General features: G+C 71.5%; 48 protein-coding genes and 2 pseudogenes (2 of these 50 only partly in view). 29 read left to right on the top strand and 21 right to left on the bottom strand.

Annotation, left to right across the window (positions count from 1 at the left end; genetic code table 11):
• On the top strand, window positions 1–374 hold the 3' end of the coding sequence (locus ACOBQB_RS11420) for an ABC transporter substrate-binding protein (RefSeq protein WP_423591122.1). The gene continues 835 nt to the left of window position 1, outside the view; 374 of the gene's 1,209 nt are visible here — the last part of the coding sequence; the start codon falls outside the window, past its left edge; the stop codon is at window positions 372–374.
• A 155-nt stretch (window positions 375–529) separates the two neighbouring features.
• Window positions 530–1,468: a trypsin-like serine peptidase gene (locus ACOBQB_RS11415; protein WP_423591121.1), complete on the top strand. Its 939-nt coding sequence runs from the start codon at window positions 530–532 to the stop codon at window positions 1,466–1,468.
• Between the two features lie 30 nt (window positions 1,469–1,498).
• Here ACOBQB_RS11415 and ACOBQB_RS11410 read toward each other — a convergent pair whose 3' ends face one another.
• From ACOBQB_RS11410 to ACOBQB_RS11390, 5 genes are all read right to left on the bottom strand, one after another.
• Window positions 1,499–2,245, bottom strand: coding sequence for a DUF1838 family protein (locus tag ACOBQB_RS11410; protein WP_423591119.1), 747 nt, complete (start codon window positions 2,243–2,245; stop codon window positions 1,499–1,501).
• Between the two features lie 92 nt (window positions 2,246–2,337).
• Window positions 2,338–2,730 carry a hypothetical protein gene (locus ACOBQB_RS11405; protein ID WP_423591117.1) on the bottom strand — a complete coding sequence of 131 codons (393 nt, stop codon included), beginning with the start codon at window positions 2,728–2,730 and terminating at the stop codon, window positions 2,338–2,340.
• A gap of 90 nt (window positions 2,731–2,820) precedes the next feature.
• Window positions 2,821–3,657 (bottom strand): hypothetical protein, encoded by an 837-nt coding sequence (locus ACOBQB_RS11400; RefSeq protein ID WP_423591115.1) that lies wholly within the window; start codon window positions 3,655–3,657, stop codon window positions 2,821–2,823.
• A 92-nt stretch (window positions 3,658–3,749) separates the two neighbouring features.
• Window positions 3,750–4,307 carry a carboxymuconolactone decarboxylase family protein gene (locus ACOBQB_RS11395; RefSeq protein WP_423591114.1) on the bottom strand — a complete coding sequence of 186 codons (558 nt, stop codon included), beginning with the start codon at window positions 4,305–4,307 and terminating at the stop codon, window positions 3,750–3,752.
• Between the two features lie 99 nt (window positions 4,308–4,406).
• Window positions 4,407–5,861 (bottom strand): CoA transferase, encoded by a 1,455-nt coding sequence (locus ACOBQB_RS11390; protein ID WP_423591112.1) that lies wholly within the window; start codon window positions 5,859–5,861, stop codon window positions 4,407–4,409.
• 174 nt (window positions 5,862–6,035) lie between these two features.
• Here ACOBQB_RS11390 and ACOBQB_RS11385 point away from each other — a divergent pair, with 174 nt between their 5' ends.
• The 3 genes from ACOBQB_RS11385 to ACOBQB_RS11375 are packed head-to-tail and all read left to right on the top strand — an operon-like array spanning window position 6,036 to window position 12,483.
• Window positions 6,036–6,299, top strand: coding sequence for an acyl carrier protein (locus ACOBQB_RS11385; RefSeq protein ID WP_423591110.1), 264 nt, complete (start codon window positions 6,036–6,038; stop codon window positions 6,297–6,299).
• Window positions 6,300–6,322: 23 nt separating this feature from the next.
• Window positions 6,323–10,882, top strand: coding sequence for a type I polyketide synthase (locus ACOBQB_RS11380; protein ID WP_423591108.1), 4,560 nt, complete (start codon window positions 6,323–6,325; stop codon window positions 10,880–10,882).
• A complete protein-coding gene (locus tag ACOBQB_RS11375; protein WP_423591107.1) occupies window positions 10,879–12,483 on the top strand; it encodes a long-chain-fatty-acid--CoA ligase in 1,605 nt (534 codons plus the stop codon). The genes ACOBQB_RS11380 and ACOBQB_RS11375 overlap by 4 nt, the downstream gene beginning before the upstream one ends.
• A gap of 88 nt (window positions 12,484–12,571) precedes the next feature.
• Here ACOBQB_RS11375 and ACOBQB_RS11370 read toward each other — a convergent pair whose 3' ends face one another.
• Entirely contained in the window at window positions 12,572–14,032 is a 1,461-nt protein-coding gene (locus ACOBQB_RS11370; protein ID WP_423591105.1) for a flavin-containing monooxygenase, read from the bottom strand.
• 417 nt (window positions 14,033–14,449) lie between these two features.
• Window positions 14,450–15,079, bottom strand: coding sequence for an AfsR/SARP family transcriptional regulator (locus ACOBQB_RS11365; protein WP_423591103.1), 630 nt, complete (start codon window positions 15,077–15,079; stop codon window positions 14,450–14,452).
• Window positions 15,080–15,727: 648 nt separating this feature from the next.
• Between ACOBQB_RS11365 and ACOBQB_RS11360 the strand changes: the two genes are divergently transcribed.
• Window positions 15,728–16,741, top strand: a complete 1,014-nt coding sequence (locus ACOBQB_RS11360) for an LLM class flavin-dependent oxidoreductase (RefSeq protein ID WP_423591101.1) — start codon at window positions 15,728–15,730, stop codon at window positions 16,739–16,741.
• The gene (locus ACOBQB_RS11355) at window positions 16,738–17,514 is read left to right on the top strand and encodes a thioesterase II family protein (protein WP_423591099.1); all 777 of its coding nucleotides are present in this window, start codon (window positions 16,738–16,740) and stop codon (window positions 17,512–17,514) included. Before ACOBQB_RS11360 ends, ACOBQB_RS11355 begins: the two co-directional genes overlap by 4 nt.
• Before the next feature lie 42 nt (window positions 17,515–17,556).
• On the opposite strand, the gene ACOBQB_RS11350 is transcribed toward ACOBQB_RS11355, so the two are convergent.
• Complete coding sequence (locus tag ACOBQB_RS11350; RefSeq protein ID WP_423591098.1) at window positions 17,557–18,408, bottom strand: alpha/beta fold hydrolase; 852 nt, start codon at window positions 18,406–18,408, stop codon at window positions 17,557–17,559.
• Window positions 18,405–18,998: a TetR/AcrR family transcriptional regulator gene (locus tag ACOBQB_RS11345; protein ID WP_423591096.1), complete on the bottom strand. Its 594-nt coding sequence runs from the start codon at window positions 18,996–18,998 to the stop codon at window positions 18,405–18,407. The genes ACOBQB_RS11350 and ACOBQB_RS11345 overlap by 4 nt, the downstream gene beginning before the upstream one ends.
• Before the next feature lie 194 nt (window positions 18,999–19,192).
• Between ACOBQB_RS11345 and ACOBQB_RS11340 the strand changes: the two genes are divergently transcribed.
• Complete coding sequence (locus tag ACOBQB_RS11340) at window positions 19,193–20,431, top strand: cytochrome P450 (protein WP_423591095.1); 1,239 nt, start codon at window positions 19,193–19,195, stop codon at window positions 20,429–20,431.
• A 49-nt stretch (window positions 20,432–20,480) separates the two neighbouring features.
• On the opposite strand, the gene ACOBQB_RS11335 is transcribed toward ACOBQB_RS11340, so the two are convergent.
• The 6 genes from ACOBQB_RS11335 to ACOBQB_RS11310 all read right to left on the bottom strand — a co-directional run bounded on the left by ACOBQB_RS11335 (window position 20,481) and on the right by ACOBQB_RS11310 (window position 25,970).
• The gene (locus tag ACOBQB_RS11335; protein ID WP_423591094.1) at window positions 20,481–21,752 is read right to left on the bottom strand and encodes a cytochrome P450; all 1,272 of its coding nucleotides are present in this window, start codon (window positions 21,750–21,752) and stop codon (window positions 20,481–20,483) included.
• Window positions 21,749–22,363, bottom strand: a complete 615-nt coding sequence (locus tag ACOBQB_RS11330) for a GTP-binding protein (RefSeq protein ID WP_423591092.1) — start codon at window positions 22,361–22,363, stop codon at window positions 21,749–21,751. Before ACOBQB_RS11330 ends, ACOBQB_RS11335 begins: the two co-directional genes overlap by 4 nt.
• Entirely contained in the window at window positions 22,344–22,706 is a 363-nt protein-coding gene (locus ACOBQB_RS11325) for a DUF742 domain-containing protein (protein WP_423591090.1), read from the bottom strand. The genes ACOBQB_RS11330 and ACOBQB_RS11325 overlap by 20 nt, the downstream gene beginning before the upstream one ends.
• Window positions 22,703–23,122, bottom strand: coding sequence for a roadblock/LC7 domain-containing protein (locus ACOBQB_RS11320; protein ID WP_392139835.1), 420 nt, complete (start codon window positions 23,120–23,122; stop codon window positions 22,703–22,705). Before ACOBQB_RS11320 ends, ACOBQB_RS11325 begins: the two co-directional genes overlap by 4 nt.
• 117 nt (window positions 23,123–23,239) lie before the next feature.
• Window positions 23,240–25,072, bottom strand: coding sequence for a sensor histidine kinase (locus ACOBQB_RS11315; protein ID WP_423591088.1), 1,833 nt, complete (start codon window positions 25,070–25,072; stop codon window positions 23,240–23,242).
• 676 nt (window positions 25,073–25,748) lie between these two features.
• Window positions 25,749–25,970 (bottom strand): hypothetical protein, encoded by a 222-nt coding sequence (locus tag ACOBQB_RS11310; protein ID WP_423591086.1) that lies wholly within the window; start codon window positions 25,968–25,970, stop codon window positions 25,749–25,751.
• Between the two features lie 41 nt (window positions 25,971–26,011).
• On the opposite strand from ACOBQB_RS11310, the gene murJ reads away from it, so the two are divergent.
• The 4 genes and pseudogenes from murJ (at window position 26,012) to ACOBQB_RS11290 (ending at window position 29,397) form a co-directional block, all read left to right on the top strand.
• Window positions 26,012–27,691 (top strand): murein biosynthesis integral membrane protein MurJ, encoded by a 1,680-nt coding sequence (gene murJ / locus ACOBQB_RS11305; RefSeq protein WP_423591084.1) that lies wholly within the window; start codon window positions 26,012–26,014, stop codon window positions 27,689–27,691.
• 67 nt (window positions 27,692–27,758) lie between these two features.
• A pseudogene (locus ACOBQB_RS11300) lies at window positions 27,759–27,905 on the top strand (VOC family protein); the annotation flags it as partial.
• A 198-nt stretch (window positions 27,906–28,103) separates the two neighbouring features.
• A complete protein-coding gene (locus tag ACOBQB_RS11295) occupies window positions 28,104–29,015 on the top strand; it encodes a glutaminase (protein ID WP_423591083.1) in 912 nt (303 codons plus the stop codon).
• 85 nt (window positions 29,016–29,100) lie between these two features.
• A complete protein-coding gene (locus ACOBQB_RS11290) occupies window positions 29,101–29,397 on the top strand; it encodes a hypothetical protein (RefSeq protein WP_423591082.1) in 297 nt (98 codons plus the stop codon).
• A gap of 101 nt (window positions 29,398–29,498) precedes the next feature.
• Here the strand turns inward: ACOBQB_RS11290 and ACOBQB_RS11285 are convergent, their stop codons facing one another.
• Window positions 29,499–32,453, bottom strand: coding sequence for an ABC transporter substrate-binding protein (locus tag ACOBQB_RS11285; protein WP_423591080.1), 2,955 nt, complete (start codon window positions 32,451–32,453; stop codon window positions 29,499–29,501).
• Window positions 32,454–32,869: 416 nt separating this feature from the next.
• Between ACOBQB_RS11285 and ACOBQB_RS11280 the strand changes: the two are divergent.
• The 10 genes and pseudogenes from ACOBQB_RS11280 to ACOBQB_RS11235 form a co-directional block, all read left to right on the top strand.
• Window positions 32,870–33,142 (top strand): annotated as a pseudogene (locus ACOBQB_RS11280) (hypothetical protein); the annotation flags it as partial.
• 312 nt (window positions 33,143–33,454) lie between these two features.
• Entirely contained in the window at window positions 33,455–34,735 is a 1,281-nt protein-coding gene (locus tag ACOBQB_RS11275) for a wax ester/triacylglycerol synthase domain-containing protein (RefSeq protein ID WP_423591078.1), read from the top strand.
• Window positions 34,736–34,773: 38 nt separating this feature from the next.
• Window positions 34,774–35,049: a phosphopantetheine-binding protein gene (locus ACOBQB_RS11270; RefSeq protein ID WP_423591076.1), complete on the top strand. Its 276-nt coding sequence runs from the start codon at window positions 34,774–34,776 to the stop codon at window positions 35,047–35,049.
• The gene (locus tag ACOBQB_RS11265) at window positions 35,046–36,257 is read left to right on the top strand and encodes a beta-ketoacyl-[acyl-carrier-protein] synthase family protein (protein WP_423591075.1); all 1,212 of its coding nucleotides are present in this window, start codon (window positions 35,046–35,048) and stop codon (window positions 36,255–36,257) included. Before ACOBQB_RS11270 ends, ACOBQB_RS11265 begins: the two co-directional genes overlap by 4 nt.
• A gap of 89 nt (window positions 36,258–36,346) precedes the next feature.
• Window positions 36,347–37,597, top strand: coding sequence for a hypothetical protein (locus ACOBQB_RS11260; RefSeq protein WP_423591073.1), 1,251 nt, complete (start codon window positions 36,347–36,349; stop codon window positions 37,595–37,597).
• 66 nt (window positions 37,598–37,663) lie between these two features.
• Complete coding sequence (locus ACOBQB_RS11255; protein WP_423598420.1) at window positions 37,664–38,497, top strand: hypothetical protein; 834 nt, start codon at window positions 37,664–37,666, stop codon at window positions 38,495–38,497.
• A 73-nt stretch (window positions 38,498–38,570) separates the two neighbouring features.
• On the top strand, window positions 38,571–39,638 hold the full coding sequence (locus ACOBQB_RS11250; RefSeq protein WP_423591072.1) for an ABC transporter substrate-binding protein: 1,068 nt from the start codon (window positions 38,571–38,573) through the stop codon (window positions 39,636–39,638).
• 145 nt (window positions 39,639–39,783) lie between these two features.
• Complete coding sequence (locus ACOBQB_RS11245; protein WP_423591070.1) at window positions 39,784–40,533, top strand: alpha/beta fold hydrolase; 750 nt, start codon at window positions 39,784–39,786, stop codon at window positions 40,531–40,533.
• Window positions 40,530–41,030 (top strand): hypothetical protein, encoded by a 501-nt coding sequence (locus ACOBQB_RS11240; RefSeq protein WP_423591068.1) that lies wholly within the window; start codon window positions 40,530–40,532, stop codon window positions 41,028–41,030. The genes ACOBQB_RS11245 and ACOBQB_RS11240 overlap by 4 nt, the downstream gene beginning before the upstream one ends.
• A gap of 55 nt (window positions 41,031–41,085) precedes the next feature.
• On the top strand, window positions 41,086–41,610 hold the full coding sequence (locus ACOBQB_RS11235; protein ID WP_423591066.1) for a S1 RNA-binding domain-containing protein: 525 nt from the start codon (window positions 41,086–41,088) through the stop codon (window positions 41,608–41,610).
• A gap of 30 nt (window positions 41,611–41,640) precedes the next feature.
• On the opposite strand, the gene ACOBQB_RS11230 is transcribed toward ACOBQB_RS11235, so the two are convergent.
• Window positions 41,641–42,276 carry a TetR/AcrR family transcriptional regulator gene (locus ACOBQB_RS11230; protein WP_423591064.1) on the bottom strand — a complete coding sequence of 212 codons (636 nt, stop codon included), beginning with the start codon at window positions 42,274–42,276 and terminating at the stop codon, window positions 41,641–41,643.
• A 100-nt stretch (window positions 42,277–42,376) separates the two neighbouring features.
• Between ACOBQB_RS11230 and ACOBQB_RS11225 the strand changes: the two genes are divergently transcribed.
• Window positions 42,377–43,840 (top strand): amidase, encoded by a 1,464-nt coding sequence (locus tag ACOBQB_RS11225; RefSeq protein ID WP_423591062.1) that lies wholly within the window; start codon window positions 42,377–42,379, stop codon window positions 43,838–43,840.
• 4 nt (window positions 43,841–43,844) lie between these two features.
• On the opposite strand, the gene ACOBQB_RS11220 is transcribed toward ACOBQB_RS11225, so the two are convergent.
• Window positions 43,845–45,527: a carboxylesterase/lipase family protein gene (locus ACOBQB_RS11220; protein WP_423591060.1), complete on the bottom strand. Its 1,683-nt coding sequence runs from the start codon at window positions 45,525–45,527 to the stop codon at window positions 43,845–43,847.
• A gap of 202 nt (window positions 45,528–45,729) precedes the next feature.
• On the opposite strand from ACOBQB_RS11220, the gene ACOBQB_RS11215 reads away from it, so the two are divergent.
• Together ACOBQB_RS11215 and ACOBQB_RS11210 are read left to right on the top strand one after the other, a co-directional pair.
• On the top strand, window positions 45,730–45,948 hold the full coding sequence (locus ACOBQB_RS11215) for a hypothetical protein (protein WP_423591058.1): 219 nt from the start codon (window positions 45,730–45,732) through the stop codon (window positions 45,946–45,948).
• On the top strand, window positions 45,945–47,165 hold the full coding sequence (locus tag ACOBQB_RS11210) for a hypothetical protein (RefSeq protein WP_423591056.1): 1,221 nt from the start codon (window positions 45,945–45,947) through the stop codon (window positions 47,163–47,165). The genes ACOBQB_RS11215 and ACOBQB_RS11210 overlap by 4 nt, the downstream gene beginning before the upstream one ends.
• A gap of 69 nt (window positions 47,166–47,234) precedes the next feature.
• On the opposite strand, the gene ACOBQB_RS11205 is transcribed toward ACOBQB_RS11210, so the two are convergent.
• Both ACOBQB_RS11205 and ACOBQB_RS11200 read right to left on the bottom strand, forming a co-directional pair.
• Window positions 47,235–50,423 carry an ATP-binding protein gene (locus ACOBQB_RS11205; protein ID WP_423591055.1) on the bottom strand — a complete coding sequence of 1,063 codons (3,189 nt, stop codon included), beginning with the start codon at window positions 50,421–50,423 and terminating at the stop codon, window positions 47,235–47,237.
• Between the two features lie 179 nt (window positions 50,424–50,602).
• The gene (locus tag ACOBQB_RS11200) at window positions 50,603–51,481 is read right to left on the bottom strand and encodes an alpha/beta fold hydrolase (protein ID WP_423591053.1); all 879 of its coding nucleotides are present in this window, start codon (window positions 51,479–51,481) and stop codon (window positions 50,603–50,605) included.
• Window positions 51,482–51,592: 111 nt separating this feature from the next.
• On the opposite strand from ACOBQB_RS11200, the gene ACOBQB_RS11195 reads away from it, so the two are divergent.
• From ACOBQB_RS11195 to ACOBQB_RS11185, 3 genes are read left to right on the top strand one after another with little or no spacing between them, the layout of a single operon-like run.
• On the top strand, window positions 51,593–53,533 hold the full coding sequence (locus ACOBQB_RS11195) for a BTAD domain-containing putative transcriptional regulator (RefSeq protein ID WP_423591052.1): 1,941 nt from the start codon (window positions 51,593–51,595) through the stop codon (window positions 53,531–53,533).
• Window positions 53,534–53,553: 20 nt separating this feature from the next.
• Window positions 53,554–54,336 (top strand): ABC transporter permease subunit, encoded by a 783-nt coding sequence (locus ACOBQB_RS11190; RefSeq protein WP_423591050.1) that lies wholly within the window; start codon window positions 53,554–53,556, stop codon window positions 54,334–54,336.
• A 48-nt stretch (window positions 54,337–54,384) separates the two neighbouring features.
• Complete coding sequence (locus tag ACOBQB_RS11185) at window positions 54,385–54,789, top strand: GntR family transcriptional regulator (protein WP_423591049.1); 405 nt, start codon at window positions 54,385–54,387, stop codon at window positions 54,787–54,789.
• Window positions 54,790–54,807: 18 nt separating this feature from the next.
• On the opposite strand, the gene ACOBQB_RS11180 is transcribed toward ACOBQB_RS11185, so the two are convergent.
• Window positions 54,808–55,437 (bottom strand): DUF6629 family protein, encoded by a 630-nt coding sequence (locus tag ACOBQB_RS11180; protein WP_423591048.1) that lies wholly within the window; start codon window positions 55,435–55,437, stop codon window positions 54,808–54,810.
• Between the two features lie 262 nt (window positions 55,438–55,699).
• Here ACOBQB_RS11180 and ACOBQB_RS11175 point away from each other — a divergent pair, with 262 nt between their 5' ends.
• Window positions 55,700–57,060, top strand: the 5' portion of a protein-coding gene (locus tag ACOBQB_RS11175; protein WP_423591046.1) for an MFS transporter. Its footprint extends 226 nt past the window's final position; only the first 1,361 of its 1,587 coding nucleotides appear in the window; its start codon is at window positions 55,700–55,702; its stop codon lies off the right edge, out of view.

Below are 57,060 nucleotides of genomic sequence, written 5' to 3'. Positions count from 1 at the left end.
GCCACCCCTATCGCTCGTCCCTCGACGGCACGACCGCGGCCCAACTGGCGGAGTCCTACGAGCAGTTGACGGGACGGCAGTGGTTGCAGCCTCTCGGCCTGGCCTACGCCCTGTTCGAGGTCGCCGCACACGCTCTGACGACCGCCGACGACCCCACCGACCGTCGGTCCGTGGCCGCCGCCCTGAGCAGAGGCCGCCTCGACACCATCGCCGGCCACCTCGACTGGACCGGCGGGCCCGTGCCCAACATCGCCACCGTGCCCCTGGCCGGCGGGCAGTGGCAAACCGGCACACGACACGACTACGAACTCGCGGTCGTCACACCCGGCAGAGCGGACGGGGTCCGCGTCAACGGCGACCTCCGGACAGGTTGAGCAAAGGAGGTGGCAGGTCCCGTAGCTGTGCCCGGAGCCGCGGGCGTGCATGTCACAGGTCGTCGACAACGGAACCGGACAGGCGGATTCCCTCCTCTTGCAGGGCGGCCCGACGGCCATGTCCGCTTCCCGCCCCAGCCAAGGAGACATCCGCTGTGACCGAGACACCCGCTTCCGTGACCGGACGTCCGTACCGCCGGATCACGGGACTCGCCGTGGCCGGCATGGTGCTCGCCCTCACCGCTCCGGCCGCCCCGGCGACGGCCACCCCGGCAACGGCCGTCGCGGGCCGGGCCCGTGCCGCCGCGGCCGACCCCGTCTCCGTCATGAAGTACACCGCCGCCGAACGCCGGGACGCCCTCGCCTACTGGACAGCCGCCCGCATGAAGGCAGTCGGCAAGTCCGTGGAGCTCGGCCCGACCGGACCGAAGGCCAAGCCGTGGCGGGGCACCTCCCTCAAGACCGTGGGGCGGCTCTTCTTCGTCAACGCGAACGGCGCCGACACCTGGTGCACGGCCACCGCCGTGAAGAGCGCCAACCGCTCCGCCGTCATGACCGCGGCACACTGCGTACGGCGCGGTTCCTCCCCGTACAACACCAACAGCTCGATGGTGTTCGTCCCCGGTTACCACAAGGGCCAGAAGCCGCACGGCGTGTTCGCGGTCCGCCAGGCCCTGGCCCCGCGCACCTGGGAGAAGGACTCCACCAACGACATGTCCGCCCTGGTCGTCGACGCCGACAAGAGCGGCCGCAAGCTCACCGACGTCGTGGGCGGCCAGGCCATCGCCTTCAACCGCCCCGTAGGTGACAAGGTCTCCGCCTTCGGCTACTCCGCGACCCGCCCGCAGCTCGGCGAGGAACTCCTGCGCTGCGTCGGCACGGCGAAGAAGAAGAGCGGCTTGCAGGCCATCCCCTGTGACATGAGCGGCGGATCCAGCGGCGGCCCGTGGCTGGCCGACTTCAAGTCCTCTACCGGCAAGGGCGTGTTGATCTCGGTCAACAGCGCGCTGGACTCCCTGACCCCGACCGAGATGCGCGCAGAGGTGCTGGGCGCCACGGCGAAGAAGGTGTACGACCGGGCACAGCACGCCTGACGCGGGGGCGCGCAGCCGTCGCGGCGGCGGCTACTTCGGCGGGTTGAGCTTGCGGAAGTACGTCCAGCTGGTCTCGTTCGGCTCGCTCCACTTCTCCGGTGCCCGCGCGAACTGCGGGTGGTGGCCGGCGACGTAGGCCCGGGCCTGCTCGGGGACTTCGGCGTACGACCCGAGCTTGCGGCCCCGGCAGTGGAAGGTGAGGCCGCCGGGCTCTTGGCCGCGGGCCATCCACGGGAGCCACGGGGACATCCGGGTCCACGACATGGTGGCCGGAACGCTCGGCGCCGGGCCGGCCAGGTCGGCGCGGTCGGCGAAGAACTGGAAGAGCTCCAGGGCCTTGTACGTGTCACCGGCCGAGTGGACGGGGTACTGCGCCACCGGCAGCGGCGAAGGGTAGGCGAGCGGTATCTCCAGGCTGAAGCAGACCTGTCCGCCGAGCTCGGTCGTCGGGATCGGGAAGGGGCGCCACTTCTGGTTCGCCGGGTCGTTCCATATGTGCACCACCGGCAGGTCCTGCCAGGTCTCCAGGATCTCGCGGCTGGTGGGGTCCAGGTAGAAGCCGACTTCCCGGCTGAGCAGTTGGTACGCGTCGGGACCGGCCTCGGCGTCCTGGACCAGGCGCGCGACGTTCAGTCCTTCGAAGCCGAAGACGTGCTGGTAGGGCTCATCGGGGGCCCAGGAGTACACGTCTCCGGACCACCAGTAGGTGACCTCCTCGCCGTCGAGCGAGGCGCGGGTGCGGGCGAAGGAGCGCAGCAGCTCCGAGGGTGTCGTCATACGGAGTACTCTGCGCGATCGCCGCCCGGCCCGGCGGCCCGGGCCCGGCAAGGGCCGAAAGAGACGGCCCCGGCCGGGGGGACAGGTACGACTCAGGCGCGTACGAAGTCGGCGCGGCCGAGCATGTCGAACCGGGTGACGCGCGCGGGCGCGTGCCGGGAGCCGCACCGGGGGGTCAGGTCCGTCAGCCGCCTGTTGTCGTCGCCGAACGTGAGACGGGCGCGCCAGTCGCCGTTCCCGTACTCGACCACCCGGAACGCGAAGGGGCGCGCCGCTCCAGTGCGGGAGGTGAGCGTGGCCGTGCCGTTCTTCCGGAACTCGAAGGTGCCGCGTTGCTTCGCGTCCTTGTACGTTCCGACCCAGGCCGCCTTGTGGCTTCCGCACGCCGCGGCTTGAGGGGCCTGGGCCCGGTCACCGGCGGCGGCCGGCACCGCGGCCACGAACGTCGACAGAACTGCGCAGGCACTGACGAGGGAGCGACGCATGAGGTTTCCTTCGGGTGGGGCCGACCGGCCGTACGGGCCCGGGCGAGACGCTGACGGCACGCCAGAATACTACCTACCGTCATCGCATCATTACTGTGCGCGAGGGCCGCCCAGGAGCCGGTGGAGGGAGGCCGTCATGCTGGTGACGAAGGCGGCGCGGGTCGTGTCGTCGACAAGGTCCAGGGACAGGTAGGGGTTGAGGTCCTCCAGCTCGACCAGGAGGAGGTCGCCCTCCTGGGTACGACAGGCGTCCACGCGCTGGATGCCGTGATCGAGGGTGTTCCAGTCGATGAAACGGTGGGCGAAACCGAGATCGGCGTCCGTGGGCCGGTAGGGCTCAAGGGCCCAGCGACGCTGCGGGTCGGGCGCGTGGAGGGCGTACTGGAAGGCGTCGTCGACGTAGTAGAACGACACCTCGTAGCGGAAGTCGACGCGGGGCTGGACCAGGACGTCGCCGTAGGCGAGCCCGTCCAGTTGGTCACGGGACACGAAGCGGAGGCCGATGGAGTCCGCCCCCGCCTTCGGCTTGACCACGTACTGGCCTGCCTCGGGCAGCGCGCCCAGGTCCTCGCGCCGGTCGACGGTGGGGATGACCGGGTACCCGGCGGCCGTCAGGTCCAGCAGGTACTGCTTGCCGGCCATGTCGGCCCTGCCGGACAGCGGGTTGTAGACCCGGGTCCCGCGCGCCGCGGCCCGGTCCCGGAAGGCGTCGTACTCCTTCTGGTAGTGCAGCACGGGGCCGCTGTTGCGGACCACGACCGCGTCGAAGGAGTCCATCAGGGCGGCGGCGTCCAGCGGATGGCACAGCGCGATGTCGAAGTCGTTCCGCAGCCGCGACGACAGGAAGATGTCCTCGTCGCAGTAACGCCGCCCTCGCGCCTCGTAGGCGAGATCGGTCACGAACAGAACGCTGGGGCGGCGGGGCACTGATGTCTCCTGGGTCGGTGATCACCAAACCTACTCAAGCCGTGCGCACCGCCCCGCGCCGGGGGCCCGCCTCCGCGCCCCCTCCCCGCAGATCAGTGGCTGTGCATCGTCTGGGCCATGCGTACCAGCTCGTCGGTCTGCGCCGCGTCGATCTCGACGTCCAGGACGGTGCAGACGCGGGCCAGCAGGTAGTAGAAACCCGCCAGGACGAGGGTCTCGACGATCTGCTCCGCGGAGTAGTGGGCGGCCACGGCCGCGTGGCGGGCGTCGTCCACGAGCGGCGAGGCCGCCGCGGCCGCGGCGAAGCTCACGAGCGCCCGCTGGGCCTCGGTGAAGACGTCGGCGTCGTACCGCCTGTGGCGCAGGGCCTCGCGCTGTGCGTCGGTGACACCCGCGGCCCGGGAGATGGGGACGTGCTGCGCCCACTCGTACTCGGCCTCGAAAGCGGTGGCGTAGGTGAGGATGAGCAGTTCGCGGTCGATCGCGCTGAGGCTGCCCTCGGCGAAGAGCGCGGCGCCCAGGCGGGCTATCTGCGTCACCGAACGGGGTGCGTGACCGAGTATCCGGTACACGTTGATGATGCGTCCCTGGCTGAGGGAGCGCAGGGCTTCGGGCAGGGCCTCGGTGTCGAGGCAGGGGATGCGGGACATGTGAGGGCTCCTTGGCAGGGGCCGGCATGTGAGGCCGGCGCGGGGCGGGTGAGTCAGGTGAGTCACAAGGGAGGGCGGGGACGGGGGCGCGTGGGGATGTCAGGCCGCCCGGTCGTCGTACCAGCGCGGCTGCGACGAGCCGCGCGGGACCAGGAGTTGACCGCGCCAGGCGGGCGGGGTCTCGCTCAGGCTGACCGGCGGCGCGACCAGGGAGAGGTCGCCGAGCGGGGTGGCCCGGGTGAGGCGCCGGGGCGGCGGCAGCGGAGTCGAGGGCAGCAGCCGCTCGGACTCCGAGCGCGTGAACGTGCCCAGCTGCCACGCCCAGTTGGCGACACCGGCCAGGGAGACCCGGACCCGGTAGCTGCCGCCCTCGTGCGCGCGGCGCAGGACCGCGCTCATGACGCCGGCGGCGGCGAGATAGGCGGCCAGGTAGTCGTTGAGCATGCGGCCGGGCGGCAGTTGAGGGCGTCCATCCCGCCGTTCGCTCCAGTTGACGCCGGTCAGCGCCTGGGCGTGCTGGTCGAAGCCGCCGCGGTCCTGCCACGGGCCGCTGTGGCCGTAGCAGCGTACGGATACGTGGATGATGCCGGGGGAGATCTCGGCGCACTCCTCGGGGGTCAGTCCGAGCCGGGCCATCTTGGAGGGCCGGTGGTTGTGCACGAAGACGTCCGCGGTGCGCAGCAGTTCGTCGAAGGCGCGGCGGCCGTCGCCGTCGGCGCCCAGGGCGAGCCGGGCCGAGCGCAGGCCGACACCCGTCTCGTTCCAGCACAGGTCGTGGTCGAAGGCGTTCGGCTCGCACACATGCAGGACGTCGGCACCCTGTTCGGCGAGGACCCGCCCGGCCGCGGTGCCCGCGAAGACATGGGTGAACTGCAAGGAGCGCAGACCGGACAGCGGCTGGTTACCGGCCGGCAGCGGACGCGGCGGGGCGTCGCCCACGCGCTCGACGGCCACGAGGGGTTCGCCGAGAACGGCCCGGCCCTGCGGGTGGGCGAGGAACTCCTCCCGGCTGCGGACGATCGCCAGGGGCACACCCCGGGCGGCCGCCTCCTCCTCCAGCTCCCAGGAGATCCGGCCCGCGATGGCCGCGCCGATGTGCTCGCGGGTGTGCGCGGTGCCGAGCAGGTCGAGGAAGGTGTCGCGGGTGTGCGGGTAGCAGGCGATCGGGATGGCCCAGCGGTCGTCCGCGGTGCGGTACAGGTCCCACAGGGCCGGGGCGGGAGCGCCGCCGAGCCCCAGGACGCTGCCCATGTTGGAGCCGTAGCCGTTCAGGGTGTTGCCGCCGCCGAGGTAGGGCGTGAGCTGGTGCAGCGCCTGCCCGAGGTCCAGCCCCAGCCGCTGCGGGCGGCCCGTCGCGGCCTGCCAGATCTGGGCCGCGCCGACGGCGGAGGACAGCAGCGCGATGCCCATGGCCGAGCCGAGCCGGATGGTGGACGGCACCAGCGGGTCCTGTCCGTCCACGACGAGTTCGCTGACCGCGTCATGGCGCGAGAGGCCCAGCGTCTTGAGTGTCCTGTCTAATTCATCGACCAAGTCGAATTCATTTTCGTTCATGCCGGAAACATAACACCGATTCGACAGGGATAAACCATCCCGAAGATGTGAATCGGCCGCCATCGGACGTCATCAGTCGGCTATCAGGTCACCATCAGGAGTGACTGTTTCGATTTTGGTCAGCAGTCGATTCGCAGAGAGGCGGTGAGGTGGGTGTCGCATGATTTTCCCGCCATGGAGGAGCTGAGGCTCCTGCCCGAGCACGAGCGCCGGGAGCTCGTCGAGACCTTGGTCGTGGGGGAGTTCAGGAGCGCTCTCTTCATGACCCCGCACGATGAGTTCCCCCTGGACGCGGGCTTCCTCGACCTGGGGCTCACCTCACTGCGGCTGAGCGAGGTGAAGCTTTCCCTGGAGAAAAAGCTGGAGTGCGAGATTTCGACGGCCGCTCTTTTCGGTCACCCGACCGCCGGTCAGTTGATAGACCATCTCTGCGCGTGAACCACTTCCTGACCGGAGGGAAAATGTCGGACACACCGAACCCTACGGCGGCCGAGTTGGCCGCCGTACTCGCCGATTTACGAAGCAAGGAGGAAGCGCTCGCCGCCCTGGAACGCGAGAAATACGAACCCATAGCGATCGTGGGAATGGGGCTGCGCATTCCGGGCGGGAACAACGACGTCGGCACGTTCGCGCGATTCCTGCGCGAGGGCCGCTCGGGCGTCGGACCGCTGCCGGCGGACGAGCGCCGCCAACTGGCGCCGGACGACGGACACCTGCCGCCCGGCGGCTTCGTGCACGATGTCGACCGCTTCGACGCCGCCTTCTTCTCCATCTCGCCCAAGGAGGCCCCCTACATCGACCCGCAGCAGCGGCTGGCACTCCAGACGGCCTGGGAGGCGCTGGAGCACGCGGGCATCGACCCCACCTCCCTGCGGCACGGCGACACCGGCGTGTTCATGGGCGTCACCACCCTCGACTACATCTTCGAGTCCACCGACCTCGCCCCCGCCGACGTCGACGGCTACCTCGCGCCCGGCCTGACCCACAGCGCGGTCTCGGGCCGCCTGTCGTACTTCCTCGGCCTGCGCGGGCCGTGCATGACCGTCGACACCACCTGCTCCTCGTCGCTGACCGCCACCCACCTGGCCGTGCAGGCCCTGCGCGGCGGCGAGTGCGGGGTCGCGCTGAGCGGCGGCGTCAACGTCATCCACAACGCGCACAACCACACCATCCTGTCCCTGGGCGGCGTGCTCGCCGCCGACGGGCAGTGCAAGACCTTCGACGAACGGGCCGACGGCTACGCCCGCGCCGAGGGCTGCGGCGTCCTCGTCCTCAAGCGACTGTCCGACGCGCGACGGGACGGCGACACCGTCCACGCCCTGATCCGCGGCTCCGCGGTCGGCCAGGACGGCGAGAGCGCGGGCCTCGTCGCCCCCAACGGCGCCGCCCAGGAACAGGTCATGCGTTCAGCCCTGGCCCGCTGCCGCCTCCAACCCGGCGACATTCAGTACGTCGAGGCCCACGGCACCGGCACCGCGCTCGGCGACCCCACGGAGATGGACGCCATCAGCGACGTGTTCGCCGACTCGCACACCAACGCCCGGCCCATGGTGGTCGGGTCGCTGAAGACGAACATCGGCCACATGGAGGGCGCGGCCGGTGTCGGCTCGATCATCAAGGCGGCGCTCCAGCTGCGGGAGCGGACGGTCTTCCCCCACCTGAACCTCGTCACCCCCTCCCGGCGCATCGCCTGGGACGAGGCGCCCGTCACCGTCCCGACGGAACTGCGCCCCTGGCCCGGCACGGGCACCGGGCGCGCGATGGTGAACGGCTTCGGGGTCACGGGCACGATCGCCTCCGTCGTCCTTGAAGAGGCGCCGGCCATCACGGCCGAGGCACCCGACGAGGACGCCGCCGACGAGTGCCCCAGCGCCCTACTCACCCTCTCCGCCAAGAGCCGCACCTCACTGCGCAAGCTCGCCGAGCGCTACCTCGACCACCTGGAACAGCACCCCGACACCCCGCTCGCCGACCTGTGCCGGACCTCCAACACCGGCCGCGCGCACTTCCGTCACCGCATCGCCGAGGTCGTGGGCGACCGGGACGACGCCGTCCGGGCGCTGGGCAGGCGCACCGCCTCCCTGGCGGCGGGCGCCACCCGCGGCGGCTCGGCCGGCGCCCCGAAGGTGGCGTTCCTCTTCTCCGGCACCGGCACGCAGTACCCCGGCATGGGCGCCGCGCTCTACCGGCAGTACCCCGTCTTCCGCGCCGCTCTGGACGAGTGCGACGCCATTCTGACTCCGCTGCTCGGCGTACCCCTCGGCGAGCTGGTCCGCGGCGAGTGCGAGGCGCCCGAGCGCATCCACGAACCCCGCTGCCTCCAGCCCGCGCTGTTCAGTTTCGAATACGCGATGGCCCGGCTGTGGCTGTCCTGGGGCGTGCGCCCCTCGGTGCTGATGGGCCACAGTCTGGGCGAGTTCGCCGCGGCCGCGGTGGCCGGGCTGTTCTCGCTCCAGGACGGGGCCCGGCTGGTGGCCGCCCGAGGACGGCTGAGCGAGGCACTGCGCAGCAAAGGCGGCATGGCGGCGGTCGGCGCACCGGCCGCCGAGGTCGCCCCCCTCGTCGAGGGCTACCCGGACCTGTCGATCGGCGCCGTCAACGGCCCCGGCCAGTGCCTGCTCACCGGCGGCGACGCGTCGCTGGCCGACGCGGGCCGCCGCCTGACCGAACGCGGCGTCAAGGTCACACCGCTGCGGGGCGCGGTGCCCTACCACTCGCCGCTGATGGCTGAAATCGTCGACGAGTTCCGCGAGGTGCTCGCCACCGTCGAGTTCCGCATGCCGACCATGGCCGTCGTGTCCAACGTGACCGGACGCGTGGCCCGCGGCCGGCAGATGGCCGACCCTGAGTACTGGATCAGGCATCTGCTCGAACCGGTGCGGTTCGAGGCGGGTGTCCAGGCGGTCGACCAGCGCGGGCGCCACGTCTTCGTCGAACTCGGCCCCTCGGCCGCGCTCACCGCGCTGGCCAGGTCCTCGGCCGGCGACGCCGACCACGTCTGGCTGAGCAGCACCTTCCGCGACGACCACGACGGCGACATGATCCGCCGGTCCCTGGCCAAGGCGTACGAGGCGGGCGTGCCGGTCTCCTGGGCCGGCTACCACGAGGGCGCGCCGCGGCGCCGGGTCCCCCTGCCGTCGTACGCCTTCGACGTCAAGCGGTACTGGCTGCCCACCCCGCAGCGCCGGGCCGCCGAGGCCGCCTGGCAGGCGGAGCGGACTCCGGAGGGCGAACGGGGCGCCGGTGGCGGCCTGTTCTACGAGCAGCACTGGGTCTCCCAGGCCCTGCCCGGTACTCGGCGCGAGGGGCGGCGCGTACTCGTCGTGGGGGACACGGCCCGGCTGCCGCGCGGGCTCGCCGAGGCGGCCGCCGCGGACGGTGTCGCCCTCGCCGTCGCCGCCGACCCGACGGCCCTGGCCGATGCGCTGGACGGCGAGCCGCCGACCGACGTGTGCTGGCTGTGGCGTCCAAGCGCGGGCCAGGGCGAGGGCACCGGAGCGGCCCTGCTGCGCGCCGAATGCGAGGCCAACTTCCGTGAGCTGCTCGCTGTACTGGACACCCTGGCCCGCAAGGGCTTCGGGCGCGGCCAGCGGCTGTGGCTGGTCACCGAGGGCGCGCAGCACCTGCCCGGCGACAAGGGCACCGACCCGGCGGCCGCCGCCACCCTGTGGGGCTTCGGCCGGGCCCTCGCCCTGGAGTACCCCGGATACCGGGCGACCCTCGTGGACCTGCGACCCGGCACGGTCGGCGCCGATGGCATCGATGGCGCCCATGGCACCGATCGCCCCGACGGGCCCGCCGACGCCGCCGGTCTGGTGGGGGAGTGGCTGGCCGCCGGGGAGAACGAACCGGAGATCGTCCACCGCGACGGCGAGCGCTGGGTGCGCCGCCTGCGTACCGCCGATCCGGTGCCCGCGGACTCCCGGCCCCTCACCGTCCGCCCCGACCGCACGTATGTGGTGGCCGGCGCCACGGGCATGGTCGGCGGGGCCCTCGCACGCCGCCTTGCCGCCCTGGGCGCCCGCCACCTGGCGCTGCTGAGCCGTACCGGCGGCCCGGCCCCCGCCCTGGGGGACGGCGTCACAGTGAGCCTCCACGCCTGCGACCTCGGCTCCGAGCAGGACGTGACCCGGGTCCTGGCCGAACTCGCCGACACCGCGCCCCCGTTGGGCGGCGTGATCCACGCCGCGCAGGAGGCCGCGCGGGACCTGCCGCTCGCCGAGCAGACCTGGGAGAGCCTGGACGCCGTCTTCCGCACGAAGGTCTACGGCGCCTGGCTGCTGCACGAGGCCACCGCACACCTGCCCGAGCTCGACTTCTTCCTCGGCTGCTCCACCGCCGGCGCTCTGCTCGGCGCCGCCACCCAGACCGGCGCCGGAGCGGGCAACGCCTTCCTCGACCACCTCATGGCACAGCGCGGCGGCGCGGGCCTGCCCGCCACCGCCGCCAACTGGGGGCCGTGGGCGCCCACGGAGCCCGGCCGGCAGCTCAGTTCCTCCCTGATCCGCAGCTGGGAGGGCCAGGGCATCACGCTTCTGGACGAGGACGAGGCCACCGGCGCGCTGCCTCAGCTGCTGGACGCCGGGCGTACCCACATCCTCATGGGCCACTGCGACTGGCACCGCTTCGTGGCCCGCAGGGCACCGAGCGCGCTCTTCGCGGAGCTGGTCCCGGGTGGTGCCGAAGGCGGGGCGCGGAGCGGCCCCGGCGCGCTGACCGACGCCCCCGGAGACACCCGTACGGCCGGGATCAACGCGATCGTACGGACCCGGCTCGCGGACGTCCTGCGCTTCGATTCGGCCGACGACCTGGAACCCGACGCCGAACTGGCCGCCCTCGGCATGGACTCGCTCAACGCGGTCGAGATCCGCAGCTCGCTGGAGGCCGCCTTCAGGGTCACGCTGCCGGCCTCCGTCACCTTCGACCGGCCCAGCGTGGACCTGCTCACCGAATACATCGAAGAGCTGCTGTCCGGTGCCGAGGCACCGGCGCACGAGGCACGAACGGGAGCACACCGATGACCACCGGGAACATACCGATGACCGCGACGCCGCGCGCGCGGACCCTTCAGAAAGTGATCGCGCGGCAGGCCGCCCTCCGCCCCAACCAGCCGGCCGTCGTCTGCTCCGGCCGGACGCTCACCTACCGGGAGCTGGACCGGGAGAGCGAGCGCACGGCCCGGGTCCTGCGCGCGTCCGGCGTCGGGCCCGGCTCCCGCGTGGGCTACCTCGGCAAGGAGGCCGTGGAGTACTGGGAACTGGCCTTCGCCTGCGCCCGCACGGGCGCGGTCCTCGTCCCGGTCAACTGGCGCCTGACCGCGCAGGAGGTGGACCACATCCTGCGCGATTCCACCACCGAGGTGCTCCTCGTGGACGAGGAACACCTGTCCGTGGCCACCGAGGTGCGCAAGGGGCTGCCCACGCTGCGGACCGTGCTGTGCCTGGACGCCCACGCCGCCGACGCCGAGTCCCTGGCCGCCCGCAAGAGCGCGCGGTCCACCGGGACCGCCGCGGAGGCATCCGAAAGCGGGGCGGCGGACGGTGACGAGAACAACCCCGTCGTGCAGATCTACACCAGCGGCACCAGCGGCCTGCCCAAGGGCGTCGTCCTCGCCCACCGCAGCTTCTTCAACGTCGCCGAGGCGATGGAGGACCACGGCCTCGACTGGCTCGACTGGCGGCCCGGCGACCGCAGCCTGATCGGCCTGCCCGGCTTCCACATCGGCGGCCTCTCGTACGGCATGCAGGCGTTCAACGCCGGTGCCACGGTGGTCTCCCTGCCCGCCTTCATCAGCTCCGACGCGGTACGCGTGATCGAGGAGGAGCGGGTCACCACCGCCATCGTGGCCCCCGCCATGCTGGAGCTGATGCTCGCCGAACCGGCCGCGGCCAGGGGCGCCCTCGGCTCCCTGCGCAAGGTGGTCTACGGCGGCTCCCCGATCGGCGAGGACCTGCTGAGCCGGGCGATCGACGTCCTGGACTGCGACTTTCTCCAGATCTACGGCAGCAGTGAGACCGGCAACTTCGCCGTCTGCCTGCCGCCCGCCGACCATGTGCCCGGCAGCCCGCGGCTGCGCGCCGCGGGTCGGCCGTACCCGGGCATCGAAGTGCGTGTCGAGGACTCCGAGGGCAAGGAGCTGCCGGTCGGGGAGGTGGGGGAGATATGTGTGCGCACGCCCGCCCGGATGCTCGGCTACTGGCGGCTGCCCGAGGCCACCGAGCGCACGGTGGTGGACGGCTGGGTGCACATGGGGGACGCCGGATATCTGGACGAGGACGGCTACGTCCATGTACGCGACCGGGTCAACGACATGATCATCGTGGCCGGGGAGAACGTCTACCCGGCCGAGATCGAGGACGCCCTCGCCCGGCACCCCGCGGTGGCCGGGGCGGCCGTGGTGGGCCTGCCGCACGAGCGGTGGGGGGAGTCCGTGCACGCCCGGGTGGTCCTGGCCGCGGGGCAGCGGGCCGGGGCCCGGGACCTGCTGCTGTTCCTGCGCGGCCGCCTCGCGGACTTCAAGATGCCCACGTCGTACGACTTCGCCGAGGCACTGCCCCGTAACCCCAGCGGCAAGGTCCTGCGGCGGGCGGTGCGCGACGAACTCGCCGCGGCGAAGGGCTGACCGGCTCACACGTGGCGGTGGCCCCGTCCCCCTTCCGCGAGGGGGCGGGGCCACCGCCATATGCGTGTGGCTCGTGAGCAACGATGACCTATCCGTTGTAGTCCTGCGGCGCGAAGACCGCGGTTCGCTCCTGGTAACTCTCGATGCTGGACGGCCAGTTGTTGACCACGCGGCCCTCGTCCGTCGTGTACCAGCTCCCGCAGCCCGCGGCGAAGGCCGTGCCCGCGAGGTCCCGCTGGAGCTCCTCGTTGTAGCGCCGCTGCACGTCGGCGGCGACGTCCAGGGTGCGGTCCCGGCCGGCGTCGAGGACCCCGAGTGCCTGGAGCACGTAGTCGATCTGGCACTCCACCATGAACAGGATCGAGTGGTGGCCCAGGTTGGTGTTCGGTCCGTAGAGCATGAACATGTTGGGGAAACCGCTGACCGCCATGCCGAGATACGCCTCAGGGCCCTCCTTCCACGCCTCGCGCAGCGTCAGCAGGTCCCGTCCGACGATCTCCACGCCGCCGGTGCGGTCGAGCGGCTGGAAGCCGGTGGCGTGCACGATCACGTCGGCGTCGTACCGCCGCCCGCCCGTGGTCCGTATGCCCTCCGGCTCGATCCTGGCGATGGGCTCCGTCACCAGTTCGACGTTGTCGCGGGTCAGCGCCGGGTAGTAGTCGTCGCTGATCAGCACCCGCTTGCAGCCGAACGCGTGGTCGGGGGCGAGGCGGTCGCGGAGTCCGTCGTCGGCGACCTGCGCGGTCAAGTGCTCGCCCGCCACCCGCTGGAACTCGTCCCGCACCGGGTTGCCGTCGTCGCGCAGTCCGGCGGCCCAGCCGTCGCGCTCGCGGTACATGTCCTCGCGCAGAGCGGCGTAGCGGTGCGGTTCGGCGAGCAGCGCGGCGCGCTCGTCGTCCGGCAGTGCCCGGTCCTGGCGCGGCAGCAGGTAGTTGGCGGACCGCTGGAACACCGTCAGGCGCTCGGTGGCCCCCGCGATGGCGGGCACCAACTGGACGGCGCTGGCCGCGCTGCCGATACAGGCGACCCGCTTGCCCGTCACATCGAGGTCGGCGGGCCAGCGGGCCGTGTGCACCTGAGTTCCGGCGAAGTCGTCCACGCCCTCGACACGCGCCCAGGCCGGCCGGTCGAGCTGTCCCCACGCCGTGATCAGCACGTGGGCCCTCAGCCGTTCACCGCGCGAGGTGCGCAAGAGCCAGCGGCTGTCCTCGTCCGACCATGTGGCCTGGGTGACCTCCACGCCGAACCGGATGTGCTCGTCCAACCGGTGGTGCGTGGCGAACCGCTGGAGGTTGCGCAGGATCTCCGGCTGACCGGCGTAGGTGCGGCTCCAGTCCGGCTGCTCGCCGAAGGAGTACCAGTACAGGTGGGACTGCACGTCGCAGGCCGCGCCCGGGTATGTGTTGTCGCGCCAGGTTCCGCCGATCGAGCCGGCCTTCTCCAGAACCGTGAACGCGTCCCGACCGGCCTCCTTGAGGCGGGCGGCCATGCCGAGGCCGGACATCCCCGCGCCGATGATGACGACCTCAAAGTCCTCGTCCATAGTCATGAGCCTTTCCCTCGCAGGTGCCTCTTCCGTGGCCCACCCTGGCGAGCGGTGCTGACCGACGGCTGAAGGGCGGCTGATGGATCGGAATTCGGCAGGGATGTCGACCGGGGCAGCGGAAAGTATGTGCCATGCGTGGCGGGCCGCAATAACGCCTTCAATGCGTTTGTGTTTGCGAAAGAAAAGGCGACGAAGAATGTACGTCTTTTCAGACGGAACGGAGAAGCGTCGTGAACAGCTCTTCCCGTCCTGCCTTTACTCTCGGATCCCGATTCCCGTGCGGGAGTTTGTCTGTGGAATATTCTGGCGCGGTGCGCTGACACGCGGCTGACGCGGCACAGAAAGAGACTGCGGCAGCACGCCCCGGTGGTTTCCGGGCGTACTGCCGCAGTCCCGTCGTGCGTCGCGGCCGGTCGTCGCCTACGCCGGCACCGCCGCGTCCAGCGAAGGGGCCTGGTTGAGGATCTCCCGCAGGCGCTCGCGCAGTCTGAGCGAGGGCTCCACCCCCAGTTCGCTCGACAGCCTGTGCCGCGTGCTGTTGTACGTCTCCACCGCCTCGGCCTGCCGTCCGGTCCGGTAGAGGGCCAGCATGAGCATCTCGGTGAGACGCTCCCGCCAGGGGTGGATGGTCCGCATGCGTTTCAGCTCGCTGATGGTGTTCACCGGATCCGCCAGCTGTATCTCCAGCCACAGCTTGTCCTCCACCGCGGACAGCTGCTCCTCCTCCAGCGCCAGCGCCACGCTCTGCGACATCGGCCCCTGCGCGACGTCCTGGAAGGGCGCCCCGCGCCAGAGCGCCAGCGCCTCGTCGAGCAGCCGGTGCGCCTGGGCGGGACTGTGCCGCGTGCACGCGCGGGCCTCGCCGGTCAGCCGGCGGAAGGCCGCCGCGTCGGTCTCGGCGCCGCCCAGCTCCAGGACGTACCCCGACGAGCGCGTGAGCAGCTCGGGCGCCGCCCCGCCCGGGCCCGCCGCCTGCTGGAGGGTCCGGCGTAACCGGTAGACGTGTGCCTGGAGCGAGTTCTCGAAGGTGGGCGGCGGGTTCTCCCCCACAGTTCGTCGTACAGCTGCTCGGCGGAGAGCAGGCGGCCGGGGGACACGAGCAGTGCCGCCAGCAGGGTGCGCTGCCGGTTCCCGCCGATGGTGTGCGTACGGCCGTTCGCACGTACCTCCAAGGGGCCCAGGAACGCGAAGGCCGGACCGGATCCGGAAGCGGCCGGTGCGTCGGGTGCGGACGGCCGCTTCTGACCGTTCTTCCGGCGTGCATCCTCGAACTGCGAATATGCGATCACTTTTTTCCTCCTGCTGGCGCGGTTCCTTTAATTGACTACGGCACCCTTCTCTGCCGCAAGTGCCCAAGAGCGACAGGCGTCGTTTCCACGCCAGTGCGTGTTTCGTGTGGCAAAGCTGAATTTCTGGCGCTGATGTTGGGGTGGATGGGTGCATATCGGACAGTAAATGTGCGTGTTTTCTATGCCTGGGCGCGGGACATTCGATCTCAGTCATGGCTGGTTCGGTCGTCGTATCAACAATTTTTCAGTAACTCGGTGGGTGGCCCGCCCTTCTTTCATCGGACGATCAGGCACCTGTCAGGCGCGGCTGGTTGCATCGCGAGAGCCGAAGAGCCGAAGAGCCGAAGAGCCGAAGAGCCGAAGAGTTCAACAGTCCAACAGTCCGAGAACCCGAGAAAGAAGGTGTGCGATGGGGGCTGCCCGTCAGCCGCTCCGCGTGGGCGTCCTGTTACCGACCCGGGAGCAGGCGATCCTCGGGGAGTACGGCGTCTCGGCCCTGCTGGACTTCGCCCGTCGGGCCGAAGAGCTCGGCTTCGACTCCCTGTGGACGGGCGACTCGCTCACCGCACGGCCCCGTCTCGACCCCCTGGTGGTGCTGTCCGCCGTGGGCACGGTGACCCGACGGCTGCTCCTCGGCACCGCGGCCCTCACTCCGGCGCTGCGCCATCCACTCGTCGCCGCGAGCATGGTCAGCAGTCTGGACCACGTCAGTTCGGGCCGACTCGTCCTCGGGGTGGGGTCGGGTTTCCCGGGGCCGGAGACCGACGAGGAACTGGCCGCCGTGGAAGCCCCCGAGACCGCCCGGGCCGACCAGGCCGCCCGAGCCGACCGGCTGGACGAGACCACGGCGCTGTGGCGAACGGCCTGGAGCAGCACCCGGCCCGGCGCGCCCAACCGCTTCACGGGCCGGCACTGGCAGGCGGAGGGCCTGGACCGACTGGTCCGCCCCGCCGCGCCCGACGGACCGCCGCTATGGCTCGCCGCCGACGACACCGCCCCGGTGCTCGAACGGACGGCCCGCCTCTACGACGGGTGGCTGCCGTTCCTTGCCTCGGCCGAGGCCTACGGCCGTGCCCGGCGACGCCTTGAGGACCTCTGCCGGCGCGCGGGACGCCGCGCCGGCGCGGTGACCCCGGCTCTGTATCTGACGGTCACGGTCGGCCCGGACGAGCGAAAGGCCAGGGTCGAACTCGACGACTACCTGGAGCACTGCTACGGCCGCACCCTGGAACAGATGGCGGCGATCCAGGCCTTCGCCTGGGGCCCGAGCGAGTACTGCGCGCAACGCCTCGCCGACTACGTGCGCGCGGGCGCCCGGCACATCGTGCTCCGCATCGGATCGCTGCGACCGGAGACACACCTGCGGGAGATCGCGGACGTACTCGTGTCCACGGCCCGCCAGACGGATCAGGAGAGCGCATGACGACCACCGGCAGCACCCGACGGGCCCGCTGGTTCACCACCGCCGGGGCGGACCCGAACGCCGACCACCAGGTGTTCCTGTTCCCGCACGCCGGCGGCACGGCCCCCGCATACCAGGCCTGGGCCGCCACCTTGCCGTCCACCATGGAGGTGCGCACCCTGCAACTGCCCGGGCGTCAGGAGCGCTTTGGGGAGCAGCCGTTCACCGAGGTGGAACCGCTGCTGGACGCGCTCCTGGAGGCGTTCGAAGCCGAACTCGACGGCAGGTCCTACGCGTTCTTCGGCCACAGTTTCGGCGGCCTGCTCGCCTACCGGCTGGCCGTGGCCGCCGCGTGGAACGGCCTGCCCGCCCCCGCCCTCCTCGCCGTCTCCGCCTGGGCCCCGGGACTGGAACCGGCCGCCGAACTGGCCCGGGTCGCCGACATGTCGGACGACGAACTCCTCGCCAGGGTGGCACAACTCGATCTGATGTCGGAGGGTATGACGCTCGACCCGGCCACCCTGGCCTCGATCATGCCCGCGCTGCGCGGCGACTTCCTGGCCGCGGGCAGCCTGCGCGAGGACGGCGAACCGGCGCCCTGCCCCGTCGCGGCGTACTGCGGTGCCTCCGACCCGATCGCGCCCCCCTCCGGCATGGCCACCTGGGAGGACCACTCCGCGGACTTCCTCGGCACCGCCCAGTTCCCCGGCGGCCACTTCTACCTCTTCGAGCACGCCGCGGCGGTCCAGCACAGCCTCAACCGCCACCTGCGCCGATTGGCCGCGCGCAGCTGATCACCCCCACGGCCGCGCGCTCGGCGGGCCCCGTTGCGTGACTCAGGCCCGGACCGACGTACGGAGGCTTGCCGCAAGGAACTCGCCGTACTCCACCGGGTGCGTCGTCAGTCCGACGTGCCCGCCCGGGAAGCGCTGGAGCGGGACGCCGAGACGCCCGGCCAGGAAAGCGGTCGCACGGCAGGGCAGTTCCCCCTCCGAGTCGCGGCCGCGGGCGAGCACGAGCCGGTCGGACAGGGAGCTCAGCCGGTGGAGGTCCGGGGCGTACGCCATGAAGCTCGGCACGATGCGCCCGACGAAGTACGGCAGGTCGCCCATCGTCCGCTCGGCGCGCGCCGCCGCCTGCGGCGGAAGTTCGAGCCCGGACTCCGGCCCGCTGCTGTCACCCTCCTTCTTCAGCCCTGCGGCGAACACGGCCATCGCCGGCATGAGCCCCTGCGCACGGAACGTCTCACGCACACGTGTGAGCATCGCGCGGTGCGTGGCGGCGTCCGGCAGGACCTCCACCACCGGCGGCTCGTGCGCCACCACTCGTTCGACGCGCTCGGGCCGGGTGACGAGCAGGTGCAGGGCGACGATCGCGCCCGAGCTGGTGCCGAACACCTTCGCGGGGGCACCGGGCGAGAGCAGGTCGAGCAGGCGCAGGGCGTCGTCGGCATGCTCGGTCACATGTTGCTCGGCCTCGGGGTCGTCCAACGCGCTCCGGGACATGCCGCGCGGGTCATACGTCACCACCGTGTGCGCGGCGGCCACGTGGTCCACGACGCCGTCGAAAGCGGCCGCGCCGCCCGTCCCGCCGGGTATCAGGAGCGCGAGCGGGCCGCTGCCCCGTACTTCGTAGTGCAGCGTCGCGCCGTTCACGCGCAGGCTGTCGGTGACAGGGGCGGTGGTCATGGGGAGTCTCCGTCTCGGGACGTGGGCCAATGCTCCAGGAGGGTGTGCAGGGCGTGGAGGGCGCGGAGCCAGGAGTCCTGGGACGAGCGCTTGTGCGCGAAACCGCCCACGGCTTCCAGGGCGACGAACCCGTGGAAGGTGCTGCGCAGCAGCCGCACCGCGTCGGTCAGGTCCGGCTCGGCCAGTCCGTAGCCGCGCAGCATGCCGTAGGTCAGCTCGACGGCGCGGCGCGGGCCGGGAGCCGCCGCGGCCAACTCGGGGTCGATCTGGAGCGCGGCCTGCGTCGCCGCGTAGCGCCCCGGGTACCGATGGGCGTACTCCCGCCAGGCGTTGGCGTAGGCGACCAGCGCCTCCTTGCCCGCGCGCCCGGCGGTCGCCTCCGCGATGCGGAGGGTCTTCTCGTCCGCGGCCAGCAGGGCGATCCGCCCGCGCAGATCTTCCAGGCCGCGGACGTGCGAGTACAGACTCGCGTCCTTCACGCCCAGCCGCCGCGCGACCTGAGACATGCTCACCCGCTCGAACCCGACCTCGTCCGCCAGTTCGGCGCCCGCGGCCGTCACCCGCTCCGCCGTCAGCCCGGCCCGCGCCATGCGCCCACCACCCTTTCCTAGAGGCCCTAGGTTTAACCTAGGAGCCCTAGGGTTGGCAACTGGAAAAGCGGGAGAGAGGGGCGATTTTCGGCCAACGTTAGTGCAGTGCTCAACAGTCGGCCAGGACAAGGCTGGTTGCCCCTCCTGGTGATCAATAGCCTGGTGCGCGTTGCCTGTACCGACCAAGGAGCTCTATGTCCGCCGCGCAGCAGGTCCCCGAGAAGGTCCCCGACATCCTCTCGCCCGAGTTCGCCAAGGACCCGTACCCCGCCTACCGGCAGATGCGGGAGAGCGCGCCGCTCTTCTGGCACGAGGCGACACAGAGCTGGGTCATCTCGCGGTACGAGGACATCGAGCGCGTCTTCAAGGACAAGGGCGCGCAGTTCACCACCGACAACTACGACTGGCAGATCGAACCCGTCCACGGCAAGACGATCCTCCAGCTCAGCGGCCGGGAACACGCCGTGCGTCGCGCCCTCGTCGCGCCCGCCTTCCGCGGCAGCGACCTCCAGGAGAAGTTCCTGCCCGTCATCGAGCGCAACTCCCGCGAACTCATCGACACCTTCCGGCACACCGGCACCGTGGACCTGGTCGAGGAGTACGCCACCCGCTTCCCCGTCAACGTCATCGCGGACATGCTCCGCCTCGACAAGGCCGACCACGCGCGGTTCCACGGCTGGTACACCACCGTCATCGCCTTCCTCGGCAACCTGGCGGGCGATCCGGAGGTCGCGGCGGCCGGCGAACGGACCCGGGTGGAGTTCGCCGAGTACATGATCCCGATCATCCGGGAGCGCCGTGACCACCTCGGCGACGACCTGCTGTCCACGCTGTGCGCCGCCGAGGTCGACGGCGTCCGCATGAGCGACGAGGACATCAAGGCCTTCTGCAGTCTGTTGCTCGCCGCCGGCGGCGAGACCACCGACAAGGCGATCGCCAGCATCTTCGCCAACCTCCTGCTCCACCCCGAACAGCTCGAAGCCGTCCGGCAGGACCGCACGCTGATCGCCCGCGCGTTCGCCGAGACCCTGCGCTACACGCCGCCCGTCCACATGATCATGCGGCAGTCGGCGACCGACGTGGAGCTGTCCGGCGGAACCGTCCCCGCCGGGGCCACCGTCACCTGCCTGATCGGCTCGGCCAACCGCGACGAGCGGCGCTATACGGACCCGGACCGCTTCGACATCTTCCGGGACGACCTGACCACCACGACGGCGTTCTCCGCCGCCGCCGACCACCTCGCCTTCGCCCTCGGCCGGCACTTCTGCGTGGGCGCCCTGCTGGCCAAGGCCGAAGTGGAGATCGGCGTCGGCCAACTCCTCGACGCCATGCCCGGCGTACGGCTCGCCGAGGGCTTCGACCCCGTGGAGCAAGGGGTGTTCACCCGCGGGCCGCAGTCGCTGCCGGTGCGGTTCACCCCCGCGGCAGCGTGACCGCGGGCGGGGCGCTGACCATCTGTGACAGGCGGCGCCCCGCCCGGACTCAGTGCGTCACGGGCGTGAACTGCACCGGCAGCGACGTCAGCCCGCGCATCCAGATGGACGGCCGCCACGTCAGCTCCTCCGGCTCCACCGCGAGGACCAGATCCGGCAGCCGCTCCAGCAGCGTCTCGACCGCGGTCCGGGCGATGACGTCGGCCAGCAGCGGCGCCGGATAGGGACAGCGGTGCTCGCCGTGGCTGAAGGAGAGATGCGCGGAGTTCTCCGGGCCCACGTGTGACTCGGGCCAGATCTGCGGGTCGGTGTTGGCCGCGGCGAGACCGAGCACCAGGCAGTCACCGGCCCGGATCTGCCGCCCGCCGAGCTGGGTGTCGCGCACCGCCCAGCGGCCGATGAAGTTCTGGGTGGGTGTGTCGAGCCACAGCACTTCGTTGAGCGCCTCGCCCACGCTCAGCCGCCCGCCGGACACGTTCAGGGCGAACCGATCGTCGGTCAGCATCAACCGCAGCGTGTTGCAGATCCAGTTCGCCGTCGGCTGCTGGGCCGCCGCGATGACGGAGATCAGGTCCTGGACGATCTCCTCGTCGGTGAGGCCCGCCGGGTGCAGCAGCATCCGCGAGGTGACGTCGGCGCCCGGCCGCTCCCGCTTCTCCTTGACCAGCCGCTGGATGCGCTCTCCGACGCGCATGTACGCCGCCACGGGGTCGTCGCCCTCCGCCGCGTCGAGCGAGATCCGCAGGTCCTCCACGAGTTGCTGTGTATCGGTGCCCGTCTCCGGCATGCCGCACATCTGCACCGCGGCCCGCATGGGCAGGGCGTGCGCGTACGCGCTCATCAGCTCCGCCTGGCCACTGCCGGCGAACGCCCCGATCAGCCGGTCGGCGATCCGCCCGCTGTCCCGGGCGAGTTCGAACTGGTCGACCCCTTCCAGCGCCTCCGTGATCACCCCCGCCCGCCGCCGGTGCTCCTCGCCCTCGGTGAACAGCACCGACGGCTGGTAGCCGACGAACGGCATCAGCGGCCAGTCGGCGGGGATGTTCTCCCACTGGTTCCAGCGGCGCGAGTCACGTGCGAACAGCTCGTCGTGGCTGGTCACATAGCTGACCTCGGAGTAGCCGAGCACCAGCCACGCGGGCACGTCCCCATCGAGCAGTACCGGCGCGACCGCGCCGTGCTCACGGCGCAGGGCGCGGTACAGCTGCGCGGGCGTCTGTTGGTACTCCAACCCGCCCAGGCGTACGCCGCCGCCCGCGTGAGCGGGGCACCCCGCAGGCGGGGCGCTCTGCTCGAAAGAGGATCCGGTCGGCTCGGTCACGGTGTCATCTCCTGGGCCATGGCCAGTTCGTAGAGGTGGTCCACGAGGGTGATCAGGACGTCCTTGCCCGACGACCTCACCCGTGCGTCGCAGTCGATCAGAGGCACATGGTCGGGCAGCGCGAGCGCCTGGCGGATCTCCTCCAGCGAATGCGTGAAGGGGTCGTCGTCGAACCGGTTCACCGCCACCAAAAACGGCGTCTTGTGGTGTTCGAGACGGTCGATCGCGTACCAGGAATCGTCCATCCGCCGCGTGTCGACCAGCACGACCGCGCCGAGCGTGCCGGAGAAGAGCCGGTCCCACAGGAACCAGAACCGTTCCTGCCCGGGAGCGCCGAACAGATAGAGCACCACGCGTTCGTTGAGACTGATCCGGCCGAAGTCGAAGGCCACCGTCGTCGTGGTCTTGCCGGCCACGTCGGACGTCTCGTCGACGCCGACGCCGGCCTGCGTCATCACTTCCTCGGTGTTCAGCGGGCGGATCTCGCTGACGGACCGGACCAGCGTGGTCTTGCCCACCCCGAACCCGCCTACGACGACAATCTTCAAGCCGGTCTCGGCCGTGTCGGAGAGAGGAGTACGGGAGGGCAGCTCAGAGATTGCGGAGTCCATGGAGCACCTCCTTGAGAAGGGCGGAATCGGGCATCGAGGCGACCGAGTCGGCCGCGCGGGGGTGACGAGCGGTGATCCGGCCCATCGCCAGCAGGTCACCGAGGAGAATCCGCACCACGGTGATCGGCAGCCTGAGCTCCGCGGCGATCTCGACCACGGCCGACGGGTGCCGGCACAGTTCGAGGATCCGGACGTGCTCCGACTGCATCCCGGCGGTGGGCTCGCACTCGCTCACCACCAGCGTGACCAGGTCGAAGGAGTCGTCGTCGGCGCGACTGCGGCCACCGGTGACCGTGTAGAGCCGGTCCGGATCACCGGTGTCCACGGGCCTGCGCGGCGTCACGAGGCCCCGCTGTCCGTGTCCTGGGCGCGCGGCTCGGCGCGCAGATGCTCCCCGATCTGCTCGACGAGCTCGGTCATCTGGTGGCCCACCACTCCCGGGTCGGCGTTCTCGTCCGCCACGACCGCCAGGTGCGCTCCCAGGCCCGCCTCGACGATGAAGAGCAGCCCGCCGTGGAACTCGGTCATGGAGTGCCGGACGCCACCGGTTCCGTCGCCGAACTCCACGGACGCGCCCTGGGCCAGGGCCTGGATGCCGGAGCAGATGGCCGAGAGCTGGTCGGCCTGGTCGAGCGTCAGGTGATCGCTCCAGCACAGCTTCAGGCCGTCCCGGGAGAGCACCAGGGCGTGCCGCGTACCGGGGGTGCGCTTCAGAAGGTTCTGCAGGAGCCAGGTCAGGCTGTTGTCGGTGGTCTGCATGGTAGGTGGGGCGCGGCGCGGCGGGCATGCCCGGGCACCGGCCCGTGCCTCCAATCTTACGATCTTGAGCGGGGGAAGAGGCGGCGCCGGACCCGGGCGCCGTGCGGGGGCTTGGCTCTACTCGGCGGGCGAAGGCCCGGGCCCGGTGGGGAAGCCGGGCTCGGCCGGGGCTTCGGGCACCGCCGGGAATCCCGGCGCTCCGCCACCGGCACGCCGCGCGCGGTGGAAGGCGCCGAAACGGGAGCCGGCGTCACGGGGCGGCTGCCCGGCCTCGCCGGACTCCGGCGCGGCGGCCGCGTCGGAAGCGGCCCTGCGCTGCCGGCGTTCGAGGTCCGCCTCGGCCATGGTGCGGCCGGGGGCGCGGACGGGCAGCCCGTTCGGCGTGGCGGCGGGGCGGGCCTGAGGCGGCGGCGGGGCGGCCTCAGCGGCGGCGGGCCGCACAGGAGGCGCCACCGCGTCGGCCGACGGCAGTGCGGGCGCGGCGGGGGCGGGGCTGGCCTGCGGGTACACGGGAATCTCCTCGGCCGCCGGGGCGGGCTCGGCGGGCAGCGGCGCTGGCATCGGCCCGGCGCTGCGGCCCGCGGGCTGCTGCGGAGCGGGATCGCGCTGCTGGGCGAGGAGCTGCGGGGGCAGGAGGACGACCACGCCCGTACCGCCGCGCGAGGACGGGCGGAAGTTGACGCTCATGCCGTACTTGGCGGCGAGGCGGCCGACCACGGCGAGACCGAGGCGGGTGCCCTGGAGCGAGGCCAGGTCCGTCACCTTCCCGGAGACCGCCTCCTCCGCCCGGCGCATCGCCGCGTCGGCCATCTTCAGACCGCTGTCCTCGATCGTCACGACGATCCCGGCGCTGCGCTCCTCGACATAGACGTGCACCTCGTCGATGGGCGGGGAGAAGTTCGCGGCGTTGTCCATGAGCTCGGCGAGCAGGTGCATGACGCTCTCCGCGGCGAACCCGGCGACCGCCACAGAGGTCGAGCAGTGCAGCCGTACCCTCTGGTACGCGGAGATCCGGCCGACGGCGCCGCGCAGGATGCTCTCCATGACGATCGGCTTGTTCCAGGCACGGCTGGACCGGCCACCCATCAGCAGCGCCAAACGGTCGGTCATCAGCCCGAGTTGGGACGTGCTGTGGTCCAGCCGCAGCAGGTCGCCGAAGACCTCGACGCCGTGGCGCTCCTGCATGTCCCGCAGATCGGCGAGCATGCTCACGGACTTGGCCTGTACGCGGCTCAGCGCCTTGGCGGAGGCGGCCTGCGCGGCGGCGGCGCGGCGCTCGCTGTGGGCCAGTTCGCGCACGAACGACTCCGCGGGCACGCGCAGCAGGGGGTTGCGCGGCCACTGGAGCCCGGCCAGGACGGTGTCGGCGGAGGCGCCCTCGCGCAACTGCTCGATCGCGGCGGGCAGCGTGACCTTCGTGAGCTCCTCGAACTCCTGGGTGGCCTGGGCCAGCTGCCCCTGTGCCTGATCCCGCTGTGCCTGGACGGTGTCGGCGTGCCGTACCGACTCCTCCACCACGGACGCGAACACCTGGAGGAACTGGCGCAGTTGGGCGTCCGACGGCACAACGGCGTGCGCGAGGGCCTCAGCCGCGCCCGCACCGTCGCGCAGCTGCTTCACAAGCGTCGGGAGGGTGACATTCACCAGATGCGCGGACTCGGCGCCCTGGCGCCCCAGTTGGGCCCGGACCGCGTCGGCGTCGGCGTGCTCGGCCTCGACGGTCCGGCGGATCCGCCGGACCGTCGAGGAGCTGACGAGCAGGCAGCCGGCCAGACACAGCCAGCCGGCCAGGACCGAGGCCAGAGTCCAGCCACGGGCGTCGGCGGGCGCGGCGGCACCCGCTACGGCACCGGCCCCGCCGGTCACGACCAGCACGGCCAGGGGCACGGTCCACGCGGGCCGCCGCGCCTTCGCTATTCGGCGCGGGCTGGGAGGAGCAGGCACTGACATTCAGCGGTCCCTCGGTCCTTGAGTGCAGGAGAACAACGGGCCGACCGACTACGCGTCGGTCGCAGGACCGGAGGGGAACGCCAAGAGGACGTCGATCTTCCGGACCACACAGCACGCCATGCTAGCGATGCCGGGCAGCGCGAAAGCCGGGGAGGTGGAACAGCGCGCTCCGGTGACAAGTTCGTCGTGATCTCGACCCCTCGAACGCAAGTTGGTGGTAGAGGAGTTCGACTCTTTTCGACGCGCCGAGCCGGGTCTCAGCGCCCAGGAGAGGGCGCATCCCGCCTCTCCCGCGCCCCTGACAGATTCACCGAAGAGACACGTTTCCTCCACCGGGTGCGGGCTCTCAGGAACTGGGTCGGTGCCCCCGCCGCTCCCCGGCCACCTCGGCAGCTCCTCCGGGCCCCAGCTCGGCAAGCCACGAGTGACCGGGGTGCACGCGCCCCAGCCACTCACCCAGGACACGCCGCCGCGTCGTAGGGCAGCCGCAGACTCTCGTCCCGTCGGCAGCGGTCCCCGATCTGCGGGAACGCCGCTGCGGGCACCGCGATCTCCAGGTCGCCGTGCGGCCGCGACTGCTGCCCGCGGAACAGACCGGCCCGCGGCGGCCGACCCTCACCCGGTGACCTTCGTCTCCGTCCATGACCTGGCCCTTGTCCTGGCCCTTGCCGGGCGCTCAGCTGTCTTCCGGCAGGTGGAAGTAGACGGTCCCGGATCGCCAGGGGCCGTGCTCGGTCACCTCCGACTCGATCACCACGTCCTGGATCTCAACGGCTCCCAACGCCTCGATGGCATCGGCCAGCCGCCGCAAGAGGGCGGGAACGCTGTCGCAGCCCGGGCCGACGGGGTTGGCCTGCGAGAAATGGCGGACGGTCCAATGCCTCGGGGGTTCGATCATGCGCAGATCGTACGACCTTCGGCCGCCGGTAGATTGACGACATGTTTGGGGGAACGAACTCCGCGGCGCGGACCATGCCGCAGGAGCGACAGGCAAGGGGGCGGCACGCCGCCCGGCGGAAGAAGGACAAGGGCGGACTGGCCCGTTCGTCCCTGGTGATGGCCTTCGGCACGGTGGTGTCACGGGCGACCGGGCTCATCCGTCAGGTCCTGCAGGCCGCGGCACTGGGAACGGGCCTGCTGGCCAGTACGTACAACACGGCGAACACGGTGCCGACGAGCCTGTACACGCTGTTGATCGGCGGCGCGCTCAACGCCGTACTGGTGCCGCAGCTGGTGCGGGCAAGGACGACGCAGCCCGACGGCGGGCGTGCGTACGAGCAGCGCCTGGTGACGCTCGTGGTGTGTGTGCTCGGCGCAGGGACGGCCCTGGCCGTGTGGGCCGCGCCGCGGATCGTCGGCCTGTACATGCGGGACACCCCCGAAAGCCACGAGGCGTTCGAGCTGACGGTGACGTTCGCCCGGTTCCTGCTGCCGCAGATCTTCTTCTACGGCCTGTTCGGTATCTACGGACAGATCCTGAACGCCCGTGAGAAGTTCGGCGCGATGATGTGGACCCCGGTCCTGAACAACGTCGTGCTGGTCGGCATGTTCGCCTCCTACCTGGGATTGATGACCGTCCCCGACCAGGTGGAGGACATCACCGCCGGACAGGTGCGGCTGCTGGGGATCGGGACGACGGCGGGGATCGCTCTGCAGGCCCTGGCGCTGATCCCGTTCGCACGGGCGGCGGGCTTCCGGTTCCGGCCGCGGTTCGACTGGCGCGGCACCGGCCTGGGCAAGAGTGTCCACGCGGCGAAGTGGACCCTGCTGTTCGTCCTGGCCAACCAAGTCGCTCTGACGGTGGTCACGAACTACGCCAACGCCGCCGACCAGGAGCTGCCACAGGCCGGTGCGGGCTACTCCGCCTACACCTACGCGCAGACCATCTGGATGCTGCCGCAGTCGATCGTGACGGTGTCCTTGGTGACCGCGCTCCTGCCGCGCATGAGCCGGGCCGCCGCCGAGGGCCGCATACCGGACCTGCGCGCGGACCTGTCCCGGACGCTGCGGATCAGCGGCGTGGTCATCGTGCCCGCCGCCTTCCTCTTCCTGGCCCTGGGGCCGCACATCTCGTCCCTGCTGTTCGCCCATGGAGCGGCGGACGCCGCCTCCGCCCGTCCGCTCGGACACATGCTCCAGGCCTTCGGGCTCGGCCTCATCCCGTTCTCCGCCCAATACCTGCTCCTGCGCGGCTTCTACGCCTTCGAGGACACCCGCACGCCCTTCCTCATGGCGGCCTGGATGGCAGGGGTGAACATCGTCCTGGCCACGGCCTGCCATCTGCTCCTGCCAGCCCGTTGGGCGGTGGTCGGCATGGCCGGGGCCTACACCCTCTCCTACGTGGCCGGCCTCGTACTCACCGCGTACCTGCTGCGCAGGAGGCTCGGGGGCCGTATCGACGACGGAGGACTGCGTCGCACCTACGTGAAGCTGCTGTGCGCCGCGGCTCCGTCCGCGGGCCTGGGCTGGTTCGCCGCGAACGCATGCGCCGGTCCGGGAAGCGGGACGTGGCCTACAGCCGTGGCACTGGCCGCCGGGACGCTCACGACAGCCCTGGGATACGTCCTCCTCGCCCGCCTGCTGAAGGTCGGCGAGCTGCGTCGCCCAGCCCGTTCCTGAGACGAACTACGCCGCCCGCGAGGCGTGAGCCGCGCGGACAGCACCTTCCCGACGGGGCGCCTCCGCGGGCCCGGTCCGCTCGCAGGCCGGACCGCCGTACGCCGTCGTCTTGGAGACGAAGCCGATCGCGTTCGCACTCCGCGACATCGTTCCCGGCACCGATCTCGGGTCCGTTGCCCGGCCCGGCATCGGTGCCGCGATCTGGCTCCACGCGCGCGTGACAAGGTCTTGACCGGGTGAGGTGGAATGCGCCGGCAGGCGCCCCAGACGTGCCGCTTGTCATGCGCGGCAACCCGGACGGGGGCACCGCTCGGCCAGGCGTTATCCTGTGGCCGCGGCGGCCGACATAGCCCCGTAACCAGCGGCTTTTCAGGTCGAAACGGTCGCGTCATCCACGCAGAAAGCGCAGGTTGTGGACTACCAGGCCGTTCTCGAAGAAGTCGCCGCCTTCGCCCGACCGCTGGTGGGCCGCGGCCAGGTGGCTCAGTACATCCCGGCGCTCGCGGGCGTGGACGCCGAGCGTTTCGGCATCGCGGTCGCCGACGTCAACGGCGACGTGCACGGGGTGGGGGACTGGCAGGAGCCGTTCTCCGTCCAGTCCATCTCGAAGGCCTTCAGCCTCGCGCTCGTCCTCGCGGAGGGCGGCGAGCGGATCTGGGACCGGGTCGGCACGGAGCCGTCCGGCAACCCCTTCAACTCGCTGGTCCAACTTGAGTACGAGAACGGCATCCCGCGCAACCCCTTCATCAACGCCGGCGCCCTGGTCGTCACGGACCGCCTACAGAGCCTCACCGGAGACGCCGGCGCGACCATGCTGGAGTTCCTGCGCGCGGAGAGCGGCAACCCGGACGTCGCCTTCGATCCGGTGGTGGCGGCCTCCGAGGCCGAGCACGGCGACCGCAACGCGGCGCTCGCGCACTTCATGGCGAGCTACGGGAACCTCGACAATCCCGTGACCACGGTCCTTGAGCACTACTTCCGGCAGTGCGCGATCCGAATGAGCTGCCGCGACCTCGCCCTCGCGGCGGCCTTCCTGGCCCGCCACGGTCTGCGGGGCGACGGCACCCGACTGCTGCCCGCGCGCGAGGCGAAGCAGGTCAACGCGGTCATGCTCACCTGCGGTACATACGACGCGGCGGGCAGCTTCGCCTACCGCGTCGGCCTGCCGGGCAAGAGCGGCGTCGGCGGCGGCATCGTCGCCGTGATCCCGGGACGCTGCACCCTGTGCGTATGGAGCCCGGGGCTGGACACGTACGGCAACTCCGTGGCGGGCGTGGCGGCACTCGACCACTTCACCACGGTGACGGGCTGGTCGGTGTTCTAGGGATGTCCGAGGGGCGGCTCGGCCTCGCCGCCCTCTCAAGCGCCCGCCCCCGCCGGTTGTCAGTGGCGGGTGGAAGGCTGGAAGGATGAACGGAGACGAGCAGCTGCTGCGCGGGCGGGTCTACGGCCGCGACCACGACGACCGGGACCCGGGCCCGCTCCCGCACCGGACGTACGCCGCACTGACGGGCGGGCCGCTGGACGGGCTGCTGCTGGACATCGAGGACTGGCGGCCGGAGGAGATCGACGACGGGGTCGCCCTGCCCACCGAACTCGGACAGTTCCCCGGGGGCCGCGCCCTGTACGACCCGCGTCCAGGTGAGCCCCGCACGCCCGGTCCAGGCGTGATATGCCGCTTCTACCACTCCGGCGACACACCTTGATGCGTCGCGGGGCGGACCCGAAGCGGCGATCCGCGCGTGTCGGACTCCAGGGGCACACAACTATGGACGAGGTGTTCCGGCCTCGACGTGCGCCTGCGCGCTCACTTGGACGACGCCGGCGCGGAGATGCGGCAGTCCTGCACCGTGAGCGGTGCGGTGTCGCCCGCGCTGCGGCTGCACACCTCCGCGGAGCGATAGGTGTCGCTGCCCTCCTCGCGCCGGACCTCCACCAGCGCGATGCTGTGCCCCTCCCGTGACTTGTACAGCGGAGCCTTGGTGAAGTCGATGGTGCCCGTGGCCAGCGACTTCACGCTGACGTTGCGCAGATTCACCCAGGTCGCCGCGCGGTTGTGCGGCGCCTTGCCGGCCGCGGTGTGCAGGGCCTTGGTCGCGTCGTGGGAGAGGGCCGCCTGTCCGCTGGAGAGTTCGGGACTCTTCGGGCCGACTTCGCCGCGGAAGGATTCGGGGAACGTCTTGCGGGCGTCCGCGTAGAAGTCCGTGTCTCCTGGCCCGTTCATCTTCGCCAGGGCCACGTGGTACAGCGTCACGTTGGGCCCCACCCGCTCCCTGTCGGGGGCGAACCGAGCCTTGGAGAGGTCGTCCCCGGTGAGGATCGTCATGTCCTTCCTACAGCCCTTCTCCTCGCTCAGCTCACTCATCAACGACCGGAGATCCTCGACTCGCCCGGCGAAGTAGATGACCGTGGGAACGTCTCGGCTTCGGCCTTGGCCTTGGATTTCGCCTTGGTCTTTACAGATGGCTGCGGCCTGCTCGCCCATCTGAGGAGTTCCGTTCGACACTTCGTATGCGAGGGGCTTCTGCATCCTGAAACCCTTGCGGGCCAGCATCTGCTCACCGAACCTGGCCTGGTCCCGTGTGTAGGCGTCCGTACGTCCCTCCCTCTCCTTGTGCGTTCCTGCCCCCTTGTCGGGCTGCTTCCGGGCCAGGACGAGCGCGGACTGATCACTGCCAGGCTTACGCAACTGTGCGGCGACCAGGCCCAGTTGCCTCGCCTGCCAGTCGTCGGGGGCGGCCAGACTGAACCAGTTCGCGAACTTCTTCGGCAGCTCGGAGGAGGAATTGGTGCCCGACACCACGGGCAGCCCGGCTGCCGCGAGACGTTCGACGGTTTCCTCGCCGGAGCGCAGATTGCGCCCGATGCCGACCACCCCGATCAGGGTGGGATCGGTGTCCGCATAGGCGGCGATCTTGTCGGCCATGGTGACCTGGTGCTGCATGTCCACGCCGCCGTTGGCCACCAACACGCGCAGCTTCCGCGACGACGTGTCGTTGATCGCCTTCTGGGCGATATGCACCCCGGCCAGCTCCTCGATGCCCTTCACGGGCGAGGGGGCGCCGTCCGGGTCGGAACTCAGCGGGCCCGCGTACACCACGGTCACAAACGGACCCGAGCCTTCCCGTACTTCCTTGTTCTCGTCGCGTACGGCTTCCTCCAGTCCGGCGACGGTCCACGACGCGGGCTTCTGTGCATTTTCTTGAGCGTCCTGATCGTGCGAAAGCCAGTCGGAGAAGCGCACACCGCCGGTGGCCAGCCCGATGCACTCCATCTCGTCGCCCCGGCCGGATTCCTCTTTCTCCGTGTACTTGTTCGCGGTGAGGAATCCGGCGGCGCAATATTCCCTGTCCAACGCGAGCGCCCGCCAGCCCATCAGGGCCGCGGCGAGGCAGGCGACCGCTACCAGCGAATGCAGGGCCCAGACCACTCGGGCCACCGTGGGGCGGTTCGACGCCTTGACGCAGTGCCGGTCGCGTTCGCGCAGCGCTCGCAGTTCATGCGACGGCAACGGCAGCGTCAGCACCCAGGGCAGCGTGCTCTCCCCGCTGGGCGACTGGGTGCTCCGCAGGCTCGCCGCCCAGTCCCGGTACCGGACGCGCATCCGGCTCAGCCCCTCGGCCCGCGCCGGCTCGGGGCCCGGAGCGCCCGCGCTGCCCGCACGGGGCTCAAGGCGCTCGACGTCCTGGGCCGCGACCCCGGCCAGAACCAGCAGGGGATCCAGTTCGCTGCGCCGGCTGCGTACGTCGCTGATGGCCCGGATCAGTTCGATGCCACCGTTGGAATTGCTGATCCGCGGCAGGAACAGCAGCGGTGGGCGCGACCGCTTGAACCCGCGCAGGTCCCAGCTCCACCGCGTGTGACTGTCGCGCAGGTCCTCCAGCATGGCCAGCACGTAGAGCTGGATCCTGGACCCCTCGCGTTCGTCGAGGAGCCACCCCGCGACGTCGTAGGCGCGCGACGCGATGGCCTTCCACGAGCGGACCGGTCTCAGGATCGAGGTATCGGTGGGCTGCTCACGCGAAGCCACCGACAGGAAGGTGGTCGTCAGGAACCACTTGCTCTCCCTGCGCAGCCAGAGGAACAGTGGCGCACGGCCGGGCATGTGGTTGAGCAGGATCAGCACCAGCAGGATGCCGAGGCCCCAGCCCAGCGAGGCGTACCACTCGCTGCGCGCGAACAGCGCCCCCAGCCCTGCCACCACGCTCGCCGGCAGAACGTTCCCCATGTCCACGAAGCGCAGCCCGAAGCCGGCGCGCAGGCGCGCGCGGGAGCCGGGCACGGCGGCCGGGCGCCAACGCTGCTTCGCCAGCTGCTTGAGCAGCTTGCGCTGCGTCTCGTCCGCTTCGGAGGACTGGCGACCGTCCTCGCTGCGCGACCATTCGCCGCCCTCGCTCCGGGCGGCGTCCTCGATGGCCTGGATGAGGTGCAGCCGAGGGAAGGCGTAGCGGCGGTACAGGGCCGATCGGCGGCCGGGGAAGCGGGCGGTGCCGTCCCAGCCGCTCAGATCGCGCAGCAGCGAGGCCGCCCGCGCCGTCGGGTCGTCCCCCTCCCCGCACACCTCGGCGTCGACCACGGCACACCAGCTCCGGTGCTCCCGCTGCACCTCCGCCAGCTCCTTGACCAGAGTGAACACGGCCCCGTCGTCCCCGCCGTCCTCGGCATGCACGACGACGACCGGCATGGGCGGGTCGCTGGTCCGGAATTCGTGAATCCGTTCCTCCAGCTCCTGCTGGACGTCGATTCCGGCCTCGGTCGACATCGAATGCCCTGCCCGGCACTCCCGCGGTTTGTTGTTCCGTCCCCGGTTCATCCAACCCCCCGTGACAGCGGACGAATTGTGAGGATAGGCGGCTACCGCGCGAAGCGCAGCGTATTGACCGCGCGGGGCCCGAAAGCACGCCCGATCGGGCCCCTCCCCAATTCGCCCCCCCGGCTTGACGCATTGGCTCCGGCCACGGGGAAATGCCCGGCCAAGGCATGATTCCCACCGTGCATGAGTACGAGGAGAAGCATGGGTACGAGAATCAGCGCGGGCGAACGCGGTACACCCTGACCGAGACGGAGCACGGGCACGCCTGGGGTGTCAGAGCCTCGGTCGGCTCCCTGGGACGGACAGTCTCGTGCTCACCGGCTCGGACGACTACGAAGGCCCGCCCGAGGGGCCCGTTCCCGTGTTCCCGGCCCCTCTGGGAGCGGTGGGTCCACGGGCCGCCGGACGCCCAGGGCGCCTGGGCCCCGCTCGCCCCACGCCGCGGGGCCTGGCTCGACCTCGTCCGGGAGCGGGCCTGCCGGCGCACGCACCCCGACCGGCCGGCCGGTCACGCGTACGCACTCGACGGCCGACACGTCACTGACGAGCCAGGCCTCTACCTGGCACTCGGCGAGGCGGTGAACGGTCCGGGCGGCTACTTCGGCGGCTGCCTGCCCGCCCTCGACGACTGCCTGCGCCCTGGTCGAGGGCGGGATGCGGGTCACCCTGACGTGAACTGCGGCGCCCTTGGCGGACCTTCGGCAACCCGCGGCAGCCGTACGGCTCGGACGATAGTGCTGATTCGACGCGCCCATCGGACAGACCACCCCTGGTAGGGCGGGCTTTGGGCAAGGGGCTGTGCCGCCGGAGCTCTCATCGCGGGGGCCGGAAACCGCAGTTGAGCCAGCTCTGATCAACCGCGGTTCCGCCCATGCAGTCACTCCACGGATAGGTGCGGTCACCGTACGTGTAGGGTTCTCTTGTCACCAGGAAGGAGGGCGACCTCTCGTATGAGACTGTCCTGTGCCGACGAGATGCTGTTGTTCAACGGATGCCCAGGCGTCATCGGGCTGGCGGTGGTCTTCTCCGGAGAGCAGCCCGACGTGGACCAGGTGCGGGCGCGCGTCGCCGAGAGATGGACCGGCCTGGAGCGGATGAACTGCGTGCTCGACCGTGCGCCGGGCGGCGCCGGGACGCGGCGCAGAAGACTGTTCGGGCGGCGCGGACGCGTGCGATGGGCCGTGCCCGGGCCATTCGATCCGGCCCTGCATGTCACCGTGGCCGAGAGCGAGTTGGACGACCTGTGGGCGCAGAGCGTGGACCGGCCGCTCGACGGAGAGGCCCCGCCCTGGCGGCTCTTCGTGGTTCCGGACGCGGCGCACGGCGACGGTTTCGCCCTGGCGCTCGTGGCCCAGCACGAGCTGCTCGACGGACGTTCCCTGGCGACGTTGATGCGCGCGCTGATGGACAGTCCCCCCACGGCCAAGGGGCCGGCGCGATCGGCGCCGCTCACGCGCACGACTCTGCGCGCGGCGGGCCGGGAGCTCAGGGCGATGGCAGCCGCCGGGCAGGCCCTCCCGGTGAAGTCGCCCCGGGAGACGTATTCCTCGGTCGCGGTGTGTGAACTGCCCGTGCAGACCGTCCGGTCCGCCCGGCAACAGCCGCCCGACGGCCGCGGCGCCACGCTGAACGAACTGCTGGTGGGCGCGGTCGCCGGGGCCCTGCGAGCCGAGTACGGTCCGGTACCTGGATGGCGGCAGCGGGACCAACGCGTCTACACCGCCGTACCGTGCGACCTGCGCACCCGAACCAATGCGAGGGAACTCGGCAACACGCTCACGGCGATCCGGGTTCCGTTGCCCATCGAGGTGGGCGGCCCCCTCGCACGGCTGAGGGCGGGCCAGGCGGCGTTGGCCACCGTCCCCGAGCGGGCCGCTGTCCACGCCGGTGTGCTGTTCCCCGCCGCGGAAGCGGTTCGGCGGACAGGGCCATGGGTGAGCAGGCTCCTGTCCGGGCGAGGGCGCCGGACGTGCTTCGCGGCGACCACGACCACAGCCATGAAGTGGCCCGGCGGGGCGAGCACCTTCGAGGGCCGCAGGCTCGTGCGCACGGTGGGGCTGCCGCCTCTGCGGCACCCGGGCACCGCCAGCTTCGCCCTCGTACAGGCGGGGGACGCGATCACGCTCACCGCGGTGAGCAACGCTCGCCCGGATGACGCGAGACGGCTCGCCGACGCGGTCATCACCGAGTTCGAGACCTGGGCTCGGACGGCGGAGACACCGCCGGTCTGAGCCGGCTCTGCCAGCACCAGGAGAAGGAGGCAGTTTGCATGGATGTGGAACACGACGACGTATGGGAGGCGCTGCGCCCGCTCAGCGCGCGAGTGATGGCGGTGCCCCTGGAGGCGGTCGTGCCGCGGGCCCGGCTCGTCGCCGACCTGGGCGCCGACAGCCTCGACATCACCGAACTGGAAGCGGCGACCGAAGAGTTGTTCGGGGTCTCCCTCAAGGGTACCGACAAGTCAGGGGTGTCCACCGTGGGTGACGTCGCCGATCTCATCGTGCGGCTGCGCGCGCAGAGGTCCCCCAGCCCTCTCGCCCGATGAGCCGCCGACCGGCCGTCGCCGTCACAGGTCTGGGCGTCCGCTGCGCCGCCGGAGCGACTCCGGCGGCGCTGTGGGAGAGCCTGATCGCACGCCGTCCGGCGATCTCGCTGCACGCCTTCGACGACGAGGGCAGCGTCGTATATCCGGCGTCCGCCATGACCGGCTTCGACCCGACCGGCTATCTGTCGCCCAAGGAGGTGCGCCGAGCCGACCGGTCGGCGCAGCTGGCGGTGTGCGCGGCCGTGGACGCCGTGGAGGACGCCGGAGGGCTCCACGTCCCGTCCGGGCGGCGCGCGGTGGTCACCGGCACCGCCTACGGAGGGGTGGGCAGCCAGGAGGACGGCATCGGCCGACCTGACGTCCTCTACGTGCCCCGGCTGATGAACAACGCCGGGGCGTACTGGGTCGGCGTCCGGCTCGGCATCACCGGCCCCAGCCTGACGGTCACCACCGCCTGCGCCTCCGGCACGCACGCGGTGGGTGAGGCGATGCGGATGATCTGGTCCGGGTGCGCGGACGTCGTGCTCGCGGGAGGACACGACAGTACGCTGACCCCGACGACGGCCCTGGCCTTCGGGCGGGCCTGCGCGATGGTCACCGAATGCGAGGAACCCACTGCCGCGTCACGGCCGTTCGACGTCGGGCGGCGCGGATTCGTCCTCGCCGAAGGGGCCGCGTTCCTGGTCCTGGAGCGGCTGGACCTCGCCCGGGCGCGGGGCGCCCCCATCCACGCCACACTGACCGGATACGGGCGCAACTCCGACTCCCACCACCTCACGGCACCGCATCCCGACGGCGCGGGCGCCCGCGTGTGCATGGAGCAGGCGCTGGCGGACGCCGGTGCGACGGCACGCGCCGTCACCCACGTCAACGCGCACGGCACCGGCACCGAGTTGAACGACCTCGCGGAGGCACGGGCCATCGCCGCCCTCTTCGGCCCCGGCGCGGTGCCGGTCACCGCTCCGAAGTCGGTGACCGGTCACGCCCTGGGAGCGGCGGGGGCACTGGAAGCCGTGATCACGGCCATGTCCGTACGGGAAGGGATCGCGCCCCCGACCGCGTCGCTCACCCGGCCGGACCCCCGGTGCGACATCGACGTCGTCACCACTGAACCGCGCAAGATCTCGAACGGGCCGGTGCTCAGCAACAGCTTCGCCTTCGGCGGCCACAACGCCTGCGTCGTCTTCGATTCGCCCTACGACTACTGAGTACTGCCCACCGACTGAGCAGCTCACCGACTGAGACCGCCCACGACCGAGTACCGCCCACGACCGAGTACTGAAGGAGACTGCGGAGCATGAGGCTGACGGCCGTCGAAGAGGGGCACCTCCGCAACGGGCTGCCCGGGACGATCGGCATCGCCGCCGTGTTTCCCGGAGGACGGCTCGACCTGGCGCAGGTGCGCTCCCGAGTCCGGCAACGGTGGGGCGGACTGGACCGGATGGGCCTGGTCGCCGAGCCTCCCACCGGGCCATCGGCGCTGTTCGGCCACCGGTGGCTCGTGGGCCTGCCGTTCGACACCGCCGCGCACATCACCGCCACGGACCAGGAACTGGAATCCGCGCTCGCCGACGGCGTCGGTCGCTCCCTGCCGCCCGGCCGGCCACCCTGGCAGCTACTGGTCGCACCGGACGCCATCCTGCTGCTCGCCCATCACGCGCTGCTGGACGGCAGGTCCCTGGAGACCCTCTTCCGGATGCTGATGGACGACGCCGTACCGTCACACGCTCCCGGACAGGCCGCGGCACACCCGCCCGCCATCGCGCAGCAACGTCCACGCGTGCGTCCCGGCGGCATCGGCAGGGAATTGCGCCGCATCGGACTCCCCGGCCAGCGCCTCCCCGCTGTGCCGCACGGTCAAGCGCGGCCGTCGGTGGCCGTCGTCGAACTGGACCCGCAGACGATGCGCGCCGCTCGCCGCCAGCCGGCCGGCGGACGCGGCGCGACGCTCAACGAACTGCTGCTCAGCGCGTACGCCGGTGCTCTCCGCGCCTGCTATGGCCCTCTGCGCTCCTGGCCCGCAGGGCCGACCCCCTTCTACGCCACCGTGCCGGTCGACCTGCGTACCCGCGCCGAGGCCCAGCGGCTCGGCAACGGAGTGACCGCGCTGCGCATCCCGTTGCCCGTCGACACCGAGTCCCCGATCACCCGCCTGGAGATGTGCCAGGACCTGGTCGCGGCCTTCCACCACCGCGGCGACGCCCACCGCACGATCCTTCCCGCACTCCAGACCATCGCCCGCACCGTGCCGTGGCTGGCGGGGGTGATGGCCAGGAACCTGGCCCGTCCCGAGGCGACCACGAGTCTGTGCACCGCCTTCAAGTGGCGGGGCAGCCCCAGCCACTTCCTCGGCCGTCCCCTGGCGCGCGTCGTCCCGATGCCACAACTCGCCCCGCCGGGCACCGCGAACCTCTGCCTCGTCCACACCGCCGACGCCTACACGCTCACCGTCGTCAGCCACCTGGGCCCGGGGGACGCCCGGATGCTCGGCGAGGCCGTGGCCCAGGACCTCAAGGCGGTCGCGGCTGCGGAGGTGCCCGCCGGCTGACCGGTGGCGACGGCCCGCGGCGTCCCGTACGGTCAGCCCGTGGTGATCGAATCCGGCCGGCCCGTGATGACCGACTTCGGCGAGCCGCGCACGCTCGGGGTCCCGGCCTCCACGGCGCGACTGCGCTTCGAGGCGGAGAAGCGGGAGAGCGGAGGCGGCCCTGGCCGCCGGTTGCTCGTGGTCGACGGGGAACCCGCCTTCGAACTCAGCTTCTGGTGCGGATCGTGCCCGCTCCTGTTCCGCCGGTTGCAGAGCGCCCGGCAGACGCTCTCGCTGGAGAGTGTTCAGGAGGTGCTCACCGGTACGCTGTCCGATCCGGACGACGGGGGCGTGATCGATGCCTTCGGTGCGTTGCTTCCGGAGGGCGAGTACCTTCCGATGCTGCTGCGCGTGGAGCCCCGCCTCGTCATCCCCGGCAAGGAGGGCGACTACTTCAGCGGCGAGCAGGTGGCCAGCTGGGGGATCGACCAGTTCTGGGGCCTCCCTGAGTACCCGCACACGCCGTACTACCGGACCTTCGAGACCCGAGTCGACGCGTCCGCACACCTCTACGAGTTCGTCGTGCCCATGGTTCCACCGACGTGGAACACGAGGGAGCGCGTCGAGGAGTACGCCGAACTCATGGGCCGGGGAACGGTCCCGACGGCTGTGGCGATCTCCACCCTGGACGTGTGCGAGCCCTCCATGGGCATGCCGGACGACGACCAGTACCGGCACTGGGGCCTGACACACTTCCTCCTCGACGGTCACCACAAACTGGAGGCCGCGGCCACAACCGGTCGGCCCGTACAGCTCCTTTCACTCCTGACTCCGGGAGAGAGTCTGGCCGAATCCGCGGAAGGCGCCCGACTGCCTGCCCTGCGTACGCAACCCCCCTCGGCCCGAGTGAGCGGAACCTGAAACAGCGCGCGATCGGACCCGCCGACCGATAACCGGTTGACCGCCGGTGCGGGCGGTGGTTGCAATGTCCGCCATGATCACCCGCATCGGCGCTCTCGTTCCGCTGACCCGTCCCGGCTGGATCGAAGCCGGGCAGCACGTGCTCGCCGGACTCGAACTGGCCGTCCGCGAGGTCAATAACGCCGGCGGGATCGGCGGACACCCCCTCGAACTGGTCGTCCGGGACACCGCGGCCGACCCCGAGCGGGCCGCGGCGGCCGTGGACGAATTCGCACGCCTGGGCGTGGCCGCCGTGGCGGGGGAGTATCACAGCGTCGTCGCTCGGGCCGCTGCCGCCAGGGCCGACGCCCTCGGCCTGCCGTTCCTCTGCTCGTCAGCGGTCCTCGACGCGCTCACGGAGGAGTCGACGGAGTGGGTCGCGCGCCTCGCCCCGGCGCAGTCCCACGGCTGGCGGATCTACGCGGACTTCCTCCTCGGCGCGGGCCACCGCCGCATAGCCGTAGCGACCCAGCCGAGCGTCTACTGGGCATCCGGGGCCGGCATCCTGCGGGACCACGTCACTCCACGCGGCGGTACGGTCATCGAACTCGACGCGGGCGCGCTCACCCCCGCGGCCATGTGTGACGCACTCGTCGATCATCGCGCGACAGCCCTCCTCCTTCTGGTGGGCCATCCGGAACCGGCGGTGCCGATCGTCCGGTCCGTACGCGGCGACCAGCGCCTCGCCGACAGCATGATCGGTGCTCCGGCCGGACAACCGGAGTTCGCCGAATGGGCGGCGTCGCTGGGCCGCGACGGCGCCGGGATCCCGTTCCTGCGCTACCTGCCCGAGCGCCTCACCCCTCTCGGCGCCCGAGTCGAGACGGCCCTGCGCGAGCGGCTGGGGCAAGCGCCCTCCTTCGTCGCCTTCGAGGGCTACGACGCGGTCACCGTCCTCGCCGATGTGCTGCGCTCTCACGGAGCGGACCGGGCGCGCATCGCCGCCTCCTGGCCGACCGTCACCGTCGAAGGCACCCGCGGGACGATCCGGTTCTCCCGTACGCCGGGCATCAGCGTGTGGCAATGGGCCTGGACGCCGGTCCAAGTCGTCGACCGGGACCCGGCGGATCCGGATCGCTTCCGGGTCCTTCACACGGGCTGAGGACCTCGCGCCTGCCCTGCGCCGCGATGAGCCGCGCGGCGCGGCGCGCGGCTTTCTGGACGTGGTACGCGCCGGCAATCGCCGGCCACGCCGACTCGTTCCGTGGTGCGTGCGGTCCGGGCGGTCCGGGTGTGATGGTGGGGGAGTGGATCACAGGACAGACGCCGGGATGTTCAGCCGTGGGTTCGGGCCGCCACCGCGCGGCGGCCCGAACGCGGTGCTCGTCCATGGACTCGGACTCTCGGGCCGCTACTTCGTACCCCTGGCTCGGCGGCTGGCCGCGAGCGGTGCGGCCGTCCTGGTGCCCGACCTGCCGGGCAACGCGCGATCCAGGGCCGCCGCGCGTCGCCCACTCGACGTGGAGCGGCTCGCCGACGCCTTGGCGCACTGGCACCGGCAGCTGTCCCTGGGACCGAGCTGTCTGGTGGCCAACTCGGTCGGATGCCAGGTGACCGCGGCCTTCGCCGCCCGCCACCCGCATCTGGTGAGCCGAATGGTCCTGGTCGGCCCGGCGCTCGAACCGAGGACCCCCGGCCTGCGCCAGTTCGGTCGGCTCCTCGCGGACGTGCCCCGCGAGCCCTTGTCCCTGCTCCCGTTGGCCGCGACGGACTATCTGCGGACCGGGCTCCTGCGCTGTGCCGCGTCGTTCCGCGCCGCCCTGCGCGATGCGGCCGAGTCATTCGAGGCGAACCTGACCCACGTCCACGCGCCGACGCTCGTCATACGCGGAGCGGGTGACACGATCGCCCCCGCCGCCTGGATCCGCCACGTGGCGCGGACGGTCGGCGACGGACGAACGGCTGAGATTCCGGGCGCGGCCCACGCCGCCCACTACAGCGCGCCGGACGCCACGGCAGCGCTCATCGAAGAGTTCACGGTGGGAGACCCCGCATGAAGCCGCTACGAACATCCGATTCCACCCGGCCCCGGCGCACGGGAGGCCCCTCGCCCTGGCTGCGCCTGCTGCCCGGCATCTCCCCGAAGCGCCGCGGCTTCGTACTGGCCTGGTGGGGATTCGCGCTCACCTTCGGCGGGATGCGCCTGCTCACCTGGCTCATCCACATCGACGTGGCCGGAGTGGGCGACGTGCAGGCCGGAGGGCTGCACATCCACCACTACGTGTGGGGAATCGTGCTGCTCGCGGCGGTGGGCGCGGCGGGCCTCGCGGAACGCTCGGCGCGGGCACGCGCCTGGATGGGGCTCGCCTACGGGGTGGGCCTCGCCCTCATCGTCGACGAGGCCGCGCTGCTGATCAGTCTGGAAGACGTGTACTGGGACACCGAGGGCGGCGTCAGTATCGCCCTGGCCATCGCCGTGATCGCCGTCGCGGGCAGCGTCCTGGCGATGACGCGGGGGCGACGCGCCTCCAGGGCGGACCGGCACGAGAGTTGAGAGCCTCCCGTAAACCTGCCGTGAGATTCTTGGCCGCAGGAGAAGGGGTGGGGGCATGGCGCAAGTGTGGGACCGAGACGGCCGGAAGGTCTTGGAGACACTGGAGCGGGGCCAGGTCTGCAAGGGGGTGGTGTCGTCCATCGAACGGTTCGGCGCGTTCGTCGACGTCGGGGGCTTCCACGGGCTGGTGAACACGGCCGAGTTGACCTGGGCGCACCACTACGACGCGGTGTCGGACATCGTGGAGGTCGGACAGGAGGTCACCATCGTGGTCCTCGACGTCGACATCGAGCGGGAACGGGCCTCCTTCTCGCTGAAGGCGCTCCACCCCGACCCGCTTGAGGAGTTCGCTCGCGTTCAGTTCGGTCGAGTGATCGCGGGCCGGGTGGAGGAAGTCGTGAGGTTCGGGGCGTTCGTCCGAGTGCACGAGCACTTCGCGGGACTGGTGCCGATCCATGAACTCGCGGAACTGGACGCGGAGACGCCCGAGAACGCTCTGCGCAGCGGCGACGAGGTCCTGGTCGAAGTCGTCGACATCAACCTGTTCCGGCGCCGGATCCTGCTGTCCCTCCGCTCGTGAAGGCCCTCACGTTCGGGAGGAGCCGGCTGGTCAGCGTCCGGCGGGCGACGCGGGTCCGCCGGAGGCGGAGCGGTGGCGGTGCTGATCCACGATCGCCTCGACGATCCTCATCAGCCGGTCCGGCACCCGATCGATGCTTCCGTTCTGCGTGCTGACCTGCGCGCCTTCGAGTACGAAGGTGATCTCGGCCGTGACCTGTTCGGGATCGGGCAGCCCGGCTTCGGCGCACATGCCCAGCAGCCTGCGGGTCTGGAGCGCCTTGTGCTCCTCGATCACTTGCCGGGCGGGATGGGCGCGGTCGGGCAGTTCGGCGAGGGAGTTGATGAACGGGCAGCCCCGGTGTGAGAGCGCCGGCAGCCCCTCGGCGATGAAGCGGGCCAGGCCGAGGATCTGCTCCCTGGGCCGACCGGGATGCTCGGCCTCGACCCGGTCGAAGGCCGCCTGATAATCGGCGGCGACGATCCGCAACCACTCCGCGACCAGCGCGTCCTTGGTCTCGAAGTGCCGGTAGATCGCCATTTTGGTGGTCTCGGCCCTCTCGGCGATCGCCTGGACGCCCACGCGCCGGATCCCCTCGCTCTGGAAGAGCTCTTCCGCCGCGTCGAGGATGCGCTCACGAGGCGGCAGTTTCGCCACTCTGCTCGGCCTGCTGACGGTCGATGCCATGGTGCTACGGTACCAGCTCGCACCATGCGATACCGCGCGGTATCGTCAGGTACTCAACGGTATCGATCGCGGTACCCCAAGTTTCCCGCTGGGAGTGACGATGAGAAGTGACGAGTACGTGAGCTTCGACGCGGTCGGACTCGCCGAGCTGGTGGCCCACGGCGAAGTGACCCCCGCCGAACTGGAAGCCGCCGCACGCGAGGCCGCGCAGGCGGTCGACCCGCAGATCAACGCCATCGTGGAGACATGGCCGACCGACGACGAACCCACACCCGGCAGCACGCCACTGGCCGGAGTCCCTTTCCTGATCAAGGACATCGGAGTCGCCATGGCCGGGCGGCGCATGGAGCTGGGCAGCCGTCTCGCGGTCGGCCATGTCGCCGGTGCGGACTCCTCCCTGATGCTGCGCTTCCGCCGCGCCGGTCTGGTGACGTTCGGGCGCACCACGACCCCGGAGATGGGCTACAGCAACACCACGGAACCGGTGTTGTACGGCGCGACCCGCAACCCCTGGGACCTGGAGCGGAGCGCGGGCGGGTCGAGCGGGGGCGCGGGCGCGGCCGTCGCCGCCGGGGTGGTCCCGATCGCGCACGCCACCGACGCCGCGGGCTCGATCCGCATCCCCGCGGCCTGCAACGGCCTCTTCGGGTTGAAACCGACCCGTGGCCGGGTCTCCGTAGGCCCGTACGTCGACGAGGTCTTCAACGGCCTGGCCGTGCAGGGCAGCGTCAGCCGCACGGTACGCGACAGCGCGGCACTGCTCGACCAGATCCGCGGTCCCGAACCGGGCGACCCCTACTTCGCCCAGGAGCCCTCCCGGCCGTACGCGGAGGAAGTCACCCGCCACCCGGGCTCACTGCGGATCGGCGTCCTCACTCAGGCATGGGGCGGGCACCGCACCACCGCACCCGTGGCCGACGCGCTCTCCCGCGCCGTGCGCCTGCTCGAATCCCTCGGCCATGAGGTGGAGGAGGCCAAGGTCGACCTGGGGGTCGACTGGGAAGAGTTCGTGCTGGCCGGCGCCCATCAGTGGACGGCGAACCTCACGGCCTCGGTGGACGAGTTGGCCGCCGCCTTCGGCCGGCCCATCGACAGCACGACCCTTGAGCCGCCCATCCTTGCGAGCTACCACTACGGGCAGCGGGTCAGCGGTGCCCAGTTCGTCGCCGCTCTCGCCGTACGGAACCGGATATCCCGGAGCCTGGGCCGGTACTTCGCCGCGTACGACATGCTGCTCACCCCCACCTTGCCCGAACTCCCCGTGCCGCTTGGCACGCATGCGGAGGGCGCGGAGGCACTGGAGGGCCTCGGCTGGCTCCGCCGCCTCTTCGACTTCTCGCCGTTCACCGTGGCGTTCAATGTGGCGGGCACGCCCGCCATGTCCGTGCCGGTGGTGACCGATGCCGGGACGGGGCTCCCGGTCGGCATGCAGTTCGCCGCCGGCTACGGACTCGAAAGCAGCCTGTTCCGCCTCGCCGGACAACTCGAACAGGCAAGCCCATGGTCGGGCCGCACCCCTACGGTCTGGGCGGGGAACCACCCGGGCCGGTTCTCATGCGCTTGATCGGTCAGCGCTTGCGGTTCCAGAAGCCGAGGTTGTGTTCGCGGTAGTAGTCGACGGGGCCGATCCGCTGCGGTGCCAGGGACTGTGTGTACGGTCGGCCGACGTGGCCCGGCCGGTAGGGCGGCCAGGCCGGCAGGCCGGCGCCGCGCGGTGCGCCGGTGCGGGCGAAGGCGGCCCAGTATCCGCTCATCGTGGCCGACAGACGGCGCTGAGCAGGGGTGAACCGCGGCTCCGCCGCCTCGTCCTCGAACAGGTACGGGATGTCGCCCGCGTGGAAGGCGCCGAAGTCGAAGTCGCCGGGCAGCGGCAGGAACATCGGTGCGTCGCGGTCGGCGAACTCGTAGGCGTACACGGGGGCATGCCGTGCCAGCGCCTCATGCTGGTCGTAGGTGCCGCGTGCCCACATGCGGTCGGTGATGACGGTGGCCCACGCCAGCGCGGGAGACGGGAACGCCGCCGTCGGGTACTCGGCCCGCACCCGCTTCGCCGCCGGTTCGCCGAACGCGGTGCGCAGTGCCCGCTTGTAGTCGGCCTCGGTGAACTTCCTGCCCACCGCGTCGTACGTCATCCCGACGAACATGCGGTGCTCGTCGCGCGTCGCGCCCGACAGGACGGGCACGCGGTGGAAACGGCCGGCGCGCAGGGCCGTCGGCGGCAGCTCGGGCAAGGTGGCGTTGCCGTATCCGAACGCCTGGAACGCGTTCATGATGTGCGGCACCTTGAGGATCGTCTTCACGGGCAGGGCACGCAGGCAGGCGAGCGTGCGCTCGGGGCGGCGGTCCCGGCAGCCGAGGGACGAGGTCATCTCGGTGGTGATGTCCTCCATCTCCCGCCCCGTCCGCCAGACGTACCAGGGGTATCCCGGTACGCCCGGCCCCATCGCGCCGGCCGGCATGTCCATCACGGCCTCACCGCTCGCCATGACGGCACGGTGGAACAGGCCCTTGGAAGCGGGCGACGTCAGATGTCCGGCCACGGCGGACGCGCCGAACGACACCCCGGCCACGGTGACGTTGCCGGGGTCCCCGCCGAAGGCGCGCGCGTTGTTCCGTACCCAGGTGAGGGCGGCTCGCTGGTCCTGGAGGCCGAATGTGCCGGACCCGCGGAGGCCGGGCAGGGCGAGGCCGCCGAAGACGCCGAGACGGTAATTGACGGTGACGACCATCAGGCCCCGCTCGGCCAGGCGGCGTCCGTCGAAGAAGGAGCCCCCGCCCACGGAGCCGTCTCCGTGGATCCATACGAGCACGGGCGCGGCCTGTCGCCGGGGCGTGGCCGGTGGCGTCGTGACGTTCAGCGCCAGGCAGTCCTCCTCCGTGCTGGAGATCGGCGCGTACGCGGAGGGCACCTGCGGGCACAGCGGGCCGGGCTGCGTGGCGTCCCTGACGCCCTTCCACGGCTGAACCGGGCGGGGCGGCGCCCAACGGTGGCGTCCCTTGGGGGCGCCCGCGTAAGGGATGCCCTGGAAGATCCGGTGCGCGCCCGACCGGGCGCCGCGCACCAGGCCCGCGTCGGTGCGCACCGTCTCGCCGGTGGCGCCGGTGGCCGGAGCGCCGTGCCGGGCCCCGGCCACCGGCGCCGGACCGGGTTTCGCCGTGGAGGTGAGCGGGGCGGATGCCAGCACGATGAACGTCAGGGCGGTGGCCGTCGCCGCGACGGCCGCCCGATGGGGAGTTCTGGGATGGGTCACGACGGAAGCCTTCCTTGTGAGCGCCGGTCTCCGCGCGCGGACGCACCGGAGACGACCTGATCGAGGCACGAGCCCTGCCGTACGGGCTCTTGCCATGGGGCAGGCGCCTGATCGCGTCTGGCGGCCGCGCGTTCCGATCACGCGCCCCAGGGGTACGGCGACCCTCGCACCGGGCGAGGGGCCCAGACCCAAGGAGCCGGACATGGCACCCACCGCACCCGATTTCGGACGCGACATCGACCCGTACGCGCCCTACGAACCGCAGCGCGACTGCAACCCCGACGCGAAACCCGGTGTGATCGACTTCCGTGATCTGGTGCTCGCCGCCTATCCCGGTACGACCAACATGGGCATCAGCAGGGCCTGCGGCAGCGGAGGCCAGAGCGAGCACAAGGAGGGCCGGGCCTGGGACTGGGTGTGAACGTGCAGGGCCAGGGACAGCTGGCCGACGACCTGATCAACTGGCTGCACGCCACGGACCGGCACGGCAACCCGCACGCACTCGCCCGCCGCTTCGGCATCATGTACATGATCTGGAACCGGCGCATCTGGATGGCCAACCGCGCGGACGCCGGCTGGCAGCCGTACCGGGGCGCCAACCCGCACACCAACCACATCCACTTCAGCTTCTCGTGGGCCGGCGCCCGCAAGGAGACGAGCTGGTGGAAGGGCCCCGTCGTGCCGGATCGGCGGCAGCGGCTGGCGGTGGGGATGTCGGCGGACGGTCGTGCGGAGGTGTTCCACGCGGCGGTCGATCAGATCTACCACACGTATCAGCATCAGCCGGGTGGTGAGTGGTCGGGCTGGCGGGCCTTCGGCGGACCCGCGTCGGCGACGATCGCGTTGTCGGCCGCTCCGGACGGGCGGTTGGAGTTGTTCGCCATGAACGAGCAGACGTTCATGCATCGGTATCAGGCGAAGGTGTCGGGGGAGTGGGCGGACTGGTACGCGTTCGGGGGTGGTGGCGACCACGTGGCGGTGGGGCGCAACCATGACGGCCGGTTGGAGGTCTTCGCCTCCAACGCCGAGGGGGTGCACCACCGCTGGCATGAGACGCCGGGCGGGACGTGGCATGACTGGCGGCCGTTGGGCGGGCCCGCGAGCGCGCGTCTCGCGGTGGCTCCCGCGTCGGACGGGCGTATCGAGGTGTTCGCTCTGACCGACGACGTCTTCCGTCATACGTGTCAGACCGATCTGTCGGGGACCTGGCGGCAGTGGGTCGACTTCGGCCTCGGCGGTGAGCATCTGGCGGTGGGGAAGAATCGTGACGGGCGGTTGGAGGTGTTCGCCTCCAACTCCTCCGGCGTACACCACCGTTGGCAGAACCTGCCTGCTGGTGACTGGCACGAGTGGCGGCCGTTGGGCGGTCCCGCGGGTGCGCGTCTCGCGGTGGTGGAGTCACATGACGAGCGCATCGAGGTGTTCGCCATGAACGACGACATCCTCCAGCACAACTACCAGGTCGACGCCTCGGGCGCCTGGCGCACCTGGCAGGACTTCGGCGGCGGGGGCTACTTCATCCAGGCCCTGCGCAACCGCGACGGGCGGCTGGAGCTCTTCGCCAACAACCCCGGCGGCGTCCATCACCGCTGGCAGCACCAGCCGGGCAGCGCCTGGCACGACTGGCAGCCGATGTGACCCGGCCCCCTCCGCACACCTGGCCGTCGCGGACATCGCACACCGGTGTCCGCGACGGCCGGCCGGCCGTCACAGCTTCCACCGGAGATCCTGCTCGGGGGCGTACCGGCACATCGTCCCGGTGGCGACAGTGCGACGCAGATGGGCGGCCAGCTCAGGGTGGAGCTGGTCCAACTTCCGCAAGGTGTCACGGATACGGGCCGTGACATTCTTGCGGGCGCGCTCGCGCGAATCGCCCAGGCGGCGCGCACGGCCGCCGAGGCCCGCGTAGCGGCGCAGCTCCTCCACGAGGTCGGCGCGCTCCTGGTCATAAGCCGCCGCACGGCGGTCGTCCCCCTGCTCGACCGCCCGGTCGATCTCCGCGTCCAGCCGCTCCAGATGGCGTCGGTACCGGCTGCGGGCCTCGTCGTCCAGCACCTCGTCGGCCCCCATGCCGTGCATGGCGGCGACGGTGTCGTCGTCCGGATTCAGCAGCCGGAGGGCCGCGATGTCCTGGCCGGGAAGGCTCAGCAGGCAGTGCAGGTCGCGCAGCCCCTTCGCGTCGGGCATGTGCACGGTGCGGCCCTCGTACGTCAGCCGCCACACCTCGCCGTTGCGGCGGAACTCATACGCGGGGGACGCCCCGGCTCGGCCGGGCGGTGCGCCGAGGTGGTATGCGCCCACGTGCCCGACGCGGGCGAGCAGATGCGTCATGCCGAGCTCGCGCGCCTGCGCCGTCGCCTCGCCCAGGAGGGTGGCCACGTACCGTTCGTCGTGGGCGCCCTGCGCCGAGATCACGGCCGCCAGTTCGAGTCGGGCCCGCAGTGACCAGGGCAGCGCGTGCAACCGGTCGGCCGACCGGCGAGCCTCGGTGAGCTGACGCACCGCCGAGTCCCACCGCCCCTGCGCGGCGTCGAGGACGCCCATCCAGAGCGCCGCCGGGCCGCTGATGTCCCACCCGAAGAGGGAGACCAGCCACTGGCCGCTGTACGGGGCCAGGGCGGCGCGGGCGGCCTCGCACCAGGCGGGATCGCCCGACGCGGCGGCCGCCTGGGCCTGGTGACGCAGCCACAGCGGGGTGACGCTGCGGTGGAGCACCGTGTCACCACCGGCGCCCGCACCCGGCCGGGGGACGGGCACCCCCTGGCCTTCGCCGGCCTCCACGTCGGTCAGGGCCTCGACGAGGTCGACGTACGGGTGCTGTTGTGTCCGCAGCGTGTGCAGCAGCTGCCTCGCCTCGGCGAACCTGCCCCGCAGGACGAGCAGGCTCCAGCGGTGGTGGGAGGCGAAGTACCGGTAGTAGTTGGCACCGGGGGTGTTCATGGACTCCGACGTGTCGAGGAGTTGCTGCGCCTCCGCGAACCTCCCGGTCAGGGCGTGGACGATGCTGTGGTCGATCACGGAGTGCAGCCGCAGGCGGGCCGAGCCGTCGGCGGCGCCCAGGGCCACCATCGCGTGGAAGTCCTCCATGAACCGCGGGTCGTCCGATTCGAGTGCGGCGACCCAGCGCATGGACATCGCCACGTGCTCCGTCCACCGGTCGCCGCGGCGCCGGGACACCTCGACGAGCTCTGTCGCCAGAGCCCGCCGGTCGACCGCCGCACGAGGCCCCCACTCCGACTGGAGCCGCGCCCACAGCCCGATGTGCAACGTGTCGACATCGCCCGCCGTGCGGGCCCCGGCGACCACCGCGGCCGCCACGTGCCGGGCCAGGGAGGTCTGGGACAGGGGCAGTTCGGTGGCGTCTTCAGAAGCGGTGCGTCCTTGTTCGTACGCCCAGCGCAGCACACGCGGCTTCAGCAACGCCGTGTCGCCACGCCCGTCGGAGCCGTACAGCGTCAGCGCGGTCCGCCCCATCAGCAGCGGATCGCCCAGGGTCCTCGCCAGCGCCGCCGCGTCGGTGAACACACGCCAGGAACGCTCGTGTTCACCGATCATCTGGAGCGCGGTCCCGAAGTCGAGCCCGAGCAGAACCCGCCGCGCGGGGGTCTCCTCGCCGATGCGCTCCAAGGCACGCTCGTAGTGACCCGCCGCTTCCTCATGTGCCACCCGGCTCTCCGCGTGCCGCGCCGCGGACAGCAGCAGGTCCACGGCCTCGTCGCGGTCCAGCTCCTCGAAGGCCAAGTGGGCGTGGCGGGCCAGCTCCACCGGAAGCGTCGCGTCCTGCGCGACCGCCGTCCTCCGCAGCGCGTGTACGGCGGCCGCGTGCAGTCGGCGTACGCGCCGCGCGTCCAGGCCGCCGTACAGCGTCTCGCGTACGAGGTCATGCTCGAAGAGCACCTCCCCGGAGTGTCCGGGCGCCACCAGCTCGGCGTCCGCTGCCTGGGCCAGCCACCGGCGCACGTCCTCGGGCCGGGCGCCCATGACGCTCGCCAGCGTGTCGGTGCGAAACCGCCGCCCCAGCACGGACGCCGCACCCAGGCACTCCGCCACGGCGCCGTCCAGCAGGCGCAACCGCTGCTGGAGAGAGGCGTGCAGGCCCGGCGACATCCCGCTCACTTCGTGCCCGCCCGCCCACAGACGTGCCGTCTCCTGGACGAAGAAAGGGTTGCCGCCCGTCCGGCGCAGTACGTCGGCCACGAGTTCGCCGTCCGGTGCGCGCCCCGCGGTACGCTGCATCAGTTCGGCGACGTCGGCGGCCCCCAGCCCGGTCAGCGCGAGCGTCGTGGCGCGGGTCGCCAGCGAGCGGAGCCGGTCACGCAGCGCGTGGTCGGGCCGCTCGACCTCCACGAGCCGGCAGGTCGCCACGATCAGCACCCGCTCCAGCGACACGTGCTGGGCCGCGAACTCCAAGAGAGCGACCGACGCCGGGTCCGCCCAGTGCACGTCCTCCAGGACGACCAGCACCGGCTGGTGCTGCGCGGCGGTGACCAGCATGGTCGTGACCGCGTCGAACAGCTCGAACCGGCCCGCCTCCTCCGCCTTGCCCCCGCCGCCCAGCACCTGCCACACCACACCGGCCGCTTCCGACGCGGCCTCCCACGCCTTGGCCGGCAAGGACCTGCGCAGACCTCGTACGACCTGCGTCCAGGGCCAGTAGCCGGGGGTGCCGTCGGCGCCCCAGCACGACCCGCGCAGCACCACCATGCCCGCACCCACCGCCTCGTGGACCCCGCGACCGGTGAGGGTCGTCTTGCCGATGCCCGCCTCGCCGGTGATCAGCAGCAGACCGCCGTGGCCGCCGCGCGCCCGCTCCAACTGCGCGCGCACCGAGCGCAGGAAGTCCTCCCGCCCGAGCATCGCCTGCCCGGCGCCGTCCCCGGACGGCGGCAGGGTCATGGCCGCCCCCGGCCCCGGCAGGCGTCGTCCGTACAGGCCATGCCCTCACCACCCCCCGCAGCGCCGCGTCCCGCGACAGCCGTTGTCCCGCCCGGCAGCGTAGAGCCTGTTCGAAAACCGGATCAACTGCACCAAAAGCGTGAACGAGGCGTACCTGATTTACCGTCAGCGCCCCGCCGTCAGCGCGCCAGCAGCTCCCGGATCGCTTCCGCGATCTCGTCGGGCGCCTCCTCCGCCATGAAGTGCCCGGCGCGGGTGAGCCGATGGTCGAGGTCCGGTGCCCACGCCCTCCACACCTGAGCGGCGTCGTAACCGAGCTGGGCTCCCCAGTCCTGCTGGACGACCGTGACGGGCATGGCGAACTGGGAACCGGCGTCGAAGTCCGCCTGGTCGTGCGCGACATCGATACCCGCGGAGGCGCGGTAGTCGGCCACGATCGAGGGCACGGCCGCGGCGCTCGCACGCAGGTATGCGGCGCGCACCCCGTCCGGAATCGCGGCCGGGTCACACGCCCAGGCATCGAGGAAGGAACCGAAGAAGACGTCCGCGCTGTTGGCGATCATGGTTTCCGGCAGCCCCGGCGGCTGCGCCATGAGGAAGAGGTGGTAGCCGACCGCGGCGGAGACGCCGTGCAGCACGTTCCACATGTCGAGCGTCGGTACGACATCGAGGACGCCGAGGTGCGTGACGGTCTCCGGATGGTCCAGACCGGCCCGGAAAGCGACGAGGGCGCCGCGGTCGTGGCCGACGAGAGCGAAGCGGTCGTGACCGAGCGCCGCGACGAGCGACACGACGTCGGCGGCCATCGCGCGCTTCGCGTACACGTCGGGGCTTGTGGCCGCCGGTTTGTCGCTCGCACCGTAGCCGCGCAGGTCGGGGCAGATGACGGTGTGCTCGGTGGCCAGACGCGCGGCAACGTGCCGCCACATGAGATGCGTCTGGGGAAAACCGTGCAGCAGTACGACCGGGCTGCCGCTGCCGCCGATCGCGGTGGACAGCTGCACCCCGTCCGCGCCGGGCAGGCGAGCGTGGCGGAAGCCGGGAATGCCGGGAGTCATGTGGGGTCCTTTCCCCGAGTCGGGTGACTGACGGGTTCAGGGTGCGCGGTGGTGATCAGCAACCGATCAGCGCCGTGCCGCGGCGCGGATCGGGTGCCGGAGGATGGACGCATGCGGATCGATGTACTGGGTGCGGTGCGGGCGCGACACGACGACGGCGGCCCGGTCGGCCTGGGCGGACCCCGGCACCGCGAGGTGCTCGCCCGCCTCGTCGCCGCGGAGGGAAGGATGGTCACCGCCGACACCCTCGTCGACGACCTGTGGCCCGAGCCCCCCGCCCGCGCCCTCGGCGCACTGCGTACGTTCGTCGCCGCGCTCCGCCGCGCCATCGAACCGGACCGGCCGCCCCGGACCCCGCCGCGCGTGCTCGTCACGGAAGGCACGGGGTACGCGCTGCGCATGCCACGCGCGGCCGTGGACGCCCACCGCTTCGAGGACGCCCTGGCAGAGGCACGCCGTTCTGCCGACGGCGTGGCCGCCCTCGGCGAGGCGCTCTCCTCGTGGCGCGGTCCGGCCTACGCCGACCTGCCGGACGCCACGTGGGCCCGGCGCGAGAGAACCCGGCTCGACGAACTGCGCCTGCAAGCCGTGGAACTGCGGGCCGGCATCCTCCTCGACGCCGGACAGGGCTGCGACCTCGTCGCCGAACTGGGCGCGCACGTCGCCGAGCACCCGTGGCGCGAACCGGCCTGGGGGCTGCTCGCCCGCGCCCTGTACCGCGACGGGCGCCAGGCCGACGCACTGGCCACGCTGCGCCGCGCCCGCACCACGCTCATGGAACAGCTCGGGCTCGACCCCGGCACCGCGCTCCAACGCCTTGAGTCCGACATCCTCAACCGGTCCGCGACCCTCGAAGCGGCCCCTCCCGCCTGGCCGGGCACCGACGTTCGGCTGGGCCCCCGCACAACCGTGCACCTGGCCCGCACCCTCGCGCTCGCGGGCAGCGACGCCCTCGTCCTCTCCCGGCGCAACCGCCTCGCCGCCGCCGAGGCCGCCGAACGTACCGGCGACGTGGCGCTCACCGCCCGCGTCATCGGTGCCTACGACGTGCCCGCGATCTGGAGCCGGGCCGACGATCCCGAGCAGTCCCGCGCCGTCGTGTCGGCCGCCGAGCGCACGCTCACCGCGCTCGGCCCCGGCGGCGCCCCCGACCTGAGGGCCCGGCTCCTCGCCACCGTCGCCGTCGAGAGCCGCAGCGCGGACACCCACGGATCCGCCGCACAGAACGCGCACCGGGCCGCGCGCCGAGCCGAGGCCCTGGCGCGGGACCTCGGTGATCCCGCGCTGCTCGCCTTCGCACTCAACGGCGTGTTCCTGCAGTCCTTCTCGCGGCCCGGGCTCGCACCGGAGCGGGACGAGATCGGGACCGAACTCGTCTCGCTGTCCACCCGGCACGGCCTGCCGACCTTCGCCATCCTGGGCCGGCTCGTACGGATGCAGTCCGCGTCGGCCCGCGGCGATCTCAAGGCCGCCGCCGGGCACGCGACCGCCGCGGAGGAACTGGCCGCCGTCCACGAGTCGCCGCTCGTATCCGTCCTCACCCGGTGGTTCCGGGCCCGCGTCACCGCCGCCCGGAGCACCGAAGCGGGCGGACCGACCGCCGCCGCGGCGGCGGCCGCCTACCGTGCCGCCGACGAGGCCCTTACGACGGCTGGAATGCCGGGGCTGCGTCGCGGCCTGCTCCCACTCGCCCTCCTCGGCCTGCGCCTGCTGCACGACCGCCCCGCGCCCACCGACCCCCAGTACGACTGGGGTCCCCACCTGCCCTGGGCGGCGCCGCTCGTACTCCTCGCCCGGAACAGGCCGGAGGAGGCCCGGACCGCCCTCGCCGCGACCCCCGAACCGCCGCGCGACCACCTCCAGGAGGCCCTGTGGTGCCTGACGGCCCACGCCGCCGCGCGCCTCGGCGACCACGAGACCGCCGCACGCGCCGCGACGGCCCTGCGCGACGCCCGCGACGAAGACGCCGGCGGCGCGAGTGGCCTGCTCACGCTCGGCCCGGTGAAGCGCTATCTCACGGAGACCGAAGCCTGTGCCGCCGACGCCGTTTGAGCCTGTGCCGCCGGCGTTGTTTGACAGACTCGGCGCCCGTCCATCTTCCCAACAGCCCCCAGGGGTTCCAGTCCCTCTCCGAGGCCCTGGGCGCCCTGCCCGTCATCCTCGGCGTCTTCCTCGGCGCACCGCTGATCGCGGGCGACCAGGAGCACGGAACCGCCCAGCTGGTCACCACCCAGTCGGTGCCGCGCCGCCGCTGGCTCGCGGCCAAGCTGATCGGCTGCCTCTCCGTGGTGCTCGTGTCCACGGTGGTGCTCGGCGCCCTGTTCACCTGGTGGTGGGAGCCGTACCGCGAGGTCCTCCCCGTGGACTGGATGCAGGGCGAGGTCTTCGACGCCACCGGGCCGATGCCCGCGGCGCTCTCCCTCTTCCTCACCACCTGCGGCATCGCGATCGGCATGCTCCTGCGCCGGGTCCTTCCGGCGATGATGGTGACCTTCCTCTTCTCCGTGGCCGCCGAGCTGGCCTGGAGCCAGTTCCGCGACCGGCTGGCCACTCCGCGCCTGTTCACCTACCCGCTGAACGCCGACAGTCCCGCCTTCCTCGACCAGGCGGTCGAGCACGACCGGTGGATCGGCACCGCGGACGGACAGCTCTTCGGGTGGGGCACCTGCGCCGAGCAGACCGAGCGGGCCACCAACGCCTGCATCAAGGAGCACGGCATCGTCAACAACGTCGTCGAGTACTTCGGTTACGACCAGATGGCCGGCATGCAGTGGACCGGCACCGGCCTGCTGCTCGGCGGCACCACCGTCGTGGCCGTCTTTATCCTGTGGTGGGCGACGCGGCGGCCCCTCTAGGGCGAGCCGAGGCAGCGGGTACGTAAGGTGTCGGCAGGCGAGCAGAGAGTGGGGACAGTGGTCGAATTCCGTATCGACCGGCGCAGCGGCGTTGCCACGTATCTGCAGATCGTGCGGCAGGTCGAGCAGGCCTTGCGCATGGGCGCCTTGGTGGAGGGCGACCGGCTGCCCACCGCGGCCCAGGTCGCGGCGGCGACCAAGGTCAATCCGAACACGACCCTCAAGGCGTACCGCGAACTGGAACGCGCCGGTCTCGCCGAGGTCCGGCAGGGAGCGGGCACGTTCATCACCCGCTCCCTCGCCCGCCCTCAGGCAGGGCCCGACTCGCCGCTGCAGACCGCCCTGACGGAATGGATGCGTCAGGCGCGGTCGGCGGGGCTCACCGGCCAGGACGTGACGGCGCTGTTCGAGGCGGTCCGCGCGGCGACGTTCGAAGCCGCAACGCAGGACTGACCCGGCGGTGCCGAGCCGCTACCGCTTCCGATCCGGCGGACGCCGCCTTGCGACCCAGAGCAGCAGGACCACCGAGCACACGGCGGCGAACGCGCACCACGTGGAGATGTACTCCCGGTGCCACAGCGCCACGCACACCGCGGCCCCGACGGCGACCAGTACGCCGAACAGCACAAGGCCGCGGTCGCCGGACAGGAGCAGCGAGCCGATGGTGGCGAGCAGGTAGCCGACGACGATCAGTTCCGGTCGCGGCAGCCCGAGGGAGTACCCGACCGTGTGGCCACGGATCTCGGCCGTCACGGCGCGAGTCGCCAGTACGTACGCCAGCGCCGTCGCCGTCACGGCTCCCGCGGCGATTGGGACCAGCAGGCGGCGACGGGCGGCCGGTGGCGCCGCGCACAGCACACCCGCCGGAACCCACAGCGCGAGCAGCGGGAGCGCGATCACGGCCCAGGCGACGGTGGCGGGCCCCGAGCCGCCGTCGTCGCGCCAGACCGCGGACTCGATGATCTGGTGGGCGCCGAGAAGAAGCGGAAGCGCCGCCAGCGGCAGATCACGGGGCCGCCGGGCCGCCAGGGCCACACTGACGACCCCCACGGCGCCGATGCCCGTACCCGCCACGAGATCGGCCGTCGCGCTCCAGCACATGACAGAAACGCTACGGCCGCCCCGCGCCCGGTGCGACGCGAACCACGTCGACTCAACGGGATCGGGAATTGACAGAGGTGCGGCGATATGCCCCGCCAAATGTGCTGAAGAAGCATTCCGATTACGCTCCCCAAGAATTGACAAGGGAATAGGAATGTGGCCCGCGTATCCCGCCGGAAATGGAATTTTTGTTAATTGACAAGGGTGCCGAGATTGCCTACGGTCCAGTCGTCAGTTTTGCCGATCGCACCCGAAGGTATTCATGACCGCGTCCCCGACGCTGCCCAAGTCAAGGCAGCAGTTGATCCTTGCTGTTCTCATGTTGTGCTCGCTGGTCATCTGGCTGGACAACACCGTTTTGAGCATTACCTTGGAGACCCTCGCGGACCCGGTCCGCGGATTGGACGCCGGCCCGGCCGAGCTGCAATGGGCGACAGGCTCGTACACGCTGACCTTCGCCACCTTGATGTTCACCGCGGGCGCACTGGGTGACCGCTTCGGTCACCGGGCCGTGCTCGTCACCGGATTGGTCGTCTTCGCCGCAGCCTCCATGTGGGCGGCGTACGCGAGCGACCCAGGTCAATTGATTGCCGCGCGCGCCGCGATGGGAATAGGCAGTGCGCTGATCATGCCCGCCAACCTGGCCATCCTGATGTGGACCTTCACCGGCCCCGCGCGGGCAAGCGCGATCGCCGTCTCCTCGACATCCGCCGGTGTCGGAATGGCCGCGGGACCGGTGCTGGCAGGGTTGCTCCTCGACCATTTCTGGTGGGGTTCCGTCTTTCTGGTCAATGTCCCCGTCGTGGCGTTGGCGCTGACCGGGATCGCCCTGCTGGTCCCCGATTTCCGCAGCCCCGTCCCGCGACCGCTGGACCCGGCCGGGATGTTGCTGTCGATCAGCGGTCTCGCGTCGCTGGCGTACGGGCTGATCCGCGCGGGGCAGGCGGCCGCCTGGGGGCGTACGGACGTCTGGGCGCCGATCGCCGTCGGACTGGTCCTGCTGGCGGCTTTCGTCCTCGTCGAACTGCGGATCAAGGCACCCAGCTTCGATCCCCGCCTGCTGGCGCAACGCACATTCGGTGGCGGCAACGCGGCGCTCGGACTGCTCCTCTTCGCCATGGCCGCCGTCACCTTCTACAGCGCGTTCTACATGCAGGGCGCACGCGGCTTCTCGCCGATGGAGGCCGGTCTGGCCAGTCTCCCGACCGCGCTCGGCGCGGTGGTGGGAGGGACTCTCGGCGCACGCCTGGTCCGCCGCTGGTCGCTACGTCCTGTCTGCGGACCGGCCCTCACTGTGGCGGCACTGAGCATGGGGGCGTACGGGTTGCTGGGATTGCACACCCCGCTCGTCCTGATCGAGATCCTGTTGCTGGTCCAAGGCGTGTCGATCGGCATGGTGATCGGTCCGGTGACAGCGGCGTTGATCAGCTCACTGCCCTTGGAGCGGGCCGGTGCCGGGTCGGCCGTCACCAACACCGTGCGACAGACCGGCAGCGTCATCGGGATCGCGGTGGGCGGCACGATCATGTCGATCGTGTACCGGCGCGCGATCGAGCCCTCGCTGAGCGAGGTACCCGGTTCGGTGGGGGACCGGGCGCGGGTCTCCGCCGAACAGGCACGGCA

The sequence above is a fragment of the Streptomyces sp. G5(2025) genome (assembly GCF_049542075.1).
Taxonomy (GTDB): Bacteria; Actinomycetota; Actinomycetes; order Streptomycetales; family Streptomycetaceae; genus Streptomyces.
Note: the sequence above shows the minus strand (reverse complement) of the source record. Positions and strands in the feature narration are given on the sequence as shown.

Bases quoted from the DNA above. Each gene is read 5' to 3' on its own strand.
- ACOBQB_RS11410 (WP_423591119.1), bottom strand. From the start codon at position 2,245: ATGACGACACCCTCGGAGCTGCTGCGCTCCTTCGCCCGCACCCGCGCC.
- ACOBQB_RS11405 (WP_423591117.1), bottom strand. From the start codon at position 2,730: ATGCGTCGCTCCCTCGTCAGTGCCTGCGCAGTTCTGTCGACGTTCGTG.
- ACOBQB_RS11395 (WP_423591114.1), bottom strand. From the start codon at position 4,307: ATGTCCCGCATCCCCTGCCTCGACACCGAGGCCCTGCCCGAAGCCCTG.
- ACOBQB_RS11390 (WP_423591112.1), bottom strand. From the start codon at position 5,861: ATGAACGAAAATGAATTCGACTTGGTCGATGAATTAGACAGGACACTC.
- ACOBQB_RS11385 (WP_423591110.1), top strand. From the start codon at position 6,036: ATGGAGGAGCTGAGGCTCCTGCCCGAGCACGAGCGCCGGGAGCTCGTC.
- ACOBQB_RS11380 (WP_423591108.1), top strand. From the start codon at position 6,323: ATGTCGGACACACCGAACCCTACGGCGGCCGAGTTGGCCGCCGTACTC.
- ACOBQB_RS11375 (WP_423591107.1), top strand. From the start codon at position 10,879: ATGACCACCGGGAACATACCGATGACCGCGACGCCGCGCGCGCGGACC.
- ACOBQB_RS11370 (WP_423591105.1), bottom strand. From the start codon at position 14,032: ATGACTATGGACGAGGACTTTGAGGTCGTCATCATCGGCGCGGGGATG.
- ACOBQB_RS11360 (WP_423591101.1), top strand. From the start codon at position 15,728: ATGGGGGCTGCCCGTCAGCCGCTCCGCGTGGGCGTCCTGTTACCGACC.
- ACOBQB_RS11355 (WP_423591099.1), top strand. From the start codon at position 16,738: ATGACGACCACCGGCAGCACCCGACGGGCCCGCTGGTTCACCACCGCC.
- ACOBQB_RS11350 (WP_423591098.1), bottom strand. From the start codon at position 18,408: ATGACCACCGCCCCTGTCACCGACAGCCTGCGCGTGAACGGCGCGACG.
- ACOBQB_RS11345 (WP_423591096.1), bottom strand. From the start codon at position 18,998: ATGGCGCGGGCCGGGCTGACGGCGGAGCGGGTGACGGCCGCGGGCGCC.
- ACOBQB_RS11340 (WP_423591095.1), top strand. From the start codon at position 19,193: ATGTCCGCCGCGCAGCAGGTCCCCGAGAAGGTCCCCGACATCCTCTCG.
- ACOBQB_RS11330 (WP_423591092.1), bottom strand. From the start codon at position 22,363: ATGGACTCCGCAATCTCTGAGCTGCCCTCCCGTACTCCTCTCTCCGAC.
- ACOBQB_RS11320 (WP_392139835.1), bottom strand. From the start codon at position 23,122: ATGCAGACCACCGACAACAGCCTGACCTGGCTCCTGCAGAACCTTCTG.
- ACOBQB_RS11315 (WP_423591088.1), bottom strand. From the start codon at position 25,072: ATGTCAGTGCCTGCTCCTCCCAGCCCGCGCCGAATAGCGAAGGCGCGG.
- ACOBQB_RS11310 (WP_423591086.1), bottom strand. From the start codon at position 25,970: ATGATCGAACCCCCGAGGCATTGGACCGTCCGCCATTTCTCGCAGGCC.
- murJ (WP_423591084.1), top strand. From the start codon at position 26,012: ATGTTTGGGGGAACGAACTCCGCGGCGCGGACCATGCCGCAGGAGCGA.
- ACOBQB_RS11290 (WP_423591082.1), top strand. From the start codon at position 29,101: ATGAACGGAGACGAGCAGCTGCTGCGCGGGCGGGTCTACGGCCGCGAC.
- ACOBQB_RS11285 (WP_423591080.1), bottom strand. From the start codon at position 32,453: ATGTCGACCGAGGCCGGAATCGACGTCCAGCAGGAGCTGGAGGAACGG.
- ACOBQB_RS11275 (WP_423591078.1), top strand. From the start codon at position 33,455: ATGAGACTGTCCTGTGCCGACGAGATGCTGTTGTTCAACGGATGCCCA.
- ACOBQB_RS11270 (WP_423591076.1), top strand. From the start codon at position 34,774: ATGGATGTGGAACACGACGACGTATGGGAGGCGCTGCGCCCGCTCAGC.
- ACOBQB_RS11265 (WP_423591075.1), top strand. From the start codon at position 35,046: ATGAGCCGCCGACCGGCCGTCGCCGTCACAGGTCTGGGCGTCCGCTGC.
- ACOBQB_RS11260 (WP_423591073.1), top strand. From the start codon at position 36,347: ATGAGGCTGACGGCCGTCGAAGAGGGGCACCTCCGCAACGGGCTGCCC.
- ACOBQB_RS11255 (WP_423598420.1), top strand. From the start codon at position 37,664: ATGACCGACTTCGGCGAGCCGCGCACGCTCGGGGTCCCGGCCTCCACG.
- ACOBQB_RS11250 (WP_423591072.1), top strand. From the start codon at position 38,571: ATGATCACCCGCATCGGCGCTCTCGTTCCGCTGACCCGTCCCGGCTGG.
- ACOBQB_RS11240 (WP_423591068.1), top strand. From the start codon at position 40,530: ATGAAGCCGCTACGAACATCCGATTCCACCCGGCCCCGGCGCACGGGA.
- ACOBQB_RS11235 (WP_423591066.1), top strand. From the start codon at position 41,086: ATGGCGCAAGTGTGGGACCGAGACGGCCGGAAGGTCTTGGAGACACTG.
- ACOBQB_RS11230 (WP_423591064.1), bottom strand. From the start codon at position 42,276: ATGGCATCGACCGTCAGCAGGCCGAGCAGAGTGGCGAAACTGCCGCCT.
- ACOBQB_RS11225 (WP_423591062.1), top strand. From the start codon at position 42,377: ATGAGAAGTGACGAGTACGTGAGCTTCGACGCGGTCGGACTCGCCGAG.
- ACOBQB_RS11215 (WP_423591058.1), top strand. From the start codon at position 45,730: ATGGCACCCACCGCACCCGATTTCGGACGCGACATCGACCCGTACGCG.
- ACOBQB_RS11205 (WP_423591055.1), bottom strand. From the start codon at position 50,423: ATGACCCTGCCGCCGTCCGGGGACGGCGCCGGGCAGGCGATGCTCGGG.
- ACOBQB_RS11200 (WP_423591053.1), bottom strand. From the start codon at position 51,481: ATGACTCCCGGCATTCCCGGCTTCCGCCACGCTCGCCTGCCCGGCGCG.
- ACOBQB_RS11195 (WP_423591052.1), top strand. From the start codon at position 51,593: ATGCGGATCGATGTACTGGGTGCGGTGCGGGCGCGACACGACGACGGC.
- ACOBQB_RS11180 (WP_423591048.1), bottom strand. From the start codon at position 55,437: ATGTGCTGGAGCGCGACGGCCGATCTCGTGGCGGGTACGGGCATCGGC.